A 57,448-nucleotide genomic window follows, 5' to 3' on the forward strand; every position below is an offset into this window, starting at 1 on the left:
GGCGCAAAATCTGACCAAGCATGAGGTCAAAACCATTGTGAGCCGCGTCGGCGAGGGCAGTAAAATCGTACTCATGGGAGATCCGGAGCAAATAGATCATCCTTATCTGGATGCAACCAGCAATGGCCTGACCTATTTGGTGGAGCGGTTTAAGCAGGAGCCTCTGTCCGGGCACATTACGCTGGAACGCGGCGAACGCTCGCCGCTCGCCCAATCGGCAGCTGATTTGCTGTAAGCCTTCCGAGGTCCGTCACCAATTTAACCCATCCCCTTGCGCTAAAAGAAAAAACCGCCTAGCTCCGATTCCAGCAGGATCGGGGAAGGCGGTTTTTTACTTGAAGGGATACCCGGTACCCGGGCTGCTCACTTCTTGCGGCTCCAGCCATTCGATGGCACACATATAGGCCCGGGCGATACCTTCCATCAGTGCCTTGAAGGAGCTATCGACTGCATAGATGCGGCCGTTTCCGTCAGGAAGGGCGGCGAGCAGATGCTCGTCCATTTGGGCTTCGGCCTGCTCCGGTGCTGCAGCCGCCGGCTGGAACGTGTGGAAGCGGAACAAAGCGCAGGCATCATGGTACAAATAACGGTGTCCCGCCCGGCTTTGAAAGCCATAGTCGTCCCAGAGCGGCTTCGTTTCCGCGGAAACTGGCAGCATAAGCAGCAAAACCGGTTCAGCGCCGAACTGATAGCGTTCACACAAGCCGGCCGTTTTTTCCTGCTCCTCCATGCTGTTGACAATGAGCAGCTCTTTATCGCGGTCGAATAATTGGATTTCCGCAGCCAGCGCCTTGACAAATTGTGCATAAAAGCCCGCCTGCTTGCCTTCCGGCGGCGCCATAATGATGCCATATTTTAGCATGTGCCCATCCTCCCGATTAGTTTCTTATCCAAATTATGCCACAGGAACGGTTCCTTCGGCAAAATGTGTGAAAATGTGGGTGACAAGACAAGAAGCGGCGGTTTCTGGTAGAATAAATAGAACAACGATTAACAAGGGAGCGCGTTATGATTAATCGGGGAACTTTATTCGGTAAGCTAAAAAAACGCTGGATTGTCATTACGGCGGTGGTTGTGTTTGCATTTGGAATGCTGCTGCAATTCGGACTGCAGAAGGAGTCCGTTTCTAATTATACGGAAGAAAACGCTGTTATATCCACCGGGGGCCAAACCGATCCCGGCGATGCGGCCAAAGAACTAAGCTTGTCCGTGTCTCTTATGCCCGGGGAGTTCGAAACCCTGCAGCAGCTGGTGAAGCAGGCTCAGTCTAAACTGCCGGGTGTCAAAATCAAGCTGGACAACCTGACGGAAAAAGAAGCGTACGAGCAGTACAAGAAAAGCGCCCAGCTCCGTGAAGGGCCGGATGTGATGCTGCTTGACAATATATGGGTGGATGAATTTGCCGCGCTCGGTTATTTGCTGCCTGTCGATGAGCAATACACGACCGAGCAGCAGGCCCAGACGCTGCAAACAGTCCTTGGCCAGATAAAATGGAACGGCTATTTGTGGGGCAAGCCCTTTCATGTGGAGCCTTACGGGTTTGTGTACAACAAGGATGTGTTGACCCGCTGGAAAAGCGCCCAGGATAACGACCCGGAGCTTGCGTCATCCAGCCTGCTGACCGCGCACAGGGCAAGCGCACGTCCGGCCGAGGACAAGTACGGTGTATTATTTGACGGCACGGACCCGTATGCTTTTTTCTCCGCCATGTGGGCGTTTGGCAGCGGGTATTTGCCCCCTTCGGGCAAAAGCGGCGCCGGCGCGGTTCTGCCTGGCGGGCAAACGGCAGCAGCTTTTAATGCCCCCGCCCAAGTAAAGCTGCTTGAAGCGATGTTATTTCTAACGGATGATAAAAAAGCGGCTAAACCGGCACCGGCTGCGAAGGAGTCGGCCGCCAGCAGGACAATCCCTCTTGCTTCTGAGACATGGAATGCGTGGGATGCGCTGGAGCAGGGCAAGGCCCTGATGCTGATTGCCTCATACAGCGAGTTCAAGGCTCACAGCAAGCCGGGAATTATTTTTAACGGCCTGCCCCTTGCCGGAGGAGAAGCGGGAGGATTATGGCTGAAAGGAAAAAGCCTTGTCGTCTCCTCCCGGTCGGAGGTCTCCAAGGAGGCTTTGCTGCTGGTCCAGGAGCTGACCTCGTCTGAAGCGCTGCTGAAGCTTTGGGAAGAAGCGAGAGTGCTTCCCGCTTATGCCAGCCTTTACGGGTCCCCTCGCATGAAGAATGATGCTGATTTAAAAGAGGTTCTTCCTCTGATTGATTATAGCAAGGCTGTGATGGGAGATCCCGGGCTGCAGAAGAAGCTGGCTAGCTTCAAAATAGAGCTGGACAAGCTGTGGAAGGGCGAGCACACGGTACAAACGTTCGCCGATCAGAGCCAGAAGCTGTTTGAGGGGAAATAAAATCAGCCGGATATCCTTGGCTGAATAAAAAGCAGCGCCGGTATTACGCTGCCGGGGCTGCTTCTAGACACGTTAAAGCTTAAATTGCAGGAGAATCTGGAGCTTGCCTTCGGTCAGCTGAATATCGGTAGCCTGGATAAAGGAAGCGAATAATTGCGGGTAAATGACTAACGGATATTCCGTTTCAAGCTCGGCTTTGGTGGATTCCGGCGTCGCAAAGCCGTTATACTGCAGGTCGTCAATTTTGAAGCGAATGGCGTTCTGGGGTGTATTCTCGATCTGGTAGGTTCCCTTTATCATCATGGCTTGCCCGTCCTCTTCGCCGCTTACCACCATTTCATTGCGGCCGAATCGGATGCTCATGTTGCGGAATAGCTCATTGCGGCTGCGAAGATGCTCGTTGATCTGGGTGTCGGTCAACTGAACGGAGGCCTTCAAGCCCATGCCTCCTTGCAGTGACATATTGTTCCCCTGACTGAGCAGATCCGTCAAGCTTTGGGACGCATCGCTGAGCGCTTTGAAATAACGGTTGAATAACGGCTTTCCTTGCTGCTCCCAGCGCTGGCTCATTGCCGCCAGTTCCGCTCTTGCCAAAGCCTGGCGGTCCTCCGGAAGCGAGGTGATTTGCTGCTCAACCTCTTGCTCCAGCGCTTCAAGCTTTGCTTTTTGATCCGACAGCCGGGTCTTCATGGCCAGCAGTTCGTCCTGTGCTCTAATCCGGCCTTCCCGCAGGGATTGCAGGTTCTGCTGCGCATCCGTTAAGCGGGTCAGTATCCGGCGGTCATGCTCCATCATTCTGGCAGCCAGCTCCGAGATCAGAATAGCCTCTGAGAAGGACCGGGCCTGAAGCAGAAGCAGCCATACGGACTTGCGGCTTCCCATATAATAAGCGGCCAGCATGTGATTCGCTTGGCGCCGGGCCTGTACAAGCTGGGCTGACGCTTCCTGCAGCTGCTCCTCGGTCTCCAGCAGCAGCTCCTGCAGCTCCTGCTCCTGAACAGCGAGCCGGGCCAGCTCTTGATTCACTTCACTTAAAGTAATTCCCTTCTGAAGCAAGGAGTGAAGCTCCGTATCCGCCGTCTGATCTGGAGCGGCCGCATTCTCTTGTAGCGGGGCAGCCGCAGCGACACCGGTTGAGGCCGGGATCAGCGGAGAAATAAGCCAAATCGGAACCAAGAGGACAAGCAGGGCCATGATTCCGCGGCGGGCCGGTTTTCTAGGCACTGTATCGTATGCCATCTGTTTATCCTGCTCCTTCCAAGGCTTGGATATCATTAGCGTATCACAAAATTCGAAAAAAATGACTCCTCATTTGCTGAGGAGCCGGAGAATTTGTTCTAACGGCTTGCTGCTGGCCGGGATTTCTTTTTCGAACGTGATAGAACTGCTGTTGATGTCGCTGTAGCGCTGTGTCAGTTTTAGTTGATAGGCATATGCTTTGCCGGAATCATTCGTGAAGTCAAAGACAAGCGAAGCGGTTTGATCCCGGATAAAGCCGTTCTCGTCCACATGAACCTGGATATCCGTAGGCGCTTTCAGCGCGAGCTTGCTGGAGGCCGCCTGCTTCTTCAGCTTGTCGGCTGTTTCCGCACCCAGGAGCGAGTATTGCTTGAGGGCGTCAACGAGCAGCGGAAGCTGAGGGGTCAGAGCTGCTGAAGCTTGGTCCAGATTTTTTTCATCCACATGCACCGTAAACTGCTGCGGTTGTTCTGTGAACCATGCGGGGTCCAGGCTGTCAATCAGCGTATTCATGATCGTCCGCATCAATTCGCCGGACGCTTTCAGATGTTCCGGCTGGATTACGCTTGGCGCGCCCTGTTTATCCCCAAGCGCGGTTAAATCCGCGACTGTGTATTCACCCGGTTTGTTTAGTAGGGGAATGGACAGGGCCAGTTTGCTGTCCTTCAGGATGACCGGGATTTCGACAGCGGCGGGGGAATCCTTGGGTGTGATTTTGACGGTACCCTCAAAGCGGACCGGATCGCTGGATGAAATGCCGGACCATTCGAGCCGGCTGTCACGGAAGGTGCTTAATACGGCGGCATAAACAGGATTTATGTTTCCGGTGGCTTGAAGCGGCATCGTGAGAGCGGCTTCGCCTTCAAAGCGGTACGTTTTCATTTCGGCTTGCTTGATGTAGGCTTCCTGCAGATGCGCTTTTGCGGCTTTATTGTCCTTACAGCCAGCGGCAATCACGATGAGCGCGCATGCCAGCGCAAGCAGACGCCATCGTTGGACTGGACGGGTCAACAAGTACATATAAGCTCCTTTCGGTTACGGTATCATCCCCCATTATAACGCTTGCGTCAATTCTTGTCTTGCAGGATTGCCTAATGCTGGCTGCGGTTAAGGAGGGAACGTCCGTGGGTAAGTACATAGAGAGAGAGGTGTATCGCGTTTGAAGCCTACTGTAACCCCGCTTCAAGGCTGGCTGGAGGAGAGGCTGGCGGCGCCGGATCAGAGCCGAATGACGTTCCGGGAGTATATGGATGCATGCCTGTATCACCCGGAATACGGGTACTACACAAGCGATCGGCAGAAGCTTGGCAAGGAGGGGGATTTCTATACCTCCGGCTTTATCGGAGGGGTATTCGGACCATTGATCGCACGGGAGCTGGCCGGACTGCATCAAGAGTGTACGGCCGGCTGCGAAGCCTTCCGGATTATGGAGTGGGGGGGAGGCGACGGGCGGCTGGCCGGGCAAATACTGGACTGGCTGAAGGCCGAAAAGGCGCAGCTTTACGCCAGATTGAGTTATGTCATGGTAGAAAGCAGTCCGCACCACAGAGCCTTGATCCACGAACGGCTTGCCTCGCACGCCGACAAAATCGTGCTGCTGGAACGGCCGCCGTGGGAATGTGGAATCGATGGGGCGGACTGGATGGTATTTTCCAATGAATTGCTGGATGCCATGCCGGTGCATCGCCTTGTATACGAGCGGAAGCAGTGGCGGGAAATCTATGTGGAACGGCGGGCAACGGGCGGGCTGTCCCTTGTCCGGGGCGGCTTATCAAGCCCTTGTCTGGCCTTATATGCAGCTGCTTACTGTCCGCAGGCCGAGGAAGGGCAGCACATTGAAGTGAATCTTGCGGCAATCGACTGGATAAGCCGGATCGGATCTTGGCTGGAAAACGGAGCGGTTCTCACGGTGGATTACGGGGACTTCGCTTCCGAGCTGTATGCCGCCCACCGGATGGACGGGACACTGCTGTGCTACTTCAAGCATCAGGCGCATGATCGTGTACTGGATCGGCCGGGAGAGCAGGATATGACGGCCCATGTCAATTTCAGCGCGTGCATCGATGCGGGACTTAAAGCCGGGCTGCGCCATGCGGGGCTGCGAACGCAGAAGCAATTTATGGTGGACGCGGGAATTTTGGAGCTTCTTCAATCCGATGTGTCGGGGGACCCGTTCAGCCCTGCGGCGAAGCGGAACCGGGCCATTCGCCAGCTGCTTCTCAGCGACGGCATGAGTGAGCTGTTTAAGGTGTTGAAGCAAGTGAAGACGCGGGAAGCTTAGCCTTGCGTATTTCTGGACGAAGCGGTTTGTATGCTAGCGTCAGGTGCATTAGCTATAGGTGCGGTGCTTGCCTGCATGGCATGACATCCGACCCGCAAAAAAACACCGCACGGCTTATCACGCCGGGCGGTGTTTTCGTGCATGGAAGCGGTATAAACCGTTTCTTTGTGTTATCGGCTACACACTCATCTCGAAGAAGGTCCAATATGAGAACCCGATAAACGCGAGGAACAGATATCCCCAGAAAATCATGACGTAGCTGCGTTCGGACAAATTCATATATCCCAACAAAGCAAAGGCAACTGCCTGGGCAAAAAACAACAGCGCCATCTGCGTCATATGACCTGCTAGTGCCATCAAGCCGATGACTAAAGCCCAAAAACCGAGTACACGAAACATGCGCGGCATCTATGTATCCCCCTTCCCTCTACACGGTCGACATTTTCACTGTTCATTATACCCGTAAGGTGCCCAAAGTGTAAACTATAATCCTTGACGAAATGGCAAACTTTTTGGTTTTCTCTTGACATTGCGTTTAAACGATGATCCCTTTTATCCTCCCTGCTAGTTTGTCCCTTTCCGAAGGACATCATGTATGAGGGCCCAAAAAAATGGCAATACCGGATAGTAACAAATAGATTCTATGAAATTCATTCTATGCATAGAGTGTAAAAGGCACAGTAAAAACGAAAACAGGAACAGGACAACGATAGAAATGTTGGGAGGTTTGACAACATGACGGCAGTTAGACAAGACGCATGGAGCGAAGAGGACGATTTGATTCTGGCTGAGGTAACCCTTCGTCATATCCGGGAAGGGAGCACACAGCTTGCGGCGTTTGAAGAGGTTGGGGAAAAAATAGCCAGGACAGCGGCGGCATGCGGCTTCCGCTGGAACAGCTGCGTCAGGAAGCGTTACGAGGCCGCAATTCAAATTGCGAAAACCCAGCGGCAAAAACGGAGCCACTTGAAGCGGGGCGGGGCTTCGCAGCAGCTTGCCTCCATTGCTACGGTGGAGACGGGGGAGCTGCCTTCTTTTAAAGGCGCTTCGCTCGGTGATCCGCTGGAAGAGTCGGTTTCGATAGACGCGGTGATCCGCTTTTTGCGCAGCTGGAAGGGGACCTATCAGGAAATGAGCCGGCAAATCAAGGGACTCGAACGGCAGGTTCGTGAGCGGGATGAAGAGCTGAACCGGCTGCGGCGGGAAAAGGATGTGCTGGATAAGGAAATGAATGAGGTCCAAACCGACTACCGGGTCGTGAACGATGACTACAAGGCACTCATTCAGATTATGGATCGGGCGCGCAAGCTGGCGTTTCTGGTAGAGGAAGAAGAAGAGCTGAAGACGAAGTTCAGAATGGATGCAAGTGGGAATTTGGAGCGGGTCGAATAGTCCGGAAGAACAAAAAAAATGAACACGAAATCAGGTTTGACAGCAGCCGGTTCCTGTGCAGGAAACCGGTTTTTTTGCTTGGATCAAAAACCAAATTCCTGATGCACCCGTTGGTTCCGGCAGTCAGCGCTTCGCCGGCTGGAGGGATGAGGCGGCAGGCTCTGACAATTCCCGGGCTGGCTATCGATTTTCGCAGGCAGTCCTTTTATAATAGGAATATCATCCTAAAGGAGCCTGACCATACCATTATGGAATCTTACAAAGGTCATGTAGATACAGACCAAAAGGTGCAGCGAGCGGCGATTATTGGCGCTGGCGCGCTGGGAAGGCTTTTGGCCGCGCGACTTCAGCCCTTCTGTGCGCAGCTGCTGCTGGTTACACGGACGAAGGAGCAGGCCGATGCCATCTCGGGCGGCGGCGGAATTCAGCTAGTAGACGGGACGGAGCATATCTTGGCCGATGCCCGCACTGCCGCGCTGGAAGGACCGGGAGAAGCCGTCCGGCTTCTTCAGGAAATGGAGCCGGAGTGGATTGTGCTTGCGGTAAAGCAGCAGCATATCAACGGGGCGTTAGCGGAATCGGTCCAGAGGGCGATGGGCGTTTCTACACGTCTGCTGCTGCTTCAAAACGGAATCGGTCATGTGGAGCGCCTGCTGGCGGCAGGCATTGACCCGGACCGAATGTATGCCGCCGTTACAACCGAGGGTGCCAAAGCCGAGGATACCCGCCGCGTGATTCACACAGGCCGCGGGCTGACGCGAATTGGCCCCGCGGTTTCGAAGGAAAGCGGCGGTTCGGAGCTTCATTCGGGGCCATTGTATCGCGAAACGGTGATTCGGGAAGCTCAGGGGCTGATCGGGCTGCTGTCCAGTGCCGGGTTTACGATACAATGGACAAATCCTATCGCTCCGTACGTTTGGAGCAAGCTGGTTATGAATGCGCTTATCAATCCGCTCACGGCAATTCTGCGCATTCGTAACGGGGAGCTGCTGGAGTCACCGCATGCGCTGGATCTGATGCGCAGGCTGTTCAATGAGGCCCTGCGCATAGCCGGTGCTGAAGGGGTTCCTCTCTCGCCCGGCTTATGGGAAGAAGTCCTGCAGGTGTGCGTCCGGACGGCTGCCAACAGCTCGTCCATGCTGCAGGATGTGCTCGCCGGAAGACCGACCGAGCTGGACTGGATTACCGGCGCGCTGCTCCGTGCCGCCGAGAAGTATGGCATGGATGCTCCTTCACATCGTGCTGTATATTTGCTGATGAAGGCAATCGAAGGGGAGTGATGCCTTATGGAATGGGTGATCGGATTTGTAAAGCAATTATACGCGGCTGCCATTACCTTCCCGCTGCTTTCTTTTGTTGTGCTCTGGCTTGGCTTTTATGCCATTTACTTAAACAAGCGCAAGGCGATGCTGCTGACGATCGATGTCACTTGCCTGCTCTTGTTTGGTGCAGTGGCCGAGAAGCTGATTTCTGTGTTTTCGTTTAGCTTCGCCTACTATTTTCTCCTGATTGTGTCGCTGCTTCTGTTCGGCTGGTTCGGCAACCTGCAGTACCGCAAGCGGGGGAAGGTGAACAGCAAGAAAATTATTTCCGTCATGCTTCGTCTCGGCTTCTTCGTACTGCTCGGCTGCGATTTGGTGCTCGGTGCAATTCAATGGTTCCTCTGAGGACCGAAGACCGCTGGCACTTTGGGGCTCCTGCTCCTGCTTACCTTGCCGGCCTGTTTACCCCAAAGGCTCTCCTTCCGATTGCAAGCGCCCGTCTCCGATTGCCTCCAAGCTGTCCTTATGAATATCTACAGAGCAGCAGCCTTCGCCTATTTTCCCAAAAAATCTAGTTTCCAGGTAAGATTTGCGGCAGCGCTCCCGCCGTGTATCGGGCTGTACGGTTTTGACGGCGGCCGGGGGGCGGGTGTACAATAATGGGAATGCAATCAGCATGATGAGGGGGAACCGACTTGAAGCTGGAAAGCGTCAACTGGCCGGGAGGCCAATCACAGAACGAAAGCTATCATCAGAGCTTTGAGCGGGTCAGCTCGCTCTATGAATATAATCCGCACACGGAAGTATCCTGGAAGGAACGGCTTGACTGGCTGCAGCGGCCCGATCGGCCTCAAGCGGACCGGAGCAAGCTGGCTGAAATCGTTACCGCGTACAATAAGCGTATGGGTGCCGGACCGCAAAGCGTAGCCAACGCCAGGCTGCTGGCGGAAGCAACTACGATGGTTGTTATCGGAGGCCAGCAGGCCGGTTTGTTTACAGGCCAACTGCTTGTAATTTACAAGGCCATGAACATTATTCAAGAAGCGAGATCCGCTTCTGCACGCCTCGGTGTGCCGGTAGTGCCCGTTTTTTGGATTGCCGGAGAGGACCATGATTTTGACGAGGCCTCCCATACATACATATTGAACCGGCAAGCCGAGGTGGAGCGGCTGCAGCTGCAGCATCCTACTGGCAAAAGAGAGCCGGTCAGCGCATTGAAGTTTACGCGGGAGGCCTGGGAAGAAGGGCTTGCCGCTTTGGAGCAGGGACTGCAGGATACTGAATTTAAACCGGATCTTCTGGGCCGTCTGCGGGATATTCACCACCAATCCGATACATTGTCCGAAGCGTTTGCGCGCACACTGGCGTGGCTGTTCGCCGATGAAGGGCTGGTATTTATCGATGCGGCCCTTCCCGAGCTTCGGCGGCTGGAAAGCGGATGGTTCGCCCGGCTCGTTTCAGAGAATCGGGCGCTGTCTGAGGCGGTCTGGGAAGGCAAGGAGCAAGTAGAGTCGCTTGGCTTTACTCCGCAGGCCGTCGTTGACCGGGAGCAGGCCCATTTGTTTATTTTGGTGGATGGCGAACGTACGATGCTTTACCATGATGAGTCAGACGGCTTTTTCCGAGACAGAAAAGGGACTGTGCGGTTTTCTGAAGCGGAGCTTCAGGATATCGCCGCCCGCCGTCCGGAGCTGCTCAGCAACAATGTCATGAGCCGCCCGCTGATGCAGGATTACGTATTTCCGGTGCTCGGTGTCGTGCTCGGGCCAAGCGAGGTGGCCTACTGGGGAATGCTGAAGCAGGCCTTCGGGGCACTGGGGATGAAGATGCCCGTTTTGCTGGCCCGGCGCGGGTTTACCCTGCTTGAGGGCACGGTGCAGAAGCAGCTGAACAAGTACGAGCTGACGTTCGATGACGTCATACAGCGGATTGACGCGAAACGCCAGGCTTGGCTGGACGCTCAGGATACGCTGCATCTTGAGCCGCGCTTTTCGGATGTGAAGCGGCAGTTCGCCGATTTGTATCGCCCTCTTCTGGATACGGCCGCAAGCCTGAATCCGGGGCTCGGGAAGCTGGGTGAAACAAATTTGCAAAAAATTTTGGAGCAGATTGACTTTATGCAGGCGCGCGCTCTGGATGCGCATAAATCGCAGTATGAGGCGGGACTCCGTCAGTTTGACCGGGTAAAAACGGCGATATTGCCGCTTGGTAAACCCCAAGAAAGAGTGTATAATATCTTTGTTTATTTGAATAAATTTGGCAGCGGCTGGATTCGGGAGCTGATGCAATCTTCATCTGCAATGAGCTCGCTGCATGCGGCGGTCTATTTTTAACCGATTGGCGTAAACTCGGTGTGAAGAGAGCTTGTGCACGCTGGCGAATCGTTGGTCATGTATAATTTTATCGTCAAGAAGATAACGGAGGTTACGCATAATGAATACAGCAAAAGAAAGAAGCATTGTTACCGATCTGGCTCTGGCGCCGGAAGGCCATCTCAAAATCGATTGGGTTCAAGCGCATATGCCGGTGCTGAACCGGATTCGGGCGCAATTCGAGAAAGAACAGCCGTTTAAAGGGCTGAAAGTTGCCATTTCCCTTCACCTGGAGGCCAAAACGGCCTATTTGGCCAAGGTTATCCAAGCCGGCGGTGCTGAAGTGGCTATTACAGGCAGCAACCCGCTTTCCACCCAGGACGATGTATGTGCGGCGCTGGTGGAAGACGGCATTACGGTATTTGCCAAGTACAACCCGGAACCGAAGGAATACAAGGACCTGATGGTCAAAACGCTGGAAACGAAGCCGGACCTCATTATTGATGACGGCGGCGACCTGGTTTCCATTCTTCATTCCGAGCGTCAGGACCTGCTTGCCCAGGTTCGGGGCGGTGCAGAAGAAACAACAACGGGCATTTTGCGCCTGAAGGCGATGGAAAAAGAAGGCCAGCTGAAATTCCCGATGGTTGCTGTAAACGATGCATTCTGCAAATATTTGTTCGACAACCGCTACGGAACAGGCCAGTCGGTATGGGACGGCATCAACCGTACCACGAACCTCGTCGTGGCAGGAAAGACTGTTGTCGTTGCCGGATACGGCTGGTGCGGCAAAGGCGTGGCGATGCGTGCCAAGGGTCTTGGCGCGAACGTCGTTGTGGTTGAGGTGGATGCGATCAAAGCGGTTGAAGCTTACATGGACGGCTTTGCCGTAATGCCGATGATCGAAGCGGCTAAGGTCGGCGATTTCTTCGTAACCGTGACCGGCAACAAGGACATCATCCGCGGCGAGCATTACAAGGTCATGAAGGACGGGGCGATTCTGTCCAATGCCGGACACTTTGACGTGGAAGTGAACAAGCCGGAGCTGGAGGCATTGTCTGTATCCAAGCGCACTGTGCGCCGCAACATTGAAGAATACAAGCTGGCGGACGGCCGCAAGTTTTACATTTTGGCGGAAGGGCGTCTGGTCAACCTGGCTGCAGGCGACGGCCACCCGGCGGAAATTATGGATATGACCTTCGCGCTTCAGGCGATGTCGCTTAAGTATGTGAATGACCAGTATGAGTCGATTGGCGCACAGGTCGTCAACGTGCCGTATGAGCTGGATGAGCAGGTAGCCCGCTTTAAGCTGGAATCGCTCGGATTCAGCATTGATACCTTGTCTGCGGAGCAGAAGGAATATTTGGAAAGCTGGCAGGAGCATTAATATTTACCCTGTCCGTGGCCTGACCCCCGTCATGCGATGCCACACTGCGCGCAGTGCGAAGACTTTGGATAGGGAAGCTGCAGCTGACGGCAGCACGATCTGCCGGGATGCGTTCTAGAGGCTTTCTCGTTTGGAATGAAGGGTGCCGGACATGGCACGTTTCATGAAGAACGGGGAAGCTTTTTTGTTATTTTTATCGTTATGGCAAGACGGCTGCAGAGAGGTCCTTTGACAGGGAGAAGGGCCTTCGGCTTCAGGCTGGAATTCGTTCAATTCGGCCCGGAATTATTGTAAAAAAATCCGTTGTTGCCGGAGATGCTTACATGCACGGGGCCTTGGCTGTAAGAGGCGACTGAAGCCTGTTTGCCTTGATGCTCACCTCCAATGTTCGGTTTTTTCTGAAAAAGGGAGTGATTTTATAGGGGAATATTCTTTTCTCTACCGATACCGGGGCGGCAAAACGGAACGATATGAAAAAAAAGGCGCTCCAGAGCAGGAGTTTTCATTTCGGTGGAGAACTTGTATTATCAGGTGGTGAAAAGTGGGGCAAAGTGGTGGCGAGGGGTGGATGGTTGCGATGTTTATGGGCGAGTACCAGCACAGCATTGACGAGAAGGGCCGGCTCATTATTCCGGCAAAGTTTCGTGATGCGCTTGGTTCGAGCTTTATCGTAACCCGGGGCCTGGACAACTGCTTGTTCGTGTACCCAAGGCCCGAATGGTCCGTACTGGAGCAAAAGCTGAAAGCACTGCCTTTAATGAAGTCGGACGCCCGGGCGTTTACCCGTTTCTTCTTTTCCGGCGCGACCGAATGCGAACTCGACAAACAGGGAAGGGTAAATATACCAAATACACTGGTTGATTTCGCCAAGCTGGAGAAGGACTGTGTGGTGCTCGGCGTTTCCAACCGGGTGGAGATTTGGAGCAAGCCGGTGTGGGAGGGCTATTTTACTGCATCCGAGGAATCGTTCAATGATATCGCCGAGAAGCTGGTGGATTTCAATTTTGATTTATAGCAAGCTGGGAGGAAAGCGGCAGTGTTTCATCATGTGACTGTACTGAAAGAGGAAGCCGTAGATGGATTAAGCATCAAGCCCGACGGGATTTATGTGGATTGTACTCTTGGCGGGGCCGGACATAGCTCTTTAATCGCGTCGAAGCTGAGCGACAAGGGGCTGTTAATTTGTCTGGATCAGGACGACGTGGCACTTGACAATGCAAGGAAGGTGCTGTCATCCCAAATGCACCATGTCAGGCTGGTCAAAAGCAATTTCCGTTATTTGCAGCAGGTGCTCGCATCCTTGCCGGAGGTGCCGCAGAAGGACGGAATACCCCAGGTGGACGGGGTGCTGTTTGACCTTGGCGTGTCCTCTCCGCAGCTGGATGAAGCAGACCGGGGCTTTAGCTACAACCATGATGCCGAGCTGGATATGCGCATGGACCGGGACGAGCTGCTGACGGCCAAGGAAATTGTGAATGAGTGGGATGAGCAGGAAATTACCCGCATTTTGTTCGAATATGGCGAAGAGAAGTTTGCCCGCAAAATTGCCCGTACATTCGTAGAGGCCCGCAAAGCTGCGCCGATTGAGACAACTGGACAATTGGTGGAGCTTATTAAGCAGGCGATTCCGGCTGCAGCGAGAAGAACGGGGCCACATCCGGCCAAACGGACCTTCCAGGCGCTGCGCATTGCGGTGAATGACGAGCTTGGCGCATGCGAGGAGGCACTGGAGCAAGCTGTCCGCTGTCTTAAGCCAGGCGGAAGGGCGGCAGTCATTACGTTTCATTCTCTGGAGGATCGTCTGTGCAAGCAGGCATTCGCCAAATTTATTGAACGCTGCACCTGCCCGCCGGATTTCCCGATGTGCGTCTGCAGTAAAGCATCGCAGCTTAAGCTTGTCAATCGTAAGCCTGTAGAGCCGGGAGAGGCGGAGCTGGAAAGAAATCCGCGCGCCCGATCGGCCAAGCTTAGAGTGGCCGAGAAGCTGTCCGTCTAACTTATCGAATGAGCATTCGATAGCCATTAAAAGGAGGTTTTGATCGTGCCAGCATACATTCATGGCAGCTTAGCGGTAGAAGAACGCACCACGCAGCCTAAACGTGGAACCGCAAAGGAAACAATCCGGACGGTATATCGCCGCAAAGCTATCCCGGTACAGGAGAAGCTGCTCTATCTGCTAACCGTTATTGCTTGCGTGCTTGTGGCGGGGGCGATCATCTTCCGTTACGCGCAAATCTATGAAATGAACAGCCGGATTACGAGTATGGAAGAAGATATCAAAATGCTCCAAATGGAAAATAACCGCTTGAAGCTGGAAATTGGCAGAAGGAACTCCCCAGAGCAGCTTCAGAAGGAAGCGGCCAAATACGGGCTTGTCCCGATGGACCCGAAGACGGGAAAGGCGGTCACGGAGAGCAAATCGGGCTCGGCTGTCCAAGGCGGTCAGCAGCAAAAGACAACAGCATCTGAGCAAAATAAAAAACAATAAACTAAAAACAACGGAGAAGGATATATAAGCATGATTCGTACCATTCGACTTCGTACATTGCTAATTGGAGGGGTATTTACCCTTTTTTTTGTTTTACTGGCAGTCCGCGTGTACTGGGTCCAAATTGTCGACAGTGCCTGGCTTGTAGGCGAAGCCCAAAAAAATTGGCATAAAAGCCAGACGATTCCTTCCCAACGCGGGGCTATTCTGGACCGGAACGGCAATTTGCTTGCAGAAGACGGTCCATCCTATAACGTTGCGATTGACCCGAATGCGATTAATAAAAACGGGACGCTTGAAGAGGTTGTTCAGGGGCTGTCCGCTATTTTGGGCAAGCCTGAGCAGCAGCTGCGCGAGCTGGCTACAGCCAAGACGGAAAAGGGCGCCTTCTGGAACTGGCGGGAAGTTCGCAGTGAAGGCTGGAATATTGATAATGAGGTCGCAGACCAAATCAAGGAGCAGTTTGCTCCCGCCAGACAAGTGTTTGGCGGCGTAACGAATTTTAAGGAATACGGCATCTATTTGATGCCGCAAAGCAAACGCTATTATCCGGGCGGACGGCTTGCCTCCCACATTTTGGGTTTTATCAATAAGGAAGGCAAAGCAACGCAAGGCATCGAATACTATTATGACAACATCTTGCACGGTACAGACGGCAAAATCGAAACGGCGAAGGACCCGCAGGGCAATGAGCTTCCAGGAGCCAACGTGTATTACGAAGCGCCGATTGACGGCAATAATGTCAAGCTGACGATCGATAAGCAAATCCAGTCGTACATGGAATCGGCGATGGAAACCTCCTTCCAAAAATGGCGGCCCAAGGCGATGTCAGCGATCGCGCTTAACCCGCAAACGATGGAAATTCTGGGCATGGTCAGTTTGCCGAATTTTAATCCGAACAAATACTGGCAGGTTCCGGGCGCCGGGGATTTGACGAATCATGCCATCTCCGGCCAGTTTGAACCGGGCTCGACCTTCAAGCTGGTAACCTTGGCGGCGGCGGTGGAGGAGGGCATCTTCAAGCCGAATGATTCGTTTATGTCCGGATCGATCACGTTGCCCGGCGGAGACAAGCTCCATGACCATGATAGAGCAGGATGGGGAGCCATTAGTTATTTGGACGGGCTGAAGCGTTCGAGTAACGTTGCGTTCGTCAAGCTTGGCTATGAGCAGCTGGGCGAGGCCAAGCTTCGGGAGTATATCGAGCGATTCGGCTTTGGACAAAAAACAGGCGTGGATATGCCGGCGGAAGCAAAGGGAACCATCCGGTTCAGGTATCCGACGGAAATTGCAACGGCCACCTACGGCCAGGGCGGGGTTGCGGTCAGCGTGATGCAGCTGGCGGCGGCTTACGGGGCAATCGCAAATGGCGGCAAGCTGATGACACCGTATATCGTCAAGGAAATTGATGATGCCAAGACGGGTCAGGTGATTCAAAGGACGGAGCCGAAGTTTGTACGCCAGGTGGTTTCCGAGGAAACAGCCCGGAAGGTCAGCGAATATTTGGAGCAGGTGGTATCCGATCAAAAAATCGGTACCGGCAAGTCGGCCTACATCGAGGGTGTGCGGATTGCCGGTAAAACCGGTACAGCGAACAAGGTTATTAACGGCCGCTATTCGACAGACCGCTGGATTATCTCGTTTGCGGGCTACGCGCCGGCGGAGGACCCAAAAATATTATTCGTCATCGTTTCGGATGAGCCTGATTTAAAAGGGGACTATCATCTGGGCAGCAACGCCACACAGCCGGCTTTCCGGGAAATGATGCTTAATACGCTGCGCTATATGGGAATTACCTCTGCAGCGCAGGAGGCGCAAATTTCCGAGAAGGATTACAGCGTGTCGGTTCCTCAGGTTACCGATCAACCGCTTTCGCAAGCGAAGAAAACACTGGATACGAACAAGATTGGCTATGAGGTGCTCGGAAATGGGACCAAGGTGCTTCAACAATATCCACAGCCCGGGACTGAAATTGGCCTTTTGGAACGAATGATTTTGTTGACTGACCGTGCCGATCAGGTGAAGCTGCCGAATTTAAACGGTAAATCGATGCGCGATGCTCTTGCGATATGCTCGATGCTTCAGGTGAATTGTGCTGTTGCGGGCGAAGGCTACGTTACGAGCCAAAAAAAGCTTGAGGGCGGCACAGACGTGATGCTGGAGCTGCATCCTTGGGGCGAGAAGCCGAACGAGAGCGGCAAGGAGGATGCGGCGAAAGGGAAAGAGAAGGAAGCTGCCAAGGAACCGGCAGGCGGGGCTCAAACCTCCAGCACGAAAACCGGCTCATCCAAGGTGAGTGCTTCCGCAAGGCAGTAACGACCGAATATGCGGCAAGGTCCATTCCTTTTGGAAATTGCCGCATATCTTGCATATGACAGTAAAGCTTGTTCTAACCGGGCCTTGTCCTGAATAGTCATGAACTAACAATTCGTGCTGTTCAGGAGGGCCTTTTCAATGAAATTGTCTGGAGCTATGCTCAGGCGCAGGCTGTTTTGGGCGCTGCTGCTCACTTCTCTGCTTTTTGTCGCTCTGCTGTTCCGGCTTGGCTACGTGCAATTATGGATAGGACCTGTGCTTGCGGAGCGGGCGGAGGATTCCTGGCGGCGGGAAATTCCGTTCGCCGCCAAGCGGGGGGAGATATGGGACCGCAACGGGGAGAAGCTGGCTTATAACATCAGTACGCCAACAGTATGGGCGATTCCTGCACAAGTGAAGGACCCCGGCCAAGCGGCAAGTGAGCTGTCGCGGGTGCTGCAAATCCCATATGACACAGTATACGGGCTCGTCACCAAAAAAGAAATGAACGTCCGCATACAGCCGGGTGGCCGAAAAATAACGGCGGCGAAGGCCGACGAGGTCCGCCAATTGAGTTTGCCGGGTATCGTTGTGGCGGAGGATAACAAGCGGTATTATCCGTTCGGTTCGCTGGCGGCTCACGTGCTGGGCTTTACAGGCATCGACAACCAAGGGCTGACCGGAGTCGAGCTGTCGCACAATGACCGGCTGAAGGGGATAAAAGGCAGCATTTCCTATTTGGCCGATGCGGCAAATCGCGTGATGCCGGGATCTTCCGAGCAGTATACCGACCCCCGGGACGGCTTGAACCTGCAGCTGACGATTGATAAACAAATTCAGTCCTTCATGGAACGTGAGTTTGATCAGGCGATGCTGCAGTTTCAGCCGCAGCATATCATCGGCATCGCCATGGACCCGACGACGGGCGAGATTTTAGCCATGTCCTCGAGACCGACCTACGAGCCGGCTCATTTTAATCAATCGCCGGTAGAGACGTATAACCGAAACTTGCCGATTTGGATGACCTACGAGCCGGGCTCGACCTTCAAGATTATTACGCTTGCGGCCGCCATTGAGGAGAAGAAGGTCGATTTGTTCAATGAACAATTTTACGACCCCGGTTATATTGAAGTTGCCGGGGCCCGTCTCCGCTGCTGGAAGAAGGGCGGCCATGGCAGCGAGAGCTTTTTGCAGGTTGTTGAAAATTCCTGCAACCCGGGCTTTGTGGTGCTAGGCCAGCGGCTCGGCAAGGAGAAGCTGTTTGAATACATACGCGGGTTCGGCTTCGGACAGAAGACGGGCATCGACCTGCGGGGCGAAGAAAACGGCATTATGTTCAAGCTGTCCAGAGTCGGCCCGGTGGAGCTGGCGACCACATCGTTTGGTCAAGGGGTTTCCGTAACGCCGATTCAGCAGGTGGCTGCCGTAGCGGCTGCCGTCAATGGCGGCAAGCTGTTTAAGCCTCATGTCGCCAAGGCCTGGGTGCATCCGGTTACCGGTCAGGTGATGGAGAGCGTCCAGCCGGAGCTGGTGCGGCAGGTGATCTCCGAGCAGACCTCCAGGCAGGTGCGGGAGGCTTTGGAGAGCGTCGTCGCCAAAGGAACAGGACGCAACGCCTTTATTGACGGTTATCGTGTCGGCGGAAAAACCGGTACTGCGCAAAAAGCGGTGAACGGGCGTTATTTGACGGATGAGCACATTGTCTCCTTTATCGGTTTTGCGCCGGCGGACGACCCGAAAATCGTCGTATATGTAGCTGTGGATGACCCGCAAGGACTCCAATTTGGCGGTCTTATCGCTGCGCCGATTGTCAAAAATATTATGTCGGATGCGCTTCGTTATATGAACGTGCCGCAGCGCAAGGATCAGATTCAGCGTGATTTTAAATATGGGGATACGCCGATTGTAGAGGTGCCTGATTTGGTCGGCATGAGCGTCCAGGACATTTATGAAGACTTGAATTCGAATTTTACCCTTATTAAATCAGGAACGGGTCAAGTCGTTGTCAGCCAGCAGCCTGCGGCAGGGACACGGCTGGAGCGTGGCTCATCCATTCGTGTGTTTTTATCAGGAAATTCACAGTAGTCATCGCCGCCTGTCCAAGTATACAATGGGGGAGGAAACCCGATAATGGTTGATATCCGGCCGTTATCGGGTACATAAGGCAGAACATAGGTGGTTGGGGGAGGAAACGTCATGCGGCTTCGCGAGCTTGCTTCTTTATTTACGCTGTGCCGGATCGTCGGAGACGGCGAGACCGAAATTAACGGCATTGGTCTGGATTCCCGGCAGTTGCGCCAGGGGGACCTGTTTGTATGTATTCCGGGGGTAAAAACAGATGGGCATCAGTATGCCGGGCAAGCGCAGGCGGCAGGCGCTGCTGCGCTTGTGGTGGAGCGAGAGCTTGATGTGGCGCTGCCGCAGTTGGTTGTGAAGGAGGCGCGTCAGGCTATGGCGGCCATCGCATCTCATTTGTATGGATACCCGAGCCGGACCCTGCGCGTCATCGGCGTAACCGGCACAAACGGCAAAACCTCGACTGCATGTATGATTGAGCATTTGCTGCGCAGTGCGGGTCAGGAAACGGGCTTAATGGGAAATTTGGGTGTCAAGATCGGCAGCGATCTGCTTCCCGTTTCATTAAATACACAGGAATCCCACGATTTGCACCGCTATTTCCGGATGATGCTGGATCAGGGCGCATCGTACTGCGCGATGGAAGTATCGAGCATGGGGCTGGCAATGGGCAGGGTGAAGGGCTGTGAATTCCGCACGGCTGTTTTTACCAATCTGACCCAGGACCATCTGGACGATCATAAAACCATGGACAATTACAAGGCGGCCAAAGGGCTGCTATTCTCACGTTTGGGCAACGGTTTCCATGCTGAACCGGAGAAGCGGAGGTTTGCCGTTCTGAATGCGGATGACCCGGTAAGCGCCGAGTATGCGCGATTGACCACAGCGGAGGTCATTACCTACAGCCTTCATCCGGGGGCAGACGTGTATGCTGAAGAGGTGCGTGTGACTCCGGGCGGAAACCGGTTTCGGCTGCGAAGCTTTGCAGGTGCTGCGGAGATTTCGATGAAGCTGGTAGGCAAATTCAATGTTTCTAACGCCCTGGCCGCCGCAGGGGCAGCACTGGCAGAGGGACTGACCGTAGATCAGGTGCAGGCCGGACTGGCTACGATGCCGGTGGTCAGCGGAAGAATGGAGCTGGTTGACGGAGGCCAGCAGTATCTGGTCATCGTGGATTACGCCCATACTCCGGACGGACTGGATAACGCCCTGTCCACTATCCGGGAATTCGCGCAGGGCCGCGTCATTACCGTGTTCGGCTGCGGAGGGGACCGCGATCGTACGAAGCGGCCGATAATGGGCCGGATTGCGGCTCAATACAGCGATGTGGTTATCGTAACCTCGGATAATCCTCGCAGTGAAAATCCGGAATCCATCTTGCAGGAAATTGTTCCGGGGCTGCAGGAGGCCGGTTTGGCGGAGCATCAATATACACTTCTGGCCGACCGGAAGGCGGCGATACAAAAAGCAGTTGAAATCGCAGGCCCGGACGATGTAGTATTGATTGCGGGCAAAGGTCACGAAACGTATCAAATTATTCATGGCGTCAGCTATGACTTCGATGACCGCATCGTTGCCAGAGAAGCGATAAGGGGCGTATTGCGATGATTAAACGGACGCTGGCACAAATTGCGCATATGGTAGACGGGGAACTGTCTGCAAAGGAAACGTCGCCGGGTGCGTTGTGGATTGAAGGAGTATCCACCGATTCGCGGAGCATTCAGGCGGGCAATTTGTTTGTGCCGCTCGCAGGAGATAACTTCGACGGCCACGCCTATGTTGAAGGAGCCATTCAAAGCGGGGCGGCCGCCGCATTGTGGCAGCGCGATCACGGACCGGCGCCGGAGGGCAGGCCGATTGTTGTCGTGGAAGACAGTCTCATCGCATTGCAGCAGCTGGCTGCGGCCTACCGGGATGAGCTGGATGTACGGGTTATCGGCGTGACCGGCAGCAATGGAAAAACGACGACAAAGGATATGCTGGCGGCTATGCTCGGCACGGTTTTTTGTGTTCATAAAACGCAGGGCAACCTGAATAATCATATTGGTGTTCCGTTGACGCTGCTTCAGCTTGCCGAAGAAACACAGGTAGCCATCATTGAAATGGGCATGAGCGGACGGGGAGAGATTGAGCTGCTGTCCCGTCTGGCGAAGCCGGAAGCTTCCATCATTACCAATATCGGCGAGTCGCATCTTCTCCAACTGGGGTCAAGGCAAGAAATTGCCCGCGCCAAGCTGGAAATTGCGGCAGGCATGCCGCACGGGTCACTGCTGGTCACACAGGGCGACGATCCGCTGCTGGCGGAAGAGCTGGGCCCGGTTGTGGCTGCCGGTGCATTCCGGCACACCCGTTTTGGGCAGGGGCAGGATAATGATGTATACCCGATCGAGATCACGCTGGATGATCAAGGGACGCATTTCAAAGCAAATGGCTCCGATATCCGCTGGTTTGTACCGCTGCTGGGCCAGCACAATGTCATCAATGCGCTTGGCGCTATAGCGGTATGCCGCTCTTTCGGAGTCGAGGATCAAGAGCTGGCCCGCGGTCTGCGTCAAATGCAGGCAACGGGAATGCGCATCGAGCTGGTCAAGGCGCCGAACGGCCTCACCATTTTGAACGACGCATACAATGCAAGCCCATCGTCCATGCGGGCAGCACTGAAGCTGCTGGCCGAAATGAAGGGCTATGAGAGTAAGGTGGCGGTGCTGGGCGATATGCTGGAGCTGGGTGACGGGGAAGCACAGTTTCACCACGACATCGGCAGCCAAATCGATTCGCTAACCGCCGATTATGTATTCACGTATGGGGAAAGGGCGCGGCATATTGCAGAAGCGGCTGCGGCTCGGCTACCGGCCGGGCATGTGCTGTCTTTTTCCGACAAAAGCCTGCTCGTGGATCAACTGCTTCAGGTTGCTCAGCCGCAGGATATTATATTGGTCAAAGGTTCACGCGGCATGAAGCTGGAAGAGGTCATCGGCGGCCTGCTGCAAGCCGTGAAATAGAGAGGGGAGTCTAGTTTTGGAGCTTAAAGCCATTATACTAACCATGGGCGTCGCTTTTGTGCTGGCGATGGTACTCGGCCCGATTATCATCCCGCTGCTCAGGCGGCTGAAGTTCGGGCAGCAAATCCGCACTGACGGTCCGCAAAGCCATCTGAAAAAGAAAGGGACGCCGACGATGGGCGGGATTATTATTTTGCTCGCCTTGTCGCTTGCGTATTTGCGGTTCTCCGACCTGAATCAAGATGCGGTCATTTTGCTGGTGGCGGCGCTCGGGTTCGGTCTGGTTGGCTTTCTGGATGATTATATTAAAATTGTACTGAAGCGCTCCCTCGGCTTGACCGCCCGGCAAAAGCTGTTCGGCCAGCTGCTGTTCGCCTGCATCGTTTGTGTTCTGCTGGCGCTGAAAGGCCACAGCACGGAGGTAGCTATTCCATTTACGCATTGGAGCATAGAGCTGTCCTGGCTTTACTACCCCCTTGTTGTAATCATGATGCTCGGCTCCTCCAACGCCGTCAATTTCACTGACGGTCTGGATGGGCTTTTGGCGGGTACGAGTGCTATTGCATTCGGCGCGTATGCCGTCATCGCCATGATACATGCCGAGCCGGAAGCAGGGATTTTCTCTGCCGCGATGGTCGGCGCGGTGCTGGGCTTCCTGGTTTACAATGCGCATCCCGCCAAGGTCTTCATGGGAGATTCAGGATCGCTCGGTATCGGAGGCGGCCTGGCTGCGGTAGCCGTGCTGACCAAGTCGGAGCTGCTGCTTGTGCTGGTGGGCGGCGTGTTTGTCATCGAGATGCTGTCTGTGATTATTCAGGTGATTTCTTTTAAAACACGTGGCAAACGGGTGTTCCGCATGAGTCCGATTCATCATCATTACGAGCTGGGCGGCTGGTCGGAATGGCGGGTCGTCATTACATTTTGGCTTGCCGGACTTATTTTTGCCGGCATTGGACTTTTAAACCAGTAAGGGGTTGTTCGTTTCAATGTGGTCACCAGAAGATTATCACGGCCGGGAGGTCGTTGTGCTAGGCTTGGCCAAAAGCGGTGTAGCCGTGGCCAAATTGTTTCACCGTTACGGTGCGAACGTCACTGTCAACGATAAGAAAGAACGTCAACTATGCCCTGAGGCCGCAGAATTGGAGGCCCTGGGTATTTGTGTTATTTGCGGCAGCCATCCGGAGACGCTCATTCATCCCGGTGTGGCGCTCCTCGTCAAGAATCCGGGCATTCCCTATACGGTGTCCCCGGTCGTTCAAGCGGAGAATCTGGGGATTGAAGTCGTTACCGAGGTTGAGGTTGCCTACCAGATCTGCAAGGCGCCAATGATTGGAATTACCGGCTCGAACGGAAAAACCACGACAACGACGTGGGTTGGACTTATGCTGGATGCGGCGGGCAAGCGGCCGATTGTTGCCGGGAATATCGGAACGCCGCTGAGTGAGGCGGCGGAACAGGCGGATGCCGATAACTGGATGGTTGTCGAGCTGTCCAGCTTTCAATTAAAAGGAACTCGTTCCTTCCGTCCCCGGATAGCCCTGATCACCAACTTCTATGAGACCCATCTTGACTACCATGGCTCGATGGAAGACTATGTCGAATCCAAGGCGAAGCTGCTTGCCAATCAGCAGGACGGCGATATTTTTGTCGTTAATGAGGATGATACCGTTTGCCGTAGTCTTGCTGCCCGCACATCCGGGAAGCTGCTGCGGTTTTCGTGCCGCCAGCGGCTGGAAAGCGGTGTTTATTTGGAGCCGCCGCTTGGGACAGGCAGCGAAGAGGAAGCGGCAGGCCGTCAAATCGTATACCGGACTGCGGACGGAGCTGTGACGCCGATTTTACCTGCCCGGGAAGTAGGCATTCCGGGCGAGTTTAATTTGGAAAATGCGCTTGCCGCCACGGCTGTTGCCTTGTCTGCCGGTGTAGATCCGGCACTCATCGGCAGCGTGCTTCATGAATTCCGTGGTGTTGAGCATCGGCTGGAATTCGTGCGTGAATCCGGCGGGATTGTTTATTATAACAATTCCAAGGCAACCAATCCGGCGGCAACGATCAAAGCGCTGGAATCGTTCGAGCAGCCCATTGTCCTGCTGGCCGGAGGCCTGGAGCGCCATATGGAGTATACGGAGTTACTCCCTTATTTCCGGGAACGGGTGAAGGCGGTCGTGGCCTTCGGCCAAACCCGGGACAAAATAAGCCGGGTCGCCGCTGAGGCGGGCCTGGACCTTATCGCGGTTGTCGATGAGCAGTCGCTTCAGAGCCCTGCGCAGTCCTTCGGTTCGGCTTCCGAGCTGGCGGCAGCGGTGCTGCAGGAAGCCGTCACCCGCGCCAAAGCATTTGCCGAGGAAGGCGACATCGTTCTGCTCTCGCCGGCGTGCGCTAGCTGGGATATGTTCGCCTCCTATGAGGAGCGTGGACGCATTTTTAAACAAGCTGTGCATAACCTGTAAATAGAAGGGGCTTGACCGGATTTCAGGACTTATTTTATTCCATTCCCAAGCCCTGAACTTCTATTAGACAGGTGGTGTCGGATTATGACAAAAGCGAAAGCGATGCCGGACCCGTGGATCATCATTGCCACACTGGCCATTCTGGGAATCGGTGTGGTTATGGTGTACAGCGCAAGCGCGGTGCTTGCGTTCCATGACTTTGGCGACAGCTTTTATTATTTAAAGCGTCAGGCTATTTTTGCAGTGCTTGGCATTGTGGCTATGTTTTTCACGATGAATGTGGATTACCGCGTGTGGCGCAGATGGGCGTTTCCCGGCCTATTGATTTGCTTCGGGCTCCTGGTCATCGTACTCATCCCTGGGGTCGGTGTCGTTCGAGGCGGCGCCCGCAGCTGGCTCGGCATCGGATCGCTCGGCATTCAGCCCTCCGAATTTATGAAGATGGGCATGATTGTTTTTCTGTCCAAGTGGCTGGCTGAGCCGGTGCATCCCATCACAGGCTTTACGCGGGGGCTGCTGCCACCGCTGGCCACAATTGGCGCTGCTTTCGGCTTGATTATGCTGCAGCCGGATCTGGGCACCGGGGCTGTGCTTGTCGGAGCCTCGTTGATCATTATTTATACAGCTGGAGCACGGATGGCCCACCTGGCTGGACTCGGCTTGCTCGGTGTCGCCGGCTTTGTCGGCCTGATTGCCGCCGCACCGTACCGGCTGAAGCGGATTACAGCATTTCTGGACCCGTGGCAGGACCCGCTGGGCGCAGGGTATCAGTCGATTCAATCCCTTTATGCAATTGGACCGGGCGGGCTGGTTGGGCTGGGACTCGGAATGAGCCGGCAAAAATACAGCTATCTGCCCGAGCCGCAGACGGATTTTATTTTCTCCATTATTGCCGAGGAGCTTGGGTTTATCGGCGGAGCGACGGTGCTGGTGCTGTTTCTGCTGCTGGTTTGGCGCGGCATGCGTACGGCGATGACTGCGCCGGATACGTTCGGGAGCCTGCTGGCGGCCGGCATTGTCGGCATGATCGCAGTGCAGGTCGTCATCAATATCGGGGTCGTGATCGGCATGTTCCCGGTTACCGGCATCACGCTTCCATTAGTAAGCGCCGGGGGGTCCTCCCTGACACTCATGCTGACGTCCATCGGCGTACTGCTTAATATTTCCCGTTACGCGAGGTGATTTTTCAGATTATGAACAAAATTGTTTTTACCGGAGGCGGTTCGGCCGGGCACGTCACGCCGAATCTGGCGCTGATGGCGAAGCTGCGTGCCAAGGGCTGGCGTGCGGAATATATCGGGTCCCGGGACGGCATTGAGAAGCAAATCATCGCATCTTCCGGAATTCCGTACCATGCGATTTCATCGGGCAAGCTGCGCCGTTATTTTGATTTGAAAAATATAAAGGACCCGTTTCGCGTCCTGCTCGGCGTTGGCCAAGCGTACCGTTTGCTCCGCCGGATTAAACCGGATATCGTTTTTTCCAAGGGAGGCTTCGTTTCCGTGCCGGTTGTGGTTGGCGCCTGGCTGAACCGGATTCCGGTCATCATTCATGAGTCGGATCTGACGCCGGGGCTGGCCAATAAGCTGTCGGTTCCTTTTGCCGCGAAGGTATGCACGACCTTTCCCGAAACGACCCGTCATCTGCCGCCGGGAAAGGCGGTTTCCATCGGCCTGCCGATTCGTGAGGAGCTGCTGCAGGGCAGTAAAAGCAAAGGGCTGAACATATGCCATTTCTCCGGCGAAAAGCCCGTGCTGCTTGTTATGGGCGGAAGTCTCGGGGCCCAGCGGATTAATGAGGCGGTACGGGCTGCGCTTCCGGAGCTGCTGGAGCGGTTTCAAGTGGTCCATATTTGCGGAAAGGGCCAGCTCAATTCCGAGCTGGAGCGCCGGCACGGGTATCGCCAGTTTGAATTTATTCAGGAGGAGCTTCCGCACATTTTGGCCATGGCCGATGTGGTTGTGTCTCGTGCCGGAGCAACGTCGATATTTGAATTTTTATCTTTGTCCAAGCCCATGCTGTTAATTCCGCTGACCCGTGGCCAGAGCCGGGGCGATCAAATCATGAACGCGGAATCGTTCGAGCGGCAGGGCTATGCTGCTGTTCTGCCTGAAGAGCAGCTTACCCCGGAACGGCTGGTCCTGGACGTGAGCCAGCTGTACGCCCATCGTGAGCAGGTGCAGGCCCGGATGCCGAAGCAGGCCGGACGCGCCAGCGCCGAAGCGGCTGTACGGCTTATTGAAGAAACGGCCGCAAAGGCGTGAATTTGAATTGAATTGGGCGATTGTCACACACATTGCTCTTCTGACATAAACTACACTATAACCGTGACAGACACCCGGAAAGCTCGAAGATGCATACAAAGGCCAGGTGGAAAGGCTGCTTTGCCAGACCGGTGCTGGATATAGGGGCTGGTTTACTGCTTACTCCACAAGCTGCGATTAGTTCGGAGAATGAACATGATTCTTTGACGCAGCGCAAGCGAGCTTTTGCGATGCAGCTGGAAGCCATGCATCGGCGTCATGCACCTGCGGCGATCGCCCGCCTGAAGATGCAGCAGCGTCATGCTTCCGATGTTCTGTGAAGGAGGTTTATCCCATGCAACACGTTGTTTCCGAACTCCAGGCCGCGCATGTAGGAAAGCTGCTGTTTCAGGAGCCGTTAGCCGCTTATACGACCTGGAAAATCGGCGGTCCGGCAGACTGCCTCATCATTCCGGATAGTAAAGAAGCGCTTGCCGAGACGCTTCGTATCCTGTATCGCCACGGGGTGCCATGGATTGCGATCGGCAGAGGGTCCAACATGCTCGTTTCCGACAAAGGCATTCGGGGGGCGGTCATTTTGCTCGGGCGTGCCTTTGAATACTTGAATTTCGACAACGAGCGGGTTATTGCCGGCGGAGCCTTAAGCTTCATTAAATTATCGGTGCTGGCCGGCAAGCAAGGACTGACCGGGCTGGAGTTCGCGGGAGGTATTCCGGGTTCAGTGGGAGGAGCCGTTTACATGAACGCGGGAGCGCACGGGTCGGATGTTTCGCGTATTCTCAAGCAGGCTGATATTGTGCTGGAAACCGGGGAGTTGGTCACATGGACCGCGGAGGAGCTTGAATTTGCATACCGTCATTCCATCCTGCATTCGATAAAAGGCATTGTAACCGAAGCGGTTTTTGAATTGAGCAGCGGGAACCGTACGGAAATCGCGGCTGCGATGGCCTCGTACAAGGACCGCCGGATCAAGACGCAGCCGCTGCAAATGGCCTGCGCCGGCAGCACGTTCCGTAATCCCGAGGGGACGTATGCGGCGAAGCTTATCGAGGAAGCGGGACTAAAAGGATTGCGGGTCGGCGGCGCCGAAGTGTCGACGCAGCATGCCAATTTCATCGTGAACACCGGGCAAGCGACAGCCGCTGATGTGCTCACCCTTATGGATCAAATGCGCAGCAAGGTCCAGGAACTTTACGGCGTGGATTTGATCCCCGAAGTATTGGTGGTGGGTGAGCCGTAAATCGGAGGTGGAACTTTGGAGAAGTTGGTGATTGACGGCGGGAGACCACTGTCTGGAACCATCAGGATACATGGGGCCAAAAACGCGGCGCTGCCGATTCTGGCAGGCTCTCTGCTCGCCGGCGGCGTTCACAGACTGGAGAATGTGCCGAACTTGCTGGATATTGGGGTGATGCTGTGCATCTTGAAGGGGCTTGGCTGCCGTGCGGAACAGCAAGGGGAGACCGTAACGGTGGACACCACCACGCTTGCTTCGTCCCATGTGCCTGAAGATCTGATGAAACAAATGCGTTCCTCCGTTTTTCTAATGGGACCGCTCCTGGCCCGTTTCGGGTATGTCCAGGTGTATCAGCCGGGAGGCTGCGCCATCGGAGAACGCAAAATCGATCTTCATTTGCGCGGCTTGCAGGCGCTCGGGGCCGTCATTGAGGAAACGCCGGAAACGATTGTATGCCGGGCGGAGCAATTGAAGGGTGCCGACATTGTACTGGACTTTCCAAGCGTAGGGGCAACGGAAAACATTATGATGGCTGCCGTGCTGGCAAAGGGAACCACGACGATAACGAACGCGGCCCGTGAACCGGAAATTCAGGATTTGCAGCATTTTTTGAACAAGATGGGGGCCCGCATTATTGGAGCCGGTACGGATACGATTACGATTGAAGGCGTAACAGAGCTGAAGGCTTGCCATTACTCTATTATTCCTGACCGTATCGTTGCTGGAACGGTTATGGTTGCTGCCGCCGCTACCCGAGGCAGTGTTACCTTGCAAAACGTCTGCGCACCGCATCTGACGTCCGTCATGCATGTGCTGAAGCGGGCAGGTGTTCAAATGACGGTTTGCGGTGATATAATAAACATAAGCTGCGCAGGACGGCCCAAAGCCGTAGAGCGTATTGTCACATCGCCATATCCTTCGTTTCCAACCGATTTGCAGGCTCAAATTATGGTGCTTCTGGCACTAGCTGACGGACTTAGTATAATGAAAGAAACTATTTTTGAAGGCCGGTTCAAGCACGTGGATGAGCTGGGGCGGATGGGTGCCGACATCCGGACGGATATGAGCTCTGCCTTCATTCGCGGGGTGCCCCGTTTGTACGGAGCTGCAGTGGAAGCGACTGACCTGAGAGCCGGAGCAGCTCTTGTTATCGCCGGACTTGCGGCAGGCGGCAGAACCGTCATTGAACAAATTCATCATATTGACCGCGGATACGATCATATTGAAACGATGTTTGCCCGGCTTGGCGGTCAAATCCAGCGCTTCTCGCCGGTGGAGCAAATCATTCCATAAGATAACAAGCGGCCAAGCAGCCCCTTCATACGAAGGGGATGTAGGCTTTTTAACGCATATATGCCTGAAGGTGGTGCCCGATTTGTCTACAGCCTACGACAAGGTTCCTGCGCTAACGAAGCAAACGAAGACCAAATCACGCAGCAGCCGCAGGTTGCTCGTTTTTCTTTTGATGTTTTTTATTATTCTGCTTTTTGTGTTGTTCTTTCGATCTTCAATTAGTAGAATTGCTATTATTGAAGTTTCGGGCAACAGCGCGCTTACGACCGACGAAATTGTACAAGCTTCGGGGGTCAAGGAGGGCGATCATTTTTTGGCTGTCCGCTCCACGGTTATTATGCAGCGGGTTAAAGCACTGCCAGCCGTAAAATCGGCCGAGGTGTCCAAGGATTTCCCTGGCCATATCCGCATTATCATCGAAGAGTTTCCGCGCGTGGCGTATCAGATTAGCCCGGAAGGCAAGACTGAAGCGGTATTGTCCAGCGGATGGAGCTATCCGCTGGACAACTATGCGCCTATCGATAAGCCGATCATCAGCGGGTGGAATGAAGAAGACCCGTGGCGCAAGAAGCTGTGTGCGGCGCTGACGGCGCTGACCCCGGTGCAGCTTTCCTATATTTCGGAGATTCGGCCGGCGCCGACCAACTCGTATCCCGACAAAATCAAAATGTATGTTCGCGCCAACTATGAGGTGTATACAACCGTTACAAAGCTTCCCGATAAAATGAAAACACTGGATGATATCATCGAAGATTTAAAGAAGAAGCAAATTACTTCCGGAGTTCTGGAGCTGCTGGAGGTTGATGTCCACCGCTCTTTCGATCTTTTCTACCAAAAATAGTTAAAAAAGGTGATATTGCTTGCATTATTGAGATTTTGGCAACTTTAAGCGAAAAACGTAAAATTAGACTACTCTTTCATATGAAGAAATGTTAGAATTGCACTTATGGTATGTTCTTTTGAAAATTTGCAATAAAAAAAGAGGGAAATTCATAGCGGTGTGGAATATGTACATTGGTTCTTTTACAAAAGTCGTGGTTTATATTTCTAGTACGGGAGGTGCCCAGACGCTTGAGCAATAATGACACCATTGTCAGTTTGGACATCGGCACATCCAAAGTGCGGGCGATTATCGGAGAGGTAGGCAGTGGCGCGATACACATTGTGGGTGTCGGTTCGTCCGATTCGGAAGGTATTCGCAAAGGAGCAATTGTAGATATTGACCAAACCGTCCAGTCCATCAAAAGTGCCATCGACCATGCAGAACGGATGGTAGGCATTCAAATAGCCGAAGTGTTTGTAGGCATTTCAGGTAATCATATCGCGCTTCAATCCAGCCACGGCGTAGTGGCGGTTTCCAACGAGGATCGTGAAATCGGTGAAGAGGATATCGAGCGCGTCTTACAGGCGGCCAAGGTTATCGCTCTTCCGCCCGAGCGGGAAATTATCGGAGTCGTTCCAAAGCAATATGTAGTAGACGGCTTGGAAGGGATTCAGGACCCGCGCGGCATGATTGGCGTGCGGCTGGAAGTGGAAGCGACGATTATTACCGGTGCCAAAACGGCCATTCACAATTTGCTGCGCTGTGTGGAGCGGACCGGATTGAAAGTATCCGGCTTGGTGCTGATGTCTCTGGCGGCAGGCCAGCTGACGCTGTCGAAGGATGAGAAGATGATTGGAACGGCGCTGGTCGATATCGGAGCAGGCGCAACGACAATTGCGGTCTACGACCAAGGAAATCTTGTGGCGACGTCCACACTGCCCATTGGGGGCGAATTTATAACGAATGACATTTCAATCGGACTGAAAACCCAAGTGGAAATCGCCGAGAAGGTGAAGCTGAAGTACGGCTGTGCTGTGTTCAATGATGCGGATGTAGATCAGGTGTTCAAAGTTCCGCGCATCGGTTCAAACGGTGATAAGGAATACAGTCAGCAGGATTTGTCCTCTATCATCGAGCCGCGTGTTCAAGAAATTTTTCAACTGGTTCGCGCTGAAGTGGCACGTCTGGGCTATCCTGAGGTTCCGGGGGGCTATGTGCTGACTGGAGGTACTGTATCGATGCCCGGCATGCTTATTATCGCCCAGGAAGAGCTGAATACGTCGGTACGCATTGCGGTTCCTGATTTCATCGGGGTGCGAGAGCCTGCTTACACGAGCGGGGTCGGAATCATACAGTATGTTTCCAGATTTGTGAAAACACGTGCGACAGGCACGGTTAAGAAAACAACCGTGAAGCAGCCGGTCAAGCAAAAGACAAACCTGGTGGAGCGTGTGAAAAACTGGTTCAGCGAATTTATTTAACATGAATTTCAGAATCATTGTATAAACGGATGCCGGCTGCTGTAGACAAGCAGGCCGTTCCGTTTATTGGCCGCACTTTTATCATCCGCATCATTTTGAGGGGAGCATGAAGGACTATGTTTGAATTTGATTTGGATCTGGACCAGATGGCGAAGATCAAAGTCATCGGGGTTGGCGGCGGGGGAAGCAACGCTGTGAACCGGATGATCGAGAGTGGCGTAACGGGTGTTGAATTTATTACTGTGAATACGGACGCGCAAGCGCTCAATATGTCTAACTCGGAAACGAAGCTGAAGCTGGGCGAGAAGCTGACCCGTGGTCTTGGCGCGGGCGCTAACCCGGAAATCGGTAAGAAAGCAGCGGAAGAATCACGGGAGTCGATCATCAATGCGCTGAAGGGTTCGGATATGGTGTTCGTTACCGCTGGTATGGGCGGCGGCACAGGCACCGGAGCTGCTCCGGTGATTGCCGAGATTGCCAAAGAATGCGGCGCATTGACAGTAGGCGTCGTTACCCGGCCGTTTACCTTCGAAGGCCGGAAGCGCGCGCTGCAGGCCGAGCAGGGCATTGCCGCTCTGAAAGAAAAAGTAGATACGCTGATCATTATTCCGAACGATCGTTTGCTTGAAATCGTCGACAAGAAAACGCCGATGCTGGAAGCATTTATCCATGCGGATAACGTGCTCCGTCAAGGGGTACAGGGCATTTCCGACTTGATTCAGCGTCCGGGTCTGATTAACCTTGATTTTGCTGACGTCAAAACGATTATGACTGAACGCGGCTCGGCTCTGATGGGCATTGGCGTAGCCAAAGGAGAGAACCGCGCGGCCGAGGCTGCCAAACAGGCAATCATGAGTCCGCTCCTGGAAACGTCCATTGACGGTGCCCGCGGTATTTTGATGAACATTACCGGCGGTATTAACCTCAGCCTGTACGAAGTCAATGAGGCGGCCGATATCGTGATCTCGCATTCCGATCCGGAAGTGAATATGATTTTCGGAGCTATTATCGATGATACGTTTACCGATGAAATTATGGTGACCGTGATTGCGACCGGTTTCGAGCATAAGCCTGCGAGTGTTCCACAGCACCCGGGCCGCCGCCCAGGCGCTGCAGGGGGCACAGGGCAAGAACAAGGCGAGAGCCGTCAAAACGTGCGTCCGTTCGGGAGCCAGCCTTCTACGGACCAACTGGATATTCCGACCTTTCTGCGTAACCGCGGCCGGAATCTTTCTGACAAATAATCTAGTAACTAGCCTGCAATCTTGCAGCAGGGAAAGAGCCTTTCCTTTTGTCCTTTGGGACGAAATGGAAGGCTCTTTTTGTGTTGGCCGGGATGACAAAAAAACAGAGAAATTCGTGACAAGGTTTGACAGACTTCTATTAGAGCATGGGCTATACTGATTTCGTCCGGCGGATGACCGATAACCCGCATCGTGCAAGCCATTAAGAGAGGGGGAGCAGATGGTCGTTTATGCTGATCTGGTCTTCCTCGCCAATACGCTGATGGACGGCCTGCTGCTATATATGACGGCCCGTGCACGCAAGCTGCGGTGTCCGTGGTGGAGGCTGGCCGTAACTTCAGCGGTAGGCGGCGCTTATACTGTGCTGCTGTTTTACCCCATGTTAAGTTTTATGTTCAGTATGGCGGCAAAATGCATGGTTTCGGCGCTGCTCATTTGGATGGCTTTTGGCTTTGGTGGACTGCGTAACTACGTAAGCAATATAGGCATGTTCTTCCTAATCAGCTTTGCGGCTGCGGGGGGCCTATTTGCCATCCATTATTTTTATCAGCCGGCGGATGTGATTTTGTCCAGCATTTGGTTTCCGCAGGAAGGCGATGGAGGCCAGCCGCTTCGCGTGGGATTTTTGGTAACGGCTATAGCTTTTCCTTTGATGCTGTGGCTGTTCAAAATGGTGCTTGGCGGAGCACGCCGGCGGGAGCAGTTGACCAGCTGCCTGGCCGATGTGGAGGTTCGGGTAGAAGGCAGTGTGTATCATTGTAAAGGTCTGATTGATACAGGAAATCAGCTGTATGATCCGTTGACCCGTACGCCGGTTATGGTTATGGAGACGGTGATATGGCAGGAGGTTTTGCCCGCATCCTGGGTGGAGCGCATCCGGGGCGGGCGTGTGGAGGAGCTAGTCAGCGGGCTGGAGCAGGAGGAGTTTATTTGGCAGGATCGGCTTCGTTTCGTCCCTTACCGGGGGGTGAACCGGGATACCCGGTTTATGCTGGCGATTAAGCCGGATCAGGTTGTCATTCGTCATGAGGAGCGTACGATAGAAGCCGCTAAGGTGTTAGTGGCGCTGGATGCGGGAAAGCTTTGCGGAGATGGCTCCTACCAAGCCATTGTTCACCCCATGCTGATGAGCGGGTAAGACATTGCCGCAGGAAAGCATGCACAGAATTTGCACCGAAATGAGTAGACAATAAAACCGCTGGGAGGAGAATCAAGACATGATCATGAAATGGAGGCTGCAGCTGCAGCTTGGATTATACCGGTTCTTGTTTCTTCTGGGTTTGAAAAGTGAAGAAATTTACTACATTGGCGGCAGTGAGGCGCTGCCTCCCCCTCTCACACGGGAAGAGGAAGAGTACCTGCTGGAGAAGCTTCCCACAGGTGACAGCGCGATTCGTTCGGTGCTGATTGAACGAAATCTTCGCCTGGTTGTATACATCGCCCGTAAATTTGAAAACACAGGGATTCACATTGAGGACCTTGTTTCCATCGGAGCAATTGGCCTCATTAAAGCAGTCAACACCTTCGATCCGGAGAAAAAAATAAAGCTGGCCACTTATGCCTCGCGCTGCATTGAGAACGAAATTCTGATGTACCTGCGGCGCAATAACAAAATTCGGACCGAGGTGTCCTTCGATGAGCCGCTTAACATTGATTGGGACGGCAACGAGCTGCTGCTTTCGGATGTGCTCGGCACAGAGAATGATACCATTTACCGCAATATAGAGGAGCAGGTGGACCGCAAGCTGCTTCATAAAGCATTGGATAAGCTGTCGGAGCGGGAGCGTATTATTATGGAGCTCCGGTTCGGGCTGCAGGATGGGGAAGAGAAAACACAAAAGGACGTGGCTGACTTGCTGGGCATCTCGCAGTCGTATATTTCGCGGCTGGAGAAGCGGATAATAAAACGCTTACGAAAAGAATTTAACAAAATGGTGTGATCGTTCAAAGCCGTACCGGGTGCGGTTTACAAAGCATGATAGCGCATTATCGCGTAGGCGTGCGGCTGGAAGCGGCGCATAAAAAACAGGTCCAAGGGGATAATTAACATTAATGTTTCTCCTTGGGAGGTAGTCGCGTTGACCCGAAATAAAGTGGAGATCTGTGGAGTAGATACCGCGAAATTGCCTGTTCTCACCAATGCCGAGATGCGCGAATTGTTCGTGCAGCTTCAGACGCAGGGGGAGCGGGCGGCAAGAGAGAAATTGGTAAACGGCAACTTGAGACTGGTGCTCAGTGTCATTCAGCGCTTCAACAACCGGGGCGAATTCGTCGACGATTTGTTCCAGGTCGGCTGTATCGGTTTGATGAAGGCCATTGATAATTTTGATCTAAGTCAGAATGTCAAATTCTCGACGTATGCGGTGCCGATGATTATCGGAGAAATACGCCGTTATCTGCGGGACAACAACCCGATTCGGGTGTCGCGCTCCTTGCGGGATATCGCTTATAAAGCGCTGCAGGTTCGGGATTCCTTGACCGGGAGCAACTCCCGGGAGCCGACGATTTATGAAATTTCCGAAGCGCTTAATGTACCCAAGGAAGATGTTGTATTTGCGCTTGATGCGATTCAGGATCCGGTTTCATTGTTTGAACCTATCTATCATGATGGGGGAGACCCGATTTATGTGATGGATCAAATCAGTGATGAGCGCAACAAGGACGTCTCCTGGATTGAGGGGATCGCCCTCCGGGAGGCGATGCGGAAGCTGGGGGACCGGGAGAAAATGATTTTATCGATGCGCTTCTTTGATGGGAAAACCCAGATGGAAGTTGCTGATGAAATCGGCATCTCGCAGGCGCAGGTGTCCCGTCTGGAGAAGTCCGCCATTTCGCAAATGCAAAAGCACGTCAAAAATTAAGGATTTCCGTTTGAAGCGACGCTTCCTCTGCCGGAGGGAGCGTTTCTTTTTTGATGGGGGCAGGACATTTTCCCCACTCCAAACATATACTGTACTAGCAAAGGAGTGGACGGCTGATGAAAATATCCGATTTTCAATCCAAGGATGTCATTAACATTGTGGACGGCAAAAAGCTGGGGCATATCAGCGATATTGATTTGGATCTGCGGCATGGCCGGATTGAATCAATCGTCGTTCCGGAGGAGGGACGTTTCTTCGGGCTGTTCGGCGGTGGAGCGGATGTGATTATTCCTTGGCAGAACATTGTCAAAATCGGGGCGGACGTCATTTTGGTCAAGCTGGATGAAGCCAAGGCGTTCCGCGACCGTTCAGAGGGGGAGCCGGAGCGGGAATATGAGGCTTCACGCCCACTTCGTGAACGGGATCGGGACCGTAGTTATCGGGACATGTAGACGGTCTTGTGTTACACTAATACAAAGTCAAAGCTGACAATGCTGAGCCTGGCGGCGTTTCGCTCCTCATTTACCCGTTCAGCGCGCCGGGTGCAAGGCAAGGTCAGGCTTTGTAGAAGAGGCATGAGGTGGTAAGCATGGAACCGTTTGTGGTATCCGGCGGAGAGGAAGGCCAGCCGGTTTTATTTCATATTCAAGATTGGGAAGCCCGCATACCGGGTTTGACGGCAGGCTTCTCCTCGCGTCGCGGGGGGGTAGGCGAGGGCAGCTTCGATTCGCTTAATTGTGCCCTGCATGTGGCAGACCGCCCGGAGCACGTGGAGCTGAACCGCCGGCGTATTGCAGGGGCCGTCGGGACAACGTTTGAGGCATGGACCTGCGCTGAGCAGGTGCATTCGGCGGAAGTGGCTGTCGTTACGCTAAAGGACCGGGGCCGGGGCCGATTAAGCCGGGCGGATGCATTTGCGGATACGGACGGGCTAATCACCCGGGAGCGGGGGATTTGGCTGAACGCTTTTTTTGCGGATTGCGTGCCGCTGTTTTTCGTGGACCCGGTAACCCGGTCAATCGGACTCGCTCATGCAGGCTGGCGCGGGACGGTACAGCGCATTGCCGGAAAAACGGTAGAACGAATGCAGGAAGCGTTCGGCGCAAAGCCGGAAACAATACGGGCGGCAATCGGTCCTTCGATAGGCGAATGCTGCTATGAGGTAGATGAAGCCGTCATACGGGAGGTTCAAGCCGGATTGCCCGATGTGACGGAAGGATGGACGCGGAGAGAGAACGGCAAATTTATGCTTGATTTAAAACAAATCAACACACAAATTTTATCAAAAGCAGGAATTTTGCCAGAACACATCGAAATAACGCAGTGGTGCACAAGCTGCAATACGGACTGGTTCTTCTCTCATCGGAAGGAGAGCGGCCGGACGGGGCGGATGACAGCTTGGATCGGTTTGGATTTGTTCTAAGGGTGGCTGTTTCCGGGTGTAGTGCTATGATGCCGATGGCAGCCGCTTCTGGCGAATTGCTTGGATCAGAGCAGTAGGATTCTCTTTTGCCGCAGCCGCTGATTTTCAGTAGAATCCTGCAAATATGGGATGGACCGCAGTTGAAAGGAAGATGCAGATGACGACGACACAGCAAGGCTTAGCAGAACGTATCCGTGCTGTAGAACAGCGGATTCAGGCAGCGTGCGATCGCAGCGGGCGAAGCCGTCAAGACATAAATGTAATCGCCGTAACGAAATATGTATCACTTGACACCGCCAGACAAGCTGTAGAAGAAGGGTGCACTCATGTCGGGGAGAACCGCTGGCAGGATGCCAAAGAGAAGTGGGAGGCAATCGGCGGTGCAGCCACCTGGCATTTCATCGGGCATCTGCAGACCAACAAGGTTAAGGATGTGCTCGGCAAATTTGCTTATATTCATTCTCTGGACCGGATATCGCTGGCTGAGGAGCTGCAAAAGAAGGCGGCGGCTTCAGGAGTAACGGCGAATTGCTTTATCCAGGTCAATGTGTCCGGAGAGGAAAGCAAATACGGGCTTGCGCCGGACAAGCTGCTTTCGTTTGTTGAAGAAATCAAGACGATGTCGGCCCTGCGCATTGTCGGTCTGATGACCATGGCGCCTTATGAGGATGCGGAGGCAACGCGCCCGGTATTCAGGGGCTTGCGGGAGCTTCGCGATCGGCTGAACCGCAGCGGAATGCTTGCATATGAAGTGCCGCATCTGTCAATGGGCATGTCCAATGATTTTGAAATCGCTATCGAAGAAGGGGCGACCTGGGTGCGTCTGGGCTCGATTCTAGTCGGTAAGGAATAGGAATATTTTGGGCAAAATGAAATGATGAGATGAGGGATGATGATGGGCGTAGTGAATAAATTTATGAATTTTCTTGGCCTTCAGGAAGAAGAGGAAATGATCGAGAAAGAAAAAATCGCCGATACTCATGAAGAAATTGAAACCCCGTTCCAAGATACACGTAAACAACAGAAGAGCAATATCGTCAGCATCCATTCGCAAAAAAATGTGCGCGTCGTGCTGAGTGAGCCCCGCTCCTACGAGGAAACTCAGGAAATTGCCGACCATCTCCGCTCACGGCGCCCGGTAGTCGTTAATTTGCAGCGTGTTCGGACGGAACAGGCGGTGCGCATTGTGGATTTCCTGAGCGGTACCGTGTATGCTTTGAATGGGAGCATCTCCAAGATTGGCCCGAACATTTTCATCTGCACGCCGGACTCGGTGGAGATACAAGGCGCGATTACCGAAATGATGGGCCAGCAGGAGACTGACTACAACTGATATCGAGGTGAAGGGATTGTCTGGTTTTCAAGGTACGATTTTGAGTTTTGTGGCTGTAGCGCTGGAAATATATTCCTACCTGATGATCGCTTACGTGCTGCTGTCATGGCTTCCAGGCGCGCGGGACAGCTTTATCGGTCAAATGCTTGCGAGGCTGGTGGAGCCGTACTTGGCGCCGTTTAGGAAGCTTATTCCCCCGATTGGCGGAATGATTGATATTTCTCCTATCGTTGCATTTTTTGCCTTTAAGTTTGTCACAATCGGTATTTTGACTGTGCTGGGCTGGATTTTGTAAGGAGGCATCGGGTGGTGAACGACAATCTTTATGCGCATTTTCATCCGGACGAACGGCCGTTTGTGGATAAAGCATCTGATTGGGTGCAGCGTGCGGCCGATCATACGGTGAAGGTGACCGATTTTCTTGACCCGCGCCAGGCTTTTATTTTGGAATCGCTGGTCAACCGCGAGCCGGACGTAAACATCCGGTTTGACGGCGGTTACGAGGGGGCTGAACGCAAAAGAGCGGTTATCGTGCCGGATTACCGCGACCCGGAGGACGAAGACATCCATCTGCAGGTGCTTGAAATTTCTTCGGACGACACCAGGTTCAGCGAGCTGGAGCACGGGGACTTTCTGGGAGCCCTGCTCGGTCTCGGGATTAAGCGGGACAAAATTGGCGATTTGCACGTGCATTCCAGTAAATGCCATTGCCTTGTAGCCGGCGAGATGATTGGGTTTGTCGATACGGAATTACGCCACGTCCACCGCGTTCATGTTCTGACGGACATCGTGCCGCTCTCCCGCCTGGAGGTGGCTAAGGTGTCGCTGGAGGAAATGAGCTTGTCGGTGGCTTCGCTGCGTTTGGACGGCATTGTAAGCGACGTTTGCCGCCTCAGCCGGGCCAAGGTGCTGGCTCCGATACAGAACGGCCGCTGCAAAGTCAATTGGAAGGTCGTCGAGGACCCGTCAAAGCCGCTTCAGGAAGGTGATGTAGTTTCGTTTCAGGGCTTCGGAAGGTTTAAAGTGCTGGAAGTGGAGGGCGTGACGAAAAAGGGCCGGATTCGTGTAAAAATTGGCAAATACATTTGAACAATGCAGGAATTCAGGCAAACCTGTCGAATATATGTTTTCAAAACCTTGTAAGTAGACGTTTTGAAAAGCCACAGGAGGTGCATCATGCCGCTTACCCCGCTGGACATACATAATAAAGAATTCAGCCGCAGCTTCCGCGGCTACAACGAGGACGAGGTCAATGAATTTCTGGATCAAATTATTAAGGATTATGAGGCCTTGATAAGGGAATCCAAGGATTTGCAAAATCAGGTGGAGACGCTGCAAGAGCGTCTGAATCATTTTGCGAACATTGAGGAAACACTGAGCAAGACCATTATTGTCGCCCAGGAAGCCGCGGATGAGGTGCGGAGCAACGCGAAGAAGGAAGCGCAGCTTATCGTGAAGGAAGCGGAGAAAAATGCGGACCGCATCATTAACGAGTCGCTCATCAAATCGCGCAAAATTTCACTCGAAATTGAAGAGCTGAAAAAACAGGCCACCATTTACAGAACGCGCTTCAGAACGCTGCTGGAAGCTCAAGTGGAGCTGCTCAATAATGACAGCTGGGAAACGTTCGCCCAGTTGAATGCGGCTAACGAGTAACGGGAATTCAGCCTTTGCCTAATGTGGCTATCGTAGAAGCCGCCGGAGGGCGGGAGACAGGTTACGCTACATGCTGGAGGAATGCAGGACTCATACATATGTCTTGTAGAACATAGAGAATATTCGCCTGCAGGAAGCGCAGGAAGTTGACTATTTACCGCGCTTGGGCTATACTCGGGCGTAATAAACTGTGTAAAGCGATGACTGGGACAAGTAAATCGGGCTTTTGCCGGTGCCAGCGAGTTAGGGTTTTGGTGCAAGCCTAATCCCGGCCGCCGATTGAATATCACCCAGGAGTGTCTCTTGAACGAGCTGAAGTAGAGAGAACCGGCTGATCCCGTTACCGATCGTCAAGCGGAGAAGGCACGGGTGCGGCAGCACACGGCTGCTGAATCCGAACTAGGGTGGTACCGCGTGCACATCTCGTCCCTTGAGGGACGGGATTTTTTTGTTGTGATGCGCTAGAGCAGTGTTACTATGGATGAAGGAGAAGAGATAACGAATGAGTGAAATCGACTATTCCAAAACATTAAATCTGCCTGTAACGGAGTTTCCGATGCGCGGGAACTTGCCGCAGCGGGAGCCGGATATTCAAAAGGCTTGGCAGGAGCAGGACATTTACGGACAAGTGCAGAAGAGCCGGGAAGGCAAGCCAAAGTTTATTTTGCATGACGGGCCTCCTTATGCGAATGGGGATATTCATATTGGTCATGCGTTAAACAAAGTATTGAAGGACTTTATTGTCCGTTTCAAAACGATGCAGGGCTTTGACGCGCCGTATGTCCCGGGCTGGGATACGCACGGCCTGCCGATTGAGCAGGCTATTGCCAACAGCGGCAAGGTCGATCGCAAAAAAATGAGCGTTTCCGAGTTCCGCGAGTATTGTAAGGAATATGCGCTGAAATGGGTGGAGAAGCAAAAGGGCCAATTCCAGCGGCTTGGCGTGCGAGGAGATTGGAGCAACCCGTACATTACGCTTCAGCCGGAATATGAAGCCCAGCAAATCCGGGTATTCGGCGACATGGTCAAAAAAGGGTATATTTACAAAGGGCTGAAGCCGGTATACTGGTCCCCTTCGTCGGAAAGCGCGCTTGCGGAAGCGGAAATCGAATACCGCGAGAAAACGTCGGCTTCTATCTACGTGGCCTTCGAGGTTGCCGACGGGAAAGGCAAGCTGCCTGAAGACGCGGCCGTTGTGATTTGGACGACCACACCTTGGACGCTTCCCGCCAACCTGGGAATCAGCCTGCATCCGGAATATGATTATGCTGTGGTAACTGCGGCTGGCCGCAAATTCGTTGTGGCTCAAGGCTTGCTTGAAGCAGTCGCCAAAGAGATCGGCTGGAGCGATGTGCAGGTAGTGTCCACGATAAAAGGAGCAGAGCTGGACGGCGTTCTATGCAAGCACCCGTTCTATGACCGCACTTCGCTGGTCATGGCGGGAGAGCATGTCACGCTGGAAGCAGGAACAGGCTGTGTCCATACGGCTCCGGGACACGGGGAGGATGACTTCCTGATCGGACAGCGCTACAGCTTAGGGGTGCTTTGCCCTGTGGACGATCAAGGGAAGTTCACTTCCGAAGCGCCGGGCTTTGAAGGGATTTTTTATGATAAAGCGAACAAACTAATTACAGAGAAGCTGGAAGCATCAGGACATTTGCTGAAGCTAGGTTTTATTAATCACCAGTACGCGCATGACTGGCGGACCAAGAAGCCGGTCATTTACCGGGCTACTGAACAATGGTTCGCTTCCATTGACAAGTTCCGTGATACGATGCTGGAGCAAATCAGCCAGTTGAACTGGACGCCGCATTGGGGCGAAGTGCGGATGCATAATATGATCGCGGATCGCGGGGACTGGTGCATTTCCCGCCAGCGGACATGGGGCGTGCCGATTCCGATTTTTTATTGCAAAGGCTGCGGAACCCCGCTTGTAAACGATGCTACGATTGAGCATGTGGCAGGCATTTTTGAAGAGCATGGCTCCAATGCCTGGTTCGACCGGGAACCGAAGGATTTGCTTCCGGTCGGCACGTCGTGCTCCTGCGGAAGCGCGGAGTTCCGTAAAGAAACAGATATTATGGATGTCTGGTTTGACTCGGGCTCCAGCCATGCAGGCGTGCTGGAGACCCGTCCGGAGCTGCAGTGGCCGGCCGATTTGTATTTGGAAGGCTCGGATCAATATCGAGGCTGGTTCAACTCCTCCTTGATTACGGCAACCGCTGTACGCGGGCAAGCGCCGTATAAAGGGATTTTGAGCCATGGCTTTACGCTGGATGGCGAAGGCCGGAAGATGTCCAAATCCCTCGGCAATACAATTGATCCAAATCAGGTATGCAATAAGCTGGGCGCGGATATTTTACGTCTATGGGTTGCTTCCGTGGATTATCAGGCGGACGTGCGCATTTCGGATAATATTTTGACCCAAATTACAGAGGGTTACCGAAAAATTCGCAATACCCTGCGTTATTTCTTGGGCAATTTGTCTGATTTCAACCCGGCTGTTGACCGCGTTGAAGCGTCCGCCATGAATGAGCTTGACCGCTACGCGCTGCTTTGTCTGAACCGTATGACCCAAAAAGTGCTGCAGGCATATGACGCTTATGAATTCCATGTGGTTTATCAAGCGGTGCACCATTTCTGCGCTGTAGAGATGAGCGCGTTCTACCTGGATATCGTGAAGGATCGCTTGTACGTCAGCCACCCTAATGACAAAGCGCGCCGGGCTGCGCAAACCGTTCTTTATGATGCGCTGCTGGCGATTGTAAGACTGATGGCTCCAATTGTGCCGCATACAGCCGATGAAGTGTGGGGGCATATTCCGCATACGGGCTTGTCCAGCGTTCAGCTGGCAGAATTCCCTGTGCCGGATAAGACCCTGGAGGATGAGGCGCTTGAAACGAAGTGGGAGGAATTCATTCTTGTGCGCGATGAGGTGAACAAAGCGCTAGAGGGTGCCCGCAAAGAAAAGGTTGTCGGCCAGTCGCTGGAATCCTGCCTGCATTTGTACCCGGATGAGGAAACGGCAAGCCTGCTGTCTCAAATGGAAGCGCTCGATCAGCTCTTTATTGTATCCAGGGTCGAAGTGTATGCGCCGGGAACGGCACCGGCTCCTTCTGCCTCTGCGCTTAAGGGAGTGGCCGTTAAGGTTGCGGTGGCTGAAGGCGACAAATGCCAGCGCTGCTGGGTTGTGACTCCGCTGGTGGGCCAAGACGAGGATTATCCGCATATTTGCCCGCGCTGCGCGGATGTAATGAAGCGGTTGTAATAAAAAGCCGGGACAGCGCTGCGAATGCAGCGCTCCCGGAACGATTTGTGTCTTGAGGACAGCCTGGTTGAAGCCTCTTATTCAACCAGGCGATTTGGTTCGAGGAGCGGCTCGCCCTCTTCTTCATCCAAATAGCGCTGGTATTGCTTGTTGCGGATGACGGTGATATTTCCGCCATAAATATCGGTGGCCAGGAAGCTTTCCAGCGGCTCGACATAACCGTCCAGCTCGCCAGCTTCAATATACATGTCATCATAGCTTTCAATTTGGCGGTCCTCCGCCATAGCCGGAGAGTCGGAGTTTCCCCAGCTTTCAACGATTTGCCAGGCATCTTCGCCATCGAAGCCGTTGTATTCGTGCTCATCCAGACTCGTTCGTCCAAAGGGCGGGGATAGAAATTGCTCCTCCACCGGACGGCGCTCGGACACGAACCGATCCGGCACGTGATCGACATGCTCGGCTGCGGTCGGCAGTGCTTCAAGCCGTTCATATGGAATGGGTTTGCCGGAGACCCTGCAGATGCCATAGGTTCCGCTATCCATGCTTAGCAGGGCTTGATTAATTTGCTCCAAATGCACTTTGGCATTTTCGTGCAGAGCGATATCTTTCCCCCGTTCATAGGTTTCCGTTGCGACATCGGCGGGGTGGTTATCATAAGCCGACAGCTCGCCGATTGCATCCCGCTGGGATTCACTTAAGCCGAAATCATCATTTTGTGCAAAATAGTGCTCCAGCTCTGCTTTTTCCTGAAGTAAACGGCTGCGCAAATGCTGCAGCTGTTCATCCGTCAAATGCGGCATCTCGTTATCTCCTTTCATAGCTGCCCTTTCGTCTCTAGGTTGAGCCGAAAGCGGGAAAACTAACAAGGGAATAACTTGCAGCGTCCGGCTCATCATCAAAGGAGGAAACCGATGCGTTTCATATGGTGGTATTACGTTGTGGCGATTGTAATTTTCGCCCTGGATCAAGTAACCAAATATGTGATTGTAACCAATATGGCTCTGTATGAGAGCAGAGCGGTAATCGGCGAATTTTTCACGATTACTTCTCACCGCAACCGCGGGGCAGCCTTTGGTATTTTGCAAAATCAGCGCTGGTTTTTTATTGTCATTACGCTCGTTGTGGTCGTCGGTATTGTTTATTATTTAAACCGGTCGGTTCGTGAGAAGAAGCGTCTGCTTCCGGCGGCTTTAGCCTTGCTGCTTGGCGGGGCGCTGGGCAATTTCATTGACCGGGCGCTGTACGGCGAGGTTGTAGATTTTCTGCAGTTCCGCTTTCAGTTTTCCTTTTTCGGAACACCGGTAGATTACACGTACCCCATCTTCAATTTGGCGGATTCCGCTATCGTTATCGGGGTCGCGCTCATTTTGCTCGATTCCGTCATTGCATGGCGCAAAGAAAAACGTGAGGTAGCATCATGAAGCATACAAGAACTACAGAACCAACCAGCAGTGTAAATGGACCTGACTTGGAGCACAATACTGCTGCAGCAGGCTTTTTGGATGCCGCTTCGGAGGAGGAAGGCACAGAACAGCACATCGAGCTTGTTGTCCAGCCGGATGAGGCCGGACAGCGGATTGACAAGCTGGTTGCCGAGTCGATGGAGCAGGAGGTGTCCCGGACACAAGTACAGCAGTGGATTCGGGACGGTTATGTTACCGTCGGCGGCAGGATGGTGAAGCCGAATGCCAAGCTGAGTGAAGGCGATCAGATTCGGGTTAAGCCCCCGGAGCCGGAAGCGCTCGAAATCGCGCCGGAGAACATACCGCTGGACATTGTATATGAGGATTCAGATATGATCGTCATTAACAAACCGCGCGGGCTGGTCGTTCATCCTGCGCCGGGGCATACTTCAGGCACGCTGGTAAACGCGCTGCTTTACCACTGCGGGGATTTATCCGGCATCAACGGCGTGCTGCGGCCCGGAATTGTTCACCGCATCGACAAGGATACGTCAGGCCTAATCATGGCCGCGAAAAATGATCTGGCCCATGCCGGGCTGGCCGCCCAGCTTAAAGATCATACAGTTACCCGCAAATACATTGGCCTTGCGTATGGTGTAGTGCCCCATGAGCAGGGGACGATCGACGCTCCGATCGGCAGAGACAGCCAGGACCGCAAAATGTATACCGTGACGGATAAAAACAGCAAGCATGCCGTGACTCACTTTGTGGTGCTGGAGAGATTTCCCGACGCTACGCTGCTTGAGCTGAAGCTGGAGACAGGGCGTACGCATCAAATCCGTGTGCATCTGAAGTTTATCGGGCACTCTCTGGTCGGCGATCCGATGTACAGCACCCGGAACAAGGCGATTACGATGCAGGGCCAGGCGCTGCATGCGGCTGTGCTTGGCTTCGTTCATCCGCGCACAGGGGAGCGGCTCCATTTTGAAGCCGGGCTGCCTGAGGATATGAAGCTGGTGCTGGAGCAGCTGCGCAGCAGATAGAGTGTGCTCCGGCTATGGTTTTTAGCGTTCTCGGCGTGAGGTGCATCGCGGCATACAGCAGCCATCGTCCCAATTTCTATTTTGGAATAAAGCCCGGTGAAATCGTGTATTTACGAAGTAGCAGAGCTTTGGGGACGTAACATAGTATGGTATATGTGGAATAATGCAAATTAAAGGCGCTTTATTCTATGGAAACAAACGGGTGAAACCGATACACTTGGATACTAGATAAATGAGAACTTGTTACCTTTGTTGACATCATATCCAGAAGTGATGGAGGAATCCGGCATGGCTAAAATTAATCAAAATTACCTGCAGCTGCAAGGCAGCTATTTGTTCTCCGAGATTGCAAAGCGCCGCACCAAATTTATTAGTGAAAATCCGAATGCCCAAATCATTAGCCTTGGTATCGGCGATGTAACCCGCGCACTGCCTCAGTCCGTTCTGACTGGTCTGCACAACGCTGTGGACGAGCTGGCTAGCGAGAAGTCGTTCCGCGGCTACGGTCCGGAGCAGGGCTACGATTTCTTGATCAACGCTATTATTGAGCACGACTACAAAACCCGCGGTGTTACGCTGAATTCGAATGAAGTGTTCGTCAGCGACGGCTCCAAGTGCGACGTGGGCAACATCCAGGAAATTTTCAGCGGGGACAGCATTATTGCGGTTCAAGATCCGGTGTACCCGGTTTATGTGGACAGCAACGTAATGGCTGGACGCTCAGGTAACTATAATAAAGAAACGAACCGTTACGACAACATCGTATACTTGACCTGCAATCAGGAAAATAACTTCAAGCCGGAGCTGCCGACTCAAAAGGTCGATTTGATTTACCTGTGCTATCCGAACAACCCGACAGGGATGACTCTTACGAAGGCGGAACTGAAGAAATGGGTTGATTATGCGAAGGAAAACAAATGTATCCTTTTGTTCGACTCCGCATATGAAGCCTTTATTCAGGAAGATGATGTGCCGCGCAGCATTTATGAGATCGAAGGCGCGAAGGAAGTGGCGATTGAATTCCGCAGCTACTCCAAAACCGCCGGCTTTACAGGTGTGCGCTGCGCCTACACTGTCGTGCCTCGCGAGCTGAAGGCTTATGATGAGGACGGCAATGAAATGCTGGTAAACGACCTGTGGAACCGCCGTCAAACGACGAAGTTCAATGGCTGCTCCTATGTAACGCAAAAAGGCGCGGCCGCGATTTACACGCCGGAAGGCCGTGAGCAAATCGCGGCGCTGGTCGATTATTATATGAGCAACGCAAAGGTCATTCGTGAGGGCTTGTCTTCTCTGGGCCTTAGCGTATTCGGCGGTGTCAACGCCCCGTACATCTGGCTGAAAACGCCGAACAATCTCAGCTCCTGGGAATTCTTCGATAAGCTTCTGTCCGAAGCTCATATCGTCGGTACGCCGGGTGTCGGCTTCGGTCAAGCGGGTCAAGGCTATTTCCGTCTGACTGCATTCGGCAGCCGCGAGAATACCGAGGCCGCTGTGGAACGGATTAAAAAGCTGAGCCTGTAGGCTACAGAGCGAGTTGAAGACTTTGAGAAAGCAGCAGCTTTCCCAAAGTCTTTTTTCTATATTCTGAATACTGCGGGGGCATTGGAATCACATAGGAAATGTCTTGACTTCTTTTGTCGAAAGTGCGATAATCCTGTTAAATGAATAGAACCTTTAACTCAGTCCCGAGAGGCTGGCAAGGTTACGTGAATTCCACCGCGCTGCGGGCTGGACATAGAGCACAGGCTTAAACCGAAAGGTGAGTCGACCTGTGTTTGTCCACGCGCGCAGATTTGGAAAAGCTCCTTGCTGCTACGGCACAAGGAGCTTTTTTTGCGGGAAGTCGTACATCTTTGCTTAGCCGGAATCGCACTTGCCGACCCGCAGGGAAGAAACGCCGCCAGACCGGATAGAAGGAGGAGCGGGCATGGCCGTTATCAAAAATATGATTATGGACGATGTCGCCATTCGGCGGGCATTAACGCGCATCGCCCATGAAATCCTTGAAAAAAATAAGGGCGTAGAAGACTGTATCTTTGTCGGAGTGCGTACAAGAGGCGTCTATCTGGCCCGCCGCATTGCCGAGCGGATTCAGGAAATTGAAACGGTATCTGTCCCGATTGGAGAGCTGGATGTGACGCGTTACCGCGATGACCGTCCCGAATTTAACGCTCCTCCCGAGGTTACGGAAGACCGGCTGGCGATACAGAATAAAAAAATTATTTTATGCGACGATGTTCTTTATACCGGGCGGACCGTCCGTGCGGCCATGGATGCCTTGATGGACCTGGGACGGCCCCAATCGATTCAGCTCGCCGTACTGGTGGACCGGGGGCACCGCGAGCTTCCGATTCGACCTGATTTTGTAGGCAAGAACGTTCCGACCTCCAAGCAGGAGCAGATTGAAGTGCACCTGAGCGAGATTGACCAGGACGACAGCGTCGTGATATTACAACAAAGGGGGACGACCGGATGACACAGGCAAACGTAGGGATCGACCGGCATATGCTCGGCATTAAGCAGCTCGGCAAAGAGGAAATTGTAAGCATACTAGACCGGGCGGCCTATTGGGAAAGCTATCCGAAGAAAGTAACGGATGTCCTTCAAGGTAAATTTGTCGCAAACATGTTTTTCGAGAACAGCACGCGGACCCGCTTTTCCTTTGAAGTGGCGGAGAAGCGGCTGGGCGCGGAGGTGCTTAACTTCTCTGCAGCCGCCTCCAGTGTGGAAAAGGGCGAGTCCATCTATGATACGGTACGTACGCTGGAATCGATGGGGATTGACGCCGGCGTCATCCGGATGAAGCCGATTGGTCTGCTGGCGGAGCTCGCGCAAAAAATTAAAGTGCCGCTTATCAATGCGGGGGACGGCAACAATGAGCATCCTACACAGGCGCTTCTGGACTTCTATACGATGCGCAAGGTTTTTGGAGAGTTCAAGGGCTTGACCGTCTCGATTATCGGGGACGTGCTGCACAGCCGGGTAGCCCGCTCAAATGTATACGGCCTAACGAAGCTTGGGGCGAAGGTGAAGTTTTGCGCTCCTGTCAACATGCAGGCGCCGGAGCTGGCAGAGTACGCAGACTATGTATCTATAGATGAAGCTCTTCAGTCCGATGTTGTCATGATGCTGCGCGTTCAGCTGGAGCGTCATGCCGGCGGCATGATTAAGTCGGCGGAGGAGTACCGCGAGCACTATGGCTTAACGGTGGAAAGAATGCAGCGGATGAAGCCACACGCCATCATCATGCATCCTGCGCCGGTCAACCGCAATGTCGAGATTGACGACGAACTGGTGGAGCATGAGAAGTCGAAAATTTTCACACAGATGAGCCACGGGGTTCCGATTCGGATGGCCGTTGTAGAACGGGCATTAGTATAAAACAATAGCAGCAAAATTGACATCGCCGGAGGTTGGTCATGGGAATTTGGATACTTAACGGAAACGTATGGAACGACGCTGCAGGTCAAATGGAAGTACAGCATATCCGGGTTGTGGAAGGGACTATTGCCGAGGTAACGGCGAATAAGCCGGACAATACCGCAGGCTATGAAGTCATTGATGCTTCCGGCAAGCTTGTCTCGGCAGGCTTTATCGACATGCATGTGCATTTGCGCGAGCCTGGCTACGAGCACAAGGAAACGATTGCCAGCGGAACTCGCTCGGCTGCCAAAGGCGGCTTCACAACTATCGCCTGCATGCCGAATACCCGCCCGGTTATCGATACGCCGGAAACCGTCGGCTTTGTATTGGACAAGGCTCAAACGGAAGGAATCGTTAAAGTTCTTCCTTACGCCTGCATCACCAAAAATGAGCTTGGCCGTGAGCTGACCGATTTTGCGGCGTTGAAAGAAGCAGGAGCTATCGGGTTCACAGACGACGGCGTCGGCGTTCAGAACGCGCAGATGATGAAGGATGCCATGAAGCTGGCCGCATCGCTGGAGCTGCCGATTATTGCGCACTGCGAGGACGACACACTAGTGGTCGGTGCTCCGGTCAATGAAGGCACATTCGCTACGAAGCACGGTCTCAAGGGCATTCCGAACGAATCCGAGGCGATTCACGTCGGCCGGGACATTTTGCTGGCGGAAGCAACGGGAGTTCATTACCATGTGTGCCACGTGAGCACAGAGCAGTCCGTACGTCTGATTCGTCTGGCGAAGCAAATCGGGATTAAAGTGACCGCAGAGGTTTGCCCGCATCACCTGCTTCTCTCGGAGGAAGATATTCCGAGCATGGATGCCAACTGGAAGATGAACCCGCCGCTGCGCTCCCGACGTGATGTGGAAGCCTGCATCGAAGGGCTGGAAGACGGCACTATCGATATGGTGGTTACGGATCATGCGCCGCACAGCCCGGAAGAAAAAGCAAAAGGCATGCAGCTCGCGCCATTCGGCATCTTAGGCTTTGAAACAGCATTCCCGCTGCTTTACTCGAAGTTCGTGCTTACCGGGAAATGGACGCTTGGTTTCCTGTTGGATCGTATGACTAAGGTGCCGGCCGATGTATTCGGTTTGGCCCAAGGCCGCCTAGCGCCTGGCAGCGCAGCAGACATTACAATTGTAGACATCGAGGAAGAACGCGCGGTGGACCCGGACACATTCTTGTCCAAGAGCCGCAACACGCCGTTTATCGGCTGGAAGCTGCGCGGCTGGCCGGTAACTACGCTGGTTGACGGCAAAGTGGTCTGGACGGAATAGTAAGGGACAGGTTAGCGAAAACCGAGAAGGAGTGAAACCCATGCAAGCAAGATTATTATTGGAAGACGGCACGCTTTTTACCGGAAAAGGGTTCGGCGCTGAAGGCGAATCGACGGGAGAAGTTGTGTTTAATACAGGAATTACTGGTTATCAAGAGGTGTTGTCGGACCCGTCCTACTGCGGACAAATCGTAACGATGACATACCCGCTGATCGGGAACTACGGTATCGCCCGTGATGATTTTGAATCCATCCGCCCGTTCATCCATGGCTTCGTCGTGCGCGAGCATGAATATGTGCCGAGCAACTGGAGAGCGGAATATACGCTGGACAGTCTGTTGAAGGAATACGGCATTGTCGGAATCAGCGGCATCGATACCCGGATGCTGACCCGCAAAATTCGTCATCACGGCGTAATGAAAGGTCTGCTCACTACATCCAGCAAGCCGGTTGCCGAGCTGATGGAGCAGCTGCAAGCCTCCAAGCTTATGACAGACCAAGTATCGCGTGTATCGACGAAAAGCGTATTTGGCTGCCCTGGAACGAAAGAGCGTGTCGTGCTGGTCGATTTCGGCGCTAAAAGCGGCATTGTGCGTGACCTGACAAAACGCGGCTGCGACGTTGTGGTTGTGCCTCATGATGCAACTGCAGACCAAATTCGCCGCCTTGCTCCGGATGGCATTCTGCTGTCCAACGGCCCTGGGGACCCTAAGGACGTTTCTCATGCCGCCAAAATGATTGCCGAGCTGCTCGGCGAATACCCGATTTTCGGTATCTGTCTTGGCCATCAGCTGTTCGCGCTCGCCTGCGGTGCAGATACGACCAAGCTGAAATTCGGTCACCGCGGCGGTAACCACCCGGTGAAGGATTTGATTTCGGGCCGCTGCTACATTACTTCCCAGAACCACGGCTACACGGTACTTGAGGATTCCATTCAAGGCACGGAGCTGGAAGTGACGCATATTAACAACAACGATAAGACGATTGAGGGACTTCGCCATAAGAAATATCCGGCCTTCTCAGTCCAATACCATCCGGAAGCAGCGCCAGGACCGTTCGATTCAAGCTACCTGTTCGATGATTTCCTGGATATGATTCGCACCTTTAAACAAGACAATCCGCAGCTGCCGCGCCAAGCGCAAATCGTAGCCGCACGCCCGGTTATTGCCGCCCCGGAACGGAAAGGAGCTCTTCAATATGCCCAAAAATAATACACTCAAAAAAATTCTTGTGATTGGCTCCGGTCCGATTGTTATCGGACAAGCGGCCGAGTTTGACTATGCCGGTACCCAGGCTTGCCAGGCGCTGAAAGAAGAGGGCATGGAAGTTGTCCTCATTAACAGCAACCCGGCGACTATCATGACCGATACAAACATGGCGGACAAAGTATACATCGAGCCAATTACACTCGATTTCGTATCGCAAATTATTCGCCAGGAGAAGCCGGACGGACTGCTGCCGACTCTCGGCGGACAAACCGGTCTGAACATGGCGGTTGAGCTTGCCCGTCACGGCGTTCTGGAGAGAGAAAATGTAAAGCTGCTCGGTACACAACTGACAGCAATTGAAAAGGCCGAAGACCGCGACCTGTTCCGCGACCTCATGCGTGAGCTGGAGCAGCCGGTACCGGAATCCGTTATCGTAACGACGGTTCAGGAAGCACTTGATTTCGCCAATGAAATCGGCTATCCGATTATTGTCCGCCCGGCGTACACACTCGGCGGCACCGGCGGCGGGATTTGTGCGAATGAAGAGGAGCTGCTGGAGACGGTTGCCTCCGGTATCCGCTACAGCCCGATCGGCCAATGTCTGGTGGAGCGCAGCATCGCCGGCATGAAGGAAGTTGAGTATGAGGTTATGCGTGATGCCAATGATAACTGTATCGTTGTGTGTAACATGGAGAACTTCGACCCGGTTGGCGTTCATACCGGCGACAGCATCGTCGTGGCGCCAAGCCAAACCTTGTCTGACCGCGAGTATCAAATGCTCCGCTCAGCATCGCTCAAAATTATTCGCGCCCTGAACATCGAAGGCGGCTGCAACGTTCAATTCGCCCTCGACCCGCACAGCTTCCAATATTATGTTATCGAGGTTAACCCGCGTGTCAGCCGCTCCTCGGCGCTGGCTTCCAAAGCAACGGGCTATCCGATTGCTAAAATGGCGGCTAAAATCGCTATCGGCTATACCCTTGATGAAATCGTCAACCCGGTTACCGGTCAAACCTATGCTTGCTTTGAGCCGACGCTGGATTACATCGTATCGAAAATCCCGCGCTGGCCGTTCGATAAATTCACAAGCGCGAACCGCAAGCTCGGAACACAAATGAAAGCAACCGGAGAGGTTATGGCTATCGGCCGGACCTTCGAGGAATCCATTCATAAAGCTATCCGTTCCCTGGAAATCGGCGTGCATCGCCTGGCGCTGAAGGAAGCGGACCAAATCGATAAAGAAACACTGGAGCTGCGTCTGCGCAAGCCGGACGATGAGCGGATGTTCCTGATTGCCGAAGCTTACCGCCGCGGCTACACGCTGCAGCAAATTCAGGATTTAACGAACATCGACTGGTGGTTCCTCGGCAAGCTGGAAGGCTTGATTCAATTCGAAGCAGAGCTTCAGCAGGATGAACTGACGCCGGAGCTTCTTCTCGAAGCGAAGCGTAAAGGATTTACAGACCGTGCTATCGCAGAGCTGCGCACACTGGCGGGACTTGCCACTTATACCGTGGAAGCCGATGTCCGCGCATACCGTCTGAAGCAAAGCATCAAGCCGGTTTACAAAATGGTTGATACTTGCGCGGCGGAATTCGAAGCGACGACTCCGTACTACTACTCGACTTATGAGACGGAGAACGAGGTAACTCAAAGCGAGAAGCAAAAAGTGGTCGTGCTCGGGTCCGGTCCGATTCGGATTGGCCAAGGGATCGAGTTTGACTATTCCACCGTTCATGCGGTCTGGGCAATTCAAGCAGCCGGTTATGAAGCGGTCATCATTAACAACAACCCGGAAACGGTATCGACAGACTTCAATACTTCGGACCGGTTGTATTTTGAACCGTTGTTCTTTGAAGATGTTATGAACGTTATCGAACAAGAGAAGCCAATAGGGGTTATCGTCCAATTTGGTGGACAAACCGCTATCAACCTGGCTGCGCCGCTTTCCAAAGCGGGTGTAACCATTCTTGGCAGCAGTCTGGAAAGCATTGATGCTGCGGAGGACCGCAAGAAGTTCGAAGCGCTGCTCAGCAGCCTGAACATTGCACAGCCTCCAGGAGGCACAGTAACTTCCGTAGACCAGGCTGTAGGTACAGCTGCGCAATTCGGTTATCCGGTGCTCGTTCGTCCTTCCTACGTGCTGGGCGGCCGTGCGATGGAAATCGTGTACTCCGACGAAGAGCTGCTGAGCTACATGGAGTATGCCGTCAAAATTAATCCGGAGCATCCGGTTCTGATTGACCGCTACATGCTGGGTAAAGAGGTTGAGGTCGACGCGATTTGCGACAAGGAAACCGTCCTTATCCCGGGCATCATGGAGCATGTTGAGCGTGCAGGCGTTCACTCCGGCGACTCGATTGCCGTGTACCCGACACAATCCATCAGTGCTGAAATTAAGCAAAAAATTATCGATGTTACGATCAAAATCGCCCGCGCCTTGGAAGTTGTCGGTTTGGTCAATATTCAATTCGTTATCTACAATGACGAAGTGTATGTTATCGAGGTCAATCCGCGTTCCTCGCGTACTGTGCCGTTCCTGAGCAAGGTCACCAACGTGCCGATGGCAAATGTCGCTACCCGCGTCATTATGGGACAAAAGCTGAAGGATCTTGGCTACGAAACCGGCTTGTGGCCGGAGGATGAGTTCGTTTCGGTTAAAGTGCCGGTGTTCTCCTTCGCCAAGCTGCGCCGTGTAGATACTTCGCTCGGACCTGAAATGAAATCGACCGGCGAGGTTATGGGCCGCGATATTAACTATGCCAAAGCGCTGTACAAAGGCTTGATTGGATCGGGCATGAAGATTCCGCCAACCGGTTCAATCATCGCCACAGTAAGCGACAAAGATAAAGAAGAAGCTATCGAATTGCTGCGCGGCTTTGCACAGCTTGGGTATCATATCGTCGCTACAGGCGGTACCGCCAAAGCAATTGAAGCTGCCGGACTGCGTGTAAGACGCGTGAACAAGCTGAGCGAAGGCAACCCGAACATTCTAGACCTCATCCGTAATGGTGAAGCTCACTTTGTCATCAACACACTGACCAAAGGGAAAACACCGGAGCGTGACGGATTCCGTATCCGCCGCGAAGCAGTTGAGAATGGTGTAGTGTGTATGACCAGCCTGGATACGGTACGTGCATTGCTTCATATGCTGGAGGCACTGAATTTCTCCTCCCGTCCAATGCCAGTGTACTCATAAGAATCGTGTAGTATTGACGGCCTGACACTCTGCAGCCGCCCATTCGGGGCTGCGGAGGGGTGTTGGGCCTTCCTTATATCAACTTTCCTGAAAAACGGGGATAACAAGGGGGAGTACCGATGACAGCTGCAAGCAGAGCGGAGATAGCCGGGCGCATGATGGTCGCTTTGGATTATCCGGACGCCGGACAGGCCAAAGGGCTGATTGAAAGGTTGAAGGGTATTCCCTGTTATATGAAGGTGGGTATGCAGCTTTTTTATGCCGCAGGTCCGGATTTCGTGCGGGAATTGAAGGAACAAGGCTACAAGGTGTTCCTGGATCTCAAAATGCATGATATTCCGAACACAGTAAAGGGAGGCGCAAACAGCATCACGAAGCTGGGCGTCGATATGTTTAACGTTCACGCGGCCGGGGGCAGTCAGATGATGAAGGCGGCGATGGAAGGTGTAACCGAGGCCTTGGCGCTTGCAAACACACAGACCAAGCCGATGGTCATTGCGGTTACACAGCTTACCAGTACAAACCAGCAAACACTGAATGAAGACATCGGCATACCGGGCACAGTGGAGGAGGCGGTTGTCCGCTATGCGAGGCTTGCGCAGCAGGCCGGCTTGCATGGCGTTGTGGCGTCACCGCTGGAGGTAGAGCGGATTAAAGGCCAGCTTGGAGCAGGCTTCGTTACGGTAACTCCGGGGATTCGCCCGGCCGGTGCCGATGTTGGAGACCAGTCACGGGTAATGACGCCTGCGCAGGCGTTTGCTCAAGGGACGGATTATGTCGTTATCGGCCGTCCGATTACAGCGGCGCCTGACCCGCGGGAAGCAATAGAGTCTATAATCGCCTCGGTTTAATCTAAAGCAATACAACCATTTTGTTAAGGAGCTGATTTACATATGCCGACACTCGAACAACTTCCACATGCCATTGCCTCGTCCCTGCTCGAAATCGGGGCAGTCAGTTTGCGCCCGAACCAGCCGTTTACTTGGACATCCGGGATTAAATCGCCGATTTACTGCGATAACCGGCTGACCATTTCGTATCCTGCAATCCGGGATCAAATTGCCGATGGCTTCAAAACCTTAATCCAAAGCAAATTTCCGCAGGCGGATATGATTGCGGGTATTGCGACAGCCGGTATTCCGCATGGGGCTTTTGCTTCCCAGAAGCTGGACTTGCCGATGATTTACGTACGGGACAAGGCGAAGGGCCACGGGAAAGAGAATCTGATTGAAGGCATTAGCCCGGCCGGGAAAAAGGTTGTGCTTGTGGAGGATTTGATCTCCACCGGTGGCAGCTCCTTGAAGGCTGCGCTGGCTGTGAAAGAAGCAGGCGGCGAAGTATTGGGTGTTGTCGCTATTTTCACCTATCAGCTGGACAGAGGCATTCAAGCCTTTGAGGAGGCGGGAATTCCGCTGTATACGCTATCCAACTATACAGCACTGATTGAAACCGCCCTGCAGCAGGGGAAAATTGCTCAAGAGGATGTAGCTCTGCTGCAATCTTGGCGTGCGAACCCAGCTGAGTTCGGTAAATAAACCCTTGCTTGACGACACAGATGTAACTTTGAAGCGATTTTTACGCAGCCCAGTATCAAATATTGCAAAAAGACCATGCCCGGACATATTCCGTGCATGGTCTTTTTGCGTTTTCACTGCAAACTGCTCGATAAAACGCTCAAAAGCCGAGCTCGATAAGTAGAATCCGCCGATCTGCCGATCTGAATACTCGACCGACCGCCAGGAAGTGCCATAACGGGACGTTTGGGATTCGCGCACGTTGTCGCTCCGTTACGGCCTGAATGTCACTTAAGCAGTTTCCACAGCAGATTCAGGCTGCTCGGAGGTGCAGTGCTTGCAGCGGGTTGCTTTAATTGGAATCTCGGACAGGCAGTAAGGGCATTCCTTCGTTGTTGAAGGCTTGGCCTCTTCGATTTTTTTGAAGCGGTTCAACTGCTTCACGACGATGAAAATTACCCCCGCGACAATGAGAAAGTCCAGCAGTGTTGTGATAAATTGGCCGTAGTTGAAGGTCGGCGCATTAGCCGCTTTTGCCTCTACCAGCGTTTCATAGTGGACCCCGTTCAGTGAAATGAAGAAGTCGGTGAAGTTCATGCTTCCCAGCAATTGGCCGACTAAAGGCATAATGAGGTCATTCACGATCGAGGTGATTACCTTCCCGAAAGCGGCTCCGATAATGACACCGACCGCCAAATCAATCATGTTGCCTTTGAAGGCGAATTTTTTAAACTCGTTCCACATGTGTTTCGCTTCCTTTCGTTCCTACAGAAAATGTAACGTTAATAGATTGGACTCTACATCACTAGCGTTGCATTAATTTTCCCTGAATCTTCATAATTTTCTGTATTTATCTCATTCAGACGCAAAAAAATCCTTTACAATGGATTGGCAGGTAGTTCCTGT

The 57,448-nt window shown here is 53.4% G+C and carries 52 protein-coding genes and 1 other annotated feature (1 of these 53 running past the window's edge); of the genes, 46 read left to right on the top strand and 6 right to left on the bottom strand.

Features of this window, described 5'->3' with window-relative positions; genetic code table 11:
• Window positions 1-235, top strand: the 3' end of a protein-coding gene (locus tag WBG83_RS13495) for a PhoH family protein (protein WP_336745614.1). 1,097 nt of this gene lie to the left of the window's left edge; only the last 235 of its 1,332 coding nucleotides appear in the window; its start codon lies beyond the left edge, outside the window; the stop codon is at window positions 233-235.
• A 96-nt stretch (window positions 236-331) separates the two neighbouring features.
• Here the strand turns inward: WBG83_RS13495 and WBG83_RS13500 are convergent, their stop codons facing one another.
• Window positions 332-862, bottom strand: coding sequence for a hypothetical protein (locus WBG83_RS13500; protein ID WP_336745615.1), 531 nt, complete (start codon window positions 860-862; stop codon window positions 332-334).
• A gap of 146 nt (window positions 863-1,008) precedes the next feature.
• Between WBG83_RS13500 and WBG83_RS13505 the strand changes: the two genes are divergently transcribed.
• Complete coding sequence (locus WBG83_RS13505; protein WP_336745616.1) at window positions 1,009-2,406, top strand: extracellular solute-binding protein; 1,398 nt, start codon at window positions 1,009-1,011, stop codon at window positions 2,404-2,406.
• Window positions 2,407-2,478: 72 nt separating this feature from the next.
• Here WBG83_RS13505 and WBG83_RS13510 read toward each other — a convergent pair whose 3' ends face one another.
• Both WBG83_RS13510 and WBG83_RS13515 read right to left on the bottom strand, forming a co-directional pair.
• Window positions 2,479-3,645, bottom strand: a complete 1,167-nt coding sequence (locus WBG83_RS13510; protein WP_336745617.1) for a coiled-coil domain-containing protein — start codon at window positions 3,643-3,645, stop codon at window positions 2,479-2,481.
• 69 nt (window positions 3,646-3,714) lie between these two features.
• Window positions 3,715-4,659: a hypothetical protein gene (locus tag WBG83_RS13515; RefSeq protein WP_336745618.1), complete on the bottom strand. Its 945-nt coding sequence runs from the start codon at window positions 4,657-4,659 to the stop codon at window positions 3,715-3,717.
• Between the two features lie 145 nt (window positions 4,660-4,804).
• Between WBG83_RS13515 and WBG83_RS13520 the strand changes: the two genes are divergently transcribed.
• Window positions 4,805-5,926 carry a class I SAM-dependent methyltransferase gene (locus WBG83_RS13520; protein WP_336745619.1) on the top strand — a complete coding sequence of 374 codons (1,122 nt, stop codon included), beginning with the start codon at window positions 4,805-4,807 and terminating at the stop codon, window positions 5,924-5,926.
• Between the two features lie 177 nt (window positions 5,927-6,103).
• Here WBG83_RS13520 and WBG83_RS13525 read toward each other — a convergent pair whose 3' ends face one another.
• On the bottom strand, window positions 6,104-6,334 hold the full coding sequence (locus tag WBG83_RS13525; protein WP_336745620.1) for a DUF2626 family protein: 231 nt from the start codon (window positions 6,332-6,334) through the stop codon (window positions 6,104-6,106).
• Between the two features lie 327 nt (window positions 6,335-6,661).
• Here WBG83_RS13525 and WBG83_RS13530 point away from each other — a divergent pair, with 327 nt between their 5' ends.
• The 33 genes from WBG83_RS13530 to ileS all read left to right on the top strand — a co-directional run bounded on the left by WBG83_RS13530 (window position 6,662) and on the right by ileS (window position 43,473).
• Entirely contained in the window at window positions 6,662-7,318 is a 657-nt protein-coding gene (locus WBG83_RS13530) for an RsfA family transcriptional regulator (RefSeq protein WP_336745621.1), read from the top strand.
• Between the two features lie 248 nt (window positions 7,319-7,566).
• Complete coding sequence (locus WBG83_RS13535; protein WP_336745622.1) at window positions 7,567-8,598, top strand: 2-dehydropantoate 2-reductase; 1,032 nt, start codon at window positions 7,567-7,569, stop codon at window positions 8,596-8,598.
• 6 nt (window positions 8,599-8,604) lie between these two features.
• Entirely contained in the window at window positions 8,605-8,985 is a 381-nt protein-coding gene (locus WBG83_RS13540) for a DUF3397 family protein (protein ID WP_336745623.1), read from the top strand.
• 290 nt (window positions 8,986-9,275) lie between these two features.
• Window positions 9,276-10,913, top strand: a complete 1,638-nt coding sequence (bshC, locus tag WBG83_RS13545; protein WP_336745624.1) for a bacillithiol biosynthesis cysteine-adding enzyme BshC — start codon at window positions 9,276-9,278, stop codon at window positions 10,911-10,913.
• Between the two features lie 100 nt (window positions 10,914-11,013).
• Window positions 11,014-12,279, top strand: coding sequence for an adenosylhomocysteinase (locus WBG83_RS13550; protein ID WP_336745625.1), 1,266 nt, complete (start codon window positions 11,014-11,016; stop codon window positions 12,277-12,279).
• A gap of 577 nt (window positions 12,280-12,856) precedes the next feature.
• On the top strand, window positions 12,857-13,294 hold the full coding sequence (mraZ, locus tag WBG83_RS13555; RefSeq protein WP_336745673.1) for a division/cell wall cluster transcriptional repressor MraZ: 438 nt from the start codon (window positions 12,857-12,859) through the stop codon (window positions 13,292-13,294).
• 21 nt (window positions 13,295-13,315) lie between these two features.
• Entirely contained in the window at window positions 13,316-14,275 is a 960-nt protein-coding gene (rsmH, locus tag WBG83_RS13560) for a 16S rRNA (cytosine(1402)-N(4))-methyltransferase RsmH (RefSeq protein WP_336745626.1), read from the top strand.
• Window positions 14,276-14,320: 45 nt separating this feature from the next.
• Complete coding sequence (ftsL, locus tag WBG83_RS13565; protein WP_336745627.1) at window positions 14,321-14,767, top strand: cell division protein FtsL; 447 nt, start codon at window positions 14,321-14,323, stop codon at window positions 14,765-14,767.
• Window positions 14,768-14,797: 30 nt separating this feature from the next.
• On the top strand, window positions 14,798-17,083 hold the full coding sequence (locus WBG83_RS13570) for a penicillin-binding transpeptidase domain-containing protein (RefSeq protein ID WP_336745628.1): 2,286 nt from the start codon (window positions 14,798-14,800) through the stop codon (window positions 17,081-17,083).
• A gap of 138 nt (window positions 17,084-17,221) precedes the next feature.
• The gene (locus WBG83_RS13575; protein ID WP_336745629.1) at window positions 17,222-19,147 is read left to right on the top strand and encodes a stage V sporulation protein D; all 1,926 of its coding nucleotides are present in this window, start codon (window positions 17,222-17,224) and stop codon (window positions 19,145-19,147) included.
• A gap of 111 nt (window positions 19,148-19,258) precedes the next feature.
• The gene (locus tag WBG83_RS13580; RefSeq protein ID WP_336745630.1) at window positions 19,259-20,746 is read left to right on the top strand and encodes a UDP-N-acetylmuramoyl-L-alanyl-D-glutamate--2,6-diaminopimelate ligase; all 1,488 of its coding nucleotides are present in this window, start codon (window positions 19,259-19,261) and stop codon (window positions 20,744-20,746) included.
• Window positions 20,743-22,140, top strand: a complete 1,398-nt coding sequence (locus tag WBG83_RS13585) for a UDP-N-acetylmuramoyl-tripeptide--D-alanyl-D-alanine ligase (RefSeq protein ID WP_336745631.1) — start codon at window positions 20,743-20,745, stop codon at window positions 22,138-22,140. The genes WBG83_RS13580 and WBG83_RS13585 overlap by 4 nt, the downstream gene beginning before the upstream one ends.
• A 16-nt stretch (window positions 22,141-22,156) precedes the next feature.
• Window positions 22,157-23,110 (top strand): phospho-N-acetylmuramoyl-pentapeptide-transferase, encoded by a 954-nt coding sequence (mraY, locus tag WBG83_RS13590; protein ID WP_336745632.1) that lies wholly within the window; start codon window positions 22,157-22,159, stop codon window positions 23,108-23,110.
• A gap of 16 nt (window positions 23,111-23,126) precedes the next feature.
• A complete protein-coding gene (murD, locus tag WBG83_RS13595; protein WP_336745633.1) occupies window positions 23,127-24,590 on the top strand; it encodes a UDP-N-acetylmuramoyl-L-alanine--D-glutamate ligase in 1,464 nt (487 codons plus the stop codon).
• Window positions 24,591-24,674: 84 nt separating this feature from the next.
• Window positions 24,675-25,772 (top strand): stage V sporulation protein E, encoded by a 1,098-nt coding sequence (gene spoVE, locus WBG83_RS13600; RefSeq protein ID WP_336745634.1) that lies wholly within the window; start codon window positions 24,675-24,677, stop codon window positions 25,770-25,772.
• An 11-nt stretch (window positions 25,773-25,783) separates the two neighbouring features.
• The gene (locus WBG83_RS13605) at window positions 25,784-26,854 is read left to right on the top strand and encodes an undecaprenyldiphospho-muramoylpentapeptide beta-N-acetylglucosaminyltransferase (protein WP_336745636.1); all 1,071 of its coding nucleotides are present in this window, start codon (window positions 25,784-25,786) and stop codon (window positions 26,852-26,854) included.
• Between the two features lie 89 nt (window positions 26,855-26,943).
• The gene (locus tag WBG83_RS13610; protein ID WP_336745637.1) at window positions 26,944-27,174 is read left to right on the top strand and encodes a hypothetical protein; all 231 of its coding nucleotides are present in this window, start codon (window positions 26,944-26,946) and stop codon (window positions 27,172-27,174) included.
• Window positions 27,175-27,188: 14 nt separating this feature from the next.
• Window positions 27,189-28,094: a UDP-N-acetylmuramate dehydrogenase gene (murB, locus tag WBG83_RS13615; RefSeq protein ID WP_336745638.1), complete on the top strand. Its 906-nt coding sequence runs from the start codon at window positions 27,189-27,191 to the stop codon at window positions 28,092-28,094.
• Between the two features lie 15 nt (window positions 28,095-28,109).
• Window positions 28,110-29,384, top strand: a complete 1,275-nt coding sequence (gene murA / locus WBG83_RS13620; RefSeq protein ID WP_336745639.1) for a UDP-N-acetylglucosamine 1-carboxyvinyltransferase — start codon at window positions 28,110-28,112, stop codon at window positions 29,382-29,384.
• A gap of 82 nt (window positions 29,385-29,466) precedes the next feature.
• Window positions 29,467-30,225 (top strand): cell division protein FtsQ/DivIB, encoded by a 759-nt coding sequence (locus WBG83_RS13625; RefSeq protein WP_336745640.1) that lies wholly within the window; start codon window positions 29,467-29,469, stop codon window positions 30,223-30,225.
• Between the two features lie 230 nt (window positions 30,226-30,455).
• The gene (gene ftsA, locus WBG83_RS13630; RefSeq protein ID WP_336745641.1) at window positions 30,456-31,688 is read left to right on the top strand and encodes a cell division protein FtsA; all 1,233 of its coding nucleotides are present in this window, start codon (window positions 30,456-30,458) and stop codon (window positions 31,686-31,688) included.
• 116 nt (window positions 31,689-31,804) lie between these two features.
• Window positions 31,805-32,932: a cell division protein FtsZ gene (gene ftsZ, locus WBG83_RS13635; protein WP_336745642.1), complete on the top strand. Its 1,128-nt coding sequence runs from the start codon at window positions 31,805-31,807 to the stop codon at window positions 32,930-32,932.
• A 220-nt stretch (window positions 32,933-33,152) separates the two neighbouring features.
• Window positions 33,153-34,070, top strand: coding sequence for a sigma-E processing peptidase SpoIIGA (spoIIGA, locus tag WBG83_RS13640; protein ID WP_336745643.1), 918 nt, complete (start codon window positions 33,153-33,155; stop codon window positions 34,068-34,070).
• Window positions 34,071-34,149: 79 nt separating this feature from the next.
• Window positions 34,150-34,872: an RNA polymerase sporulation sigma factor SigE gene (gene sigE, locus WBG83_RS13645; RefSeq protein ID WP_336745644.1), complete on the top strand. Its 723-nt coding sequence runs from the start codon at window positions 34,150-34,152 to the stop codon at window positions 34,870-34,872.
• Window positions 34,873-35,010: 138 nt separating this feature from the next.
• Window positions 35,011-35,793, top strand: coding sequence for an RNA polymerase sporulation sigma factor SigG (gene sigG / locus WBG83_RS13650; RefSeq protein ID WP_336745645.1), 783 nt, complete (start codon window positions 35,011-35,013; stop codon window positions 35,791-35,793).
• 116 nt (window positions 35,794-35,909) lie between these two features.
• On the top strand, window positions 35,910-36,245 hold the full coding sequence (locus tag WBG83_RS13655; protein ID WP_336745646.1) for a YlmC/YmxH family sporulation protein: 336 nt from the start codon (window positions 35,910-35,912) through the stop codon (window positions 36,243-36,245).
• Between the two features lie 137 nt (window positions 36,246-36,382).
• A complete protein-coding gene (gene pgeF / locus WBG83_RS13660; protein WP_336745648.1) occupies window positions 36,383-37,216 on the top strand; it encodes a peptidoglycan editing factor PgeF in 834 nt (277 codons plus the stop codon).
• Window positions 37,217-37,373: 157 nt separating this feature from the next.
• The gene (locus tag WBG83_RS13665; protein ID WP_336745650.1) at window positions 37,374-38,069 is read left to right on the top strand and encodes a YggS family pyridoxal phosphate-dependent enzyme; all 696 of its coding nucleotides are present in this window, start codon (window positions 37,374-37,376) and stop codon (window positions 38,067-38,069) included.
• A 42-nt stretch (window positions 38,070-38,111) separates the two neighbouring features.
• A complete protein-coding gene (locus WBG83_RS13670; RefSeq protein ID WP_336745674.1) occupies window positions 38,112-38,549 on the top strand; it encodes a cell division protein SepF in 438 nt (145 codons plus the stop codon).
• A gap of 16 nt (window positions 38,550-38,565) precedes the next feature.
• On the top strand, window positions 38,566-38,844 hold the full coding sequence (locus tag WBG83_RS13675) for a YggT family protein (RefSeq protein ID WP_336745652.1): 279 nt from the start codon (window positions 38,566-38,568) through the stop codon (window positions 38,842-38,844).
• Between the two features lie 11 nt (window positions 38,845-38,855).
• Window positions 38,856-39,638, top strand: a complete 783-nt coding sequence (locus WBG83_RS13680; RefSeq protein ID WP_336745654.1) for a YlmH family RNA-binding protein — start codon at window positions 38,856-38,858, stop codon at window positions 39,636-39,638.
• A gap of 87 nt (window positions 39,639-39,725) precedes the next feature.
• A complete protein-coding gene (locus WBG83_RS13685) occupies window positions 39,726-40,205 on the top strand; it encodes a DivIVA domain-containing protein (protein WP_336745656.1) in 480 nt (159 codons plus the stop codon).
• A 191-nt stretch (window positions 40,206-40,396) separates the two neighbouring features.
• Window positions 40,397-40,639 (top strand) — a binding site (T-box leader).
• A 77-nt stretch (window positions 40,640-40,716) separates the two neighbouring features.
• Entirely contained in the window at window positions 40,717-43,473 is a 2,757-nt protein-coding gene (gene ileS / locus WBG83_RS13690) for an isoleucine--tRNA ligase (protein ID WP_336745675.1), read from the top strand.
• A gap of 77 nt (window positions 43,474-43,550) precedes the next feature.
• Here ileS and WBG83_RS13695 read toward each other — a convergent pair whose 3' ends face one another.
• Complete coding sequence (locus WBG83_RS13695; protein WP_336745658.1) at window positions 43,551-44,273, bottom strand: TraR/DksA C4-type zinc finger protein; 723 nt, start codon at window positions 44,271-44,273, stop codon at window positions 43,551-43,553.
• A gap of 111 nt (window positions 44,274-44,384) precedes the next feature.
• On the opposite strand from WBG83_RS13695, the gene lspA reads away from it, so the two are divergent.
• From lspA to pyrE, 10 genes are all read left to right on the top strand, one after another.
• Window positions 44,385-44,894, top strand: coding sequence for a signal peptidase II (gene lspA, locus WBG83_RS13700; protein ID WP_336745659.1), 510 nt, complete (start codon window positions 44,385-44,387; stop codon window positions 44,892-44,894).
• A complete protein-coding gene (locus tag WBG83_RS13705) occupies window positions 44,891-45,919 on the top strand; it encodes an RluA family pseudouridine synthase (protein WP_336745660.1) in 1,029 nt (342 codons plus the stop codon). Before lspA ends, WBG83_RS13705 begins: the two co-directional genes overlap by 4 nt.
• 288 nt (window positions 45,920-46,207) lie before the next feature.
• On the top strand, window positions 46,208-47,443 hold the full coding sequence (locus tag WBG83_RS13710; RefSeq protein ID WP_336745661.1) for an LL-diaminopimelate aminotransferase: 1,236 nt from the start codon (window positions 46,208-46,210) through the stop codon (window positions 47,441-47,443).
• Window positions 47,444-47,849: 406 nt separating this feature from the next.
• The gene (gene pyrR / locus WBG83_RS13715; protein WP_336745663.1) at window positions 47,850-48,398 is read left to right on the top strand and encodes a bifunctional pyr operon transcriptional regulator/uracil phosphoribosyltransferase PyrR; all 549 of its coding nucleotides are present in this window, start codon (window positions 47,850-47,852) and stop codon (window positions 48,396-48,398) included.
• 29 nt (window positions 48,399-48,427) lie between these two features.
• Window positions 48,428-49,303, top strand: coding sequence for an aspartate carbamoyltransferase catalytic subunit (locus tag WBG83_RS13720; protein WP_442955838.1), 876 nt, complete (start codon window positions 48,428-48,430; stop codon window positions 49,301-49,303).
• A 38-nt stretch (window positions 49,304-49,341) separates the two neighbouring features.
• Window positions 49,342-50,622, top strand: coding sequence for a dihydroorotase (locus tag WBG83_RS13725; RefSeq protein ID WP_336745665.1), 1,281 nt, complete (start codon window positions 49,342-49,344; stop codon window positions 50,620-50,622).
• 40 nt (window positions 50,623-50,662) lie between these two features.
• Window positions 50,663-51,832, top strand: coding sequence for a carbamoyl phosphate synthase small subunit (locus WBG83_RS13730; RefSeq protein ID WP_336745666.1), 1,170 nt, complete (start codon window positions 50,663-50,665; stop codon window positions 51,830-51,832).
• The gene (gene carB, locus WBG83_RS13735) at window positions 51,819-55,028 is read left to right on the top strand and encodes a carbamoyl-phosphate synthase large subunit (protein WP_336745667.1); all 3,210 of its coding nucleotides are present in this window, start codon (window positions 51,819-51,821) and stop codon (window positions 55,026-55,028) included. The genes WBG83_RS13730 and carB overlap by 14 nt, the downstream gene beginning before the upstream one ends.
• Before the next feature lie 119 nt (window positions 55,029-55,147).
• Window positions 55,148-55,879, top strand: a complete 732-nt coding sequence (gene pyrF / locus WBG83_RS13740; RefSeq protein WP_336745668.1) for an orotidine-5'-phosphate decarboxylase — start codon at window positions 55,148-55,150, stop codon at window positions 55,877-55,879.
• A gap of 42 nt (window positions 55,880-55,921) precedes the next feature.
• Window positions 55,922-56,563, top strand: a complete 642-nt coding sequence (gene pyrE, locus WBG83_RS13745; protein WP_336745669.1) for an orotate phosphoribosyltransferase — start codon at window positions 55,922-55,924, stop codon at window positions 56,561-56,563.
• 270 nt (window positions 56,564-56,833) lie between these two features.
• Here pyrE and mscL read toward each other — a convergent pair whose 3' ends face one another.
• Window positions 56,834-57,286, bottom strand: coding sequence for a large conductance mechanosensitive channel protein MscL (gene mscL, locus WBG83_RS13750; protein WP_336745670.1), 453 nt, complete (start codon window positions 57,284-57,286; stop codon window positions 56,834-56,836).
• Between the last annotated feature and the right edge of the window lie 162 nt (window positions 57,287-57,448).

It is taken from the genome of Paenibacillus sp. y28, from assembly GCF_037137075.1.
GTDB lineage: Bacteria > Bacillota > Bacilli > Paenibacillales > NBRC-103111 > JBBBNV01.

What these genes read in the sequence shown, in the direction of transcription:
- WBG83_RS13500 (WP_336745615.1), bottom strand. Translation starts at nt 862, where the DNA reads ATGCTAAAATATGGCATCATTATGGCGCCGCCGGAAGGCAAGCAGGCG.
- WBG83_RS13505 (WP_336745616.1), top strand. Translation starts at nt 1,009, where the DNA reads ATGATTAATCGGGGAACTTTATTCGGTAAGCTAAAAAAACGCTGGATT.
- WBG83_RS13510 (WP_336745617.1), bottom strand. Translation starts at nt 3,645, where the DNA reads ATGGCATACGATACAGTGCCTAGAAAACCGGCCCGCCGCGGAATCATG.
- WBG83_RS13525 (WP_336745620.1), bottom strand. Translation starts at nt 6,334, where the DNA reads ATGCCGCGCATGTTTCGTGTACTCGGTTTTTGGGCTTTAGTCATCGGC.
- WBG83_RS13530 (WP_336745621.1), top strand. Translation starts at nt 6,662, where the DNA reads ATGACGGCAGTTAGACAAGACGCATGGAGCGAAGAGGACGATTTGATT.
- WBG83_RS13535 (WP_336745622.1), top strand. Translation starts at nt 7,567, where the DNA reads ATGGAATCTTACAAAGGTCATGTAGATACAGACCAAAAGGTGCAGCGA.
- WBG83_RS13540 (WP_336745623.1), top strand. Translation starts at nt 8,605, where the DNA reads ATGGAATGGGTGATCGGATTTGTAAAGCAATTATACGCGGCTGCCATT.
- WBG83_RS13550 (WP_336745625.1), top strand. Translation starts at nt 11,014, where the DNA reads ATGAATACAGCAAAAGAAAGAAGCATTGTTACCGATCTGGCTCTGGCG.
- mraZ (WP_336745673.1), top strand. Translation starts at nt 12,857, where the DNA reads ATGTTTATGGGCGAGTACCAGCACAGCATTGACGAGAAGGGCCGGCTC.
- WBG83_RS13570 (WP_336745628.1), top strand. Translation starts at nt 14,798, where the DNA reads ATGATTCGTACCATTCGACTTCGTACATTGCTAATTGGAGGGGTATTT.
- WBG83_RS13575 (WP_336745629.1), top strand. Translation starts at nt 17,222, where the DNA reads ATGAAATTGTCTGGAGCTATGCTCAGGCGCAGGCTGTTTTGGGCGCTG.
- WBG83_RS13580 (WP_336745630.1), top strand. Translation starts at nt 19,259, where the DNA reads ATGCGGCTTCGCGAGCTTGCTTCTTTATTTACGCTGTGCCGGATCGTC.
- WBG83_RS13585 (WP_336745631.1), top strand. Translation starts at nt 20,743, where the DNA reads ATGATTAAACGGACGCTGGCACAAATTGCGCATATGGTAGACGGGGAA.
- murD (WP_336745633.1), top strand. Translation starts at nt 23,127, where the DNA reads ATGTGGTCACCAGAAGATTATCACGGCCGGGAGGTCGTTGTGCTAGGC.
- spoVE (WP_336745634.1), top strand. Translation starts at nt 24,675, where the DNA reads ATGACAAAAGCGAAAGCGATGCCGGACCCGTGGATCATCATTGCCACA.
- WBG83_RS13605 (WP_336745636.1), top strand. Translation starts at nt 25,784, where the DNA reads ATGAACAAAATTGTTTTTACCGGAGGCGGTTCGGCCGGGCACGTCACG.
- WBG83_RS13610 (WP_336745637.1), top strand. Translation starts at nt 26,944, where the DNA reads ATGCATACAAAGGCCAGGTGGAAAGGCTGCTTTGCCAGACCGGTGCTG.
- murB (WP_336745638.1), top strand. Translation starts at nt 27,189, where the DNA reads ATGCAACACGTTGTTTCCGAACTCCAGGCCGCGCATGTAGGAAAGCTG.
- ftsZ (WP_336745642.1), top strand. Translation starts at nt 31,805, where the DNA reads ATGTTTGAATTTGATTTGGATCTGGACCAGATGGCGAAGATCAAAGTC.
- spoIIGA (WP_336745643.1), top strand. Translation starts at nt 33,153, where the DNA reads ATGGTCGTTTATGCTGATCTGGTCTTCCTCGCCAATACGCTGATGGAC.
- sigE (WP_336745644.1), top strand. Translation starts at nt 34,150, where the DNA reads ATGATCATGAAATGGAGGCTGCAGCTGCAGCTTGGATTATACCGGTTC.
- WBG83_RS13655 (WP_336745646.1), top strand. Translation starts at nt 35,910, where the DNA reads ATGAAAATATCCGATTTTCAATCCAAGGATGTCATTAACATTGTGGAC.
- pgeF (WP_336745648.1), top strand. Translation starts at nt 36,383, where the DNA reads ATGGAACCGTTTGTGGTATCCGGCGGAGAGGAAGGCCAGCCGGTTTTA.
- WBG83_RS13665 (WP_336745650.1), top strand. Translation starts at nt 37,374, where the DNA reads ATGACGACGACACAGCAAGGCTTAGCAGAACGTATCCGTGCTGTAGAA.
- WBG83_RS13670 (WP_336745674.1), top strand. Translation starts at nt 38,112, where the DNA reads ATGGGCGTAGTGAATAAATTTATGAATTTTCTTGGCCTTCAGGAAGAA.
- WBG83_RS13685 (WP_336745656.1), top strand. Translation starts at nt 39,726, where the DNA reads ATGCCGCTTACCCCGCTGGACATACATAATAAAGAATTCAGCCGCAGC.
- WBG83_RS13695 (WP_336745658.1), bottom strand. Translation starts at nt 44,273, where the DNA reads ATGCCGCATTTGACGGATGAACAGCTGCAGCATTTGCGCAGCCGTTTA.
- lspA (WP_336745659.1), top strand. Translation starts at nt 44,385, where the DNA reads ATGCGTTTCATATGGTGGTATTACGTTGTGGCGATTGTAATTTTCGCC.
- WBG83_RS13705 (WP_336745660.1), top strand. Translation starts at nt 44,891, where the DNA reads ATGAAGCATACAAGAACTACAGAACCAACCAGCAGTGTAAATGGACCT.
- WBG83_RS13710 (WP_336745661.1), top strand. Translation starts at nt 46,208, where the DNA reads ATGGCTAAAATTAATCAAAATTACCTGCAGCTGCAAGGCAGCTATTTG.
- pyrR (WP_336745663.1), top strand. Translation starts at nt 47,850, where the DNA reads ATGGCCGTTATCAAAAATATGATTATGGACGATGTCGCCATTCGGCGG.
- WBG83_RS13720 (WP_442955838.1), top strand. Translation starts at nt 48,428, where the DNA reads ATGCTCGGCATTAAGCAGCTCGGCAAAGAGGAAATTGTAAGCATACTA.
- WBG83_RS13725 (WP_336745665.1), top strand. Translation starts at nt 49,342, where the DNA reads ATGGGAATTTGGATACTTAACGGAAACGTATGGAACGACGCTGCAGGT.
- WBG83_RS13730 (WP_336745666.1), top strand. Translation starts at nt 50,663, where the DNA reads ATGCAAGCAAGATTATTATTGGAAGACGGCACGCTTTTTACCGGAAAA.
- carB (WP_336745667.1), top strand. Translation starts at nt 51,819, where the DNA reads ATGCCCAAAAATAATACACTCAAAAAAATTCTTGTGATTGGCTCCGGT.
- pyrF (WP_336745668.1), top strand. Translation starts at nt 55,148, where the DNA reads ATGACAGCTGCAAGCAGAGCGGAGATAGCCGGGCGCATGATGGTCGCT.
- pyrE (WP_336745669.1), top strand. Translation starts at nt 55,922, where the DNA reads ATGCCGACACTCGAACAACTTCCACATGCCATTGCCTCGTCCCTGCTC.
- mscL (WP_336745670.1), bottom strand. Translation starts at nt 57,286, where the DNA reads ATGTGGAACGAGTTTAAAAAATTCGCCTTCAAAGGCAACATGATTGAT.